Here is a 50,373-nt window from a genome sequence, read left to right on the forward strand (position 1 = left end):
ATGTCGAAGTCGAAGCTGCGCAACCGGTTGAGGTACTGGTTGATGTCGACGATGCGGATGGTGCCGCGGATGCCCAGGCGTGCCATGTTGCGCAGCATCGGCTGGACCACCCGCTCCATGCCGGTGTCGTAGAGCAGCACCTCAAGTTCCAGCGGCTCGCCCGTCTCGGCATCTACCAGACCGCCGTCGCGTACCTCGAAGCCCGCCTCGCGCAGCAACTCCAGCGCCAGGCGCAGGCGCTCGCGCAGCGTCTCGGGATGGTCCATGGGCAGCGGCTGGCGGAAGACGTCGTCGGGAAGGGCGTCACGCCAGGGTGCAAGCACCCCCCGTTCGGCATCGATCGGCAGCCCCTCGGCTGCCATCTCGGAGTTCTGGAAGAAACTCTCGGTGCGCCGGTAGGCGTCGTAGAAGATGTTGGCGTTGAGCCAGGGGAAGTCGAAGGTCAGCGCCAGGGCCTCGCGGACCCTCGGGTCCTGGAAGCGCTCCTTGCGCAGGTTGAAGATGAAGGCCTGCATCGGTGCCGGCTGGCCGTCGGGCACGCTGACCTTCTTCACCAGCCCCTCCTCGAAGGCCGGAAAGTCGTAGCCGGTGGCCCAGGTGGCGGCACGGGCATCGACGCGGTAGTCGAGGATGCCCGCCTTGAAGGCCTCCCAGGCGATGTCGCGGTCGCGGTAGTAGTCGTAGATGAGCCGATCGATGTTATGGCGCCCTCGCTTCGGCCCCAGGTCGCGTCCCCAGTAGTCCTCCACCCGCGCATAGACGATGCGCCTGCCCGGGTCGACCTCGGCGATGCGATAGGGACCGGAGCCGGGGTGGGCATCGAGGGTCGGGGAGGTGAAGTCGCGCCCTTCCCAGTAGTGCTTGGGCAGCACCGGCAGCTGGCCGACGATCAGCGGCAGCTCCCGGGAGTGACTGGACGCGAAGTCGAAACGCACGGTGTCCTCGTCCAGCGCGGAGACGCTCTCCACGTCGGCGTAGTAGGCGCCGTAGAAGGGGTTGCCCTGTTCGGTAAGCAGCGTGAAGCTGAACACCACGTCCCTGGCGGTCACCGGCTCGCCGTCGTGGAAGCGTGCCTCGGGGCGCAGGTCGAACTCGATCCACTCCCGTTCCGGGTCCAGCCGGATGCCCTCGGCCAGCAGGCCGTAGAGCGAGAAGGGCTCGTCTGGATTGCCCTCGAGCAGGGTGTCGTAGATGCGCGAGACCCCGGCGGCCGGGGTGCCGCGGATGATGAAGGGGTTGGTGGAGTCGAAGCTGCCGCCCACCGCCGCCTGGGTCAGGGTCCCGCCCTTTGGCGCCTCGGGATCGACGTAGGGGAAGTGCTCGAAGCCTGCGCGGAGCTCGGGCTCTCCGTAGAGCGAGAGGCCATGAACGGTGGGCGCCTCGTCGCCGGCCGGGGTCTGGGCGGCGGCCGGCGGACCGGCCAGGCCCAGCAGGACGACCAACGAGGCGGCGGCGGGCCGAATTAAAAGCGAGGCGGCAGTGGGCCGAAGGAAACGCGAGGCGGCGGCGGGCCGGAAGAGGAACGAGGCGGCGGGCCGGCATGAAGGTATTGGCATTCTGACATCCCGTGTCGACAGTGACGCCGGCCGCTGCCGGCGTCGTACCCACTAGGCTTCGCCAGTCAAGGTGTCAGCCCCGGGCGAGAAAGACAATACCTGCCTCCTGCTCGGCGGGGCCACCCAAGGCCCCGGGGGCGTTCAGCGCGAGGCCAGGCTGCGTGTCGGCAGCTCGAGCGCCTGTCCGGGCTGAATCAGGTTGCCGGCGATGCCGTTGGCCTGGCGCAGCTCGGCGACACTGATGCCCTGGCGGGCGGCGATATCGGCCAGGGTATCGCCGCGACGCACCACGTAGCGCGAGTCCTGAGCCGTGCTCGGGATCGTCGGGGCCTCGAGGCGGGCCAGCATCTCGTCGGCTCGCTCGATGGGCACCAGCAGCACCCGGTCATTGCCGGGGTGGATGGCGCCACCGGTGACTCCCGGGTTGAGCTCGGCGATCGTGCCCTGGGAGACCCCGGCGAGGCGGGCCGCCTCGTCCAGGCCCAGCGGGCGTTCCACGGGGATCTTGGCGAAGGCCGGGGCGTCCTCGATCTCGGGGAGGGCGACCTGGTAGTCGTCAGGCGCATTGATGATGGCGGAGATGGCCTTGAGCTTGGGCACGTAGTTCATGGTTTCCCGCGGCAGGGAGAGGCTCCAGTAGTCGCCGCCCTTGCCCTGGGCGATGGCCCGGCGGCGGGCCTTGTTGACGGTGCCGGCGCCGGCATTGTAGGCCGCCAGGGAGAGCTCGAGATCCCCCTCGTACCACTGGTCTGCCTGGTACTCGATATAGTCGAGGGCCGCATAGGTGGAGGCCACCACGTCGAGGCGCCCGTCGTAGCCGCGCTGTCGGGAGAGGCCTAGGGAGTCGCCGGTGCGCGGCATGAACTGCCACAGGCCGGCGGCGCCGCGATGGGAACGTGCGCTCGGGTCGAAGGAGCTCTCGATGAAGGGAATCAGCGCGATCTCGCCGGGCAGGTCGCGCTCCTCGACCTTCTGGGTGATCCAGGCCAGCCAGGGGCGGGCGCGCTCGGTGATCTCGGCGATGTTGTGCGGCGACTGGCGATAGTGGTCGATCCAGGCCTGCACACGTGGATCGTCCAGGTCGTCCTGCCACTGGAAGCTGTCGCGCAGCCGGCTCCAGGCGTCACTGGGCTCCACATCCAGGGCGTCCCAGAAGTGTTGGGTCATGCCACTGGGCGAGGGCTGGAAGGCCGCCCGGGGTTCGGCGCCGTTGCGCTCGAGGGTCGCGGCCTGACTGTGGACGCCAGCGGTCATCAGGGCACCCAGCAGGGCGGCGCTGCTGGCGAAGGCGAATAGCCGGCGGCGAGTGGTGTGGTAGGTCATTCGGGCGTGTTCCTCCAAGGCGCGCCGAGGCCTTCCGGCAGAACCGGAAGGTGCCTGGCGTCCAGGGATAGCGTTCAGAAGTTGTCCTTCCAGGCGCGCAGGGTGGCGAAGGTCGCCTCGTCGCTGTCGACGTCGCCATGGGCCGAGGCGGCCTGGCGTACGCCGGCATCTGCCGCGCGCAGGAAGGGATTGATGCGTTTCTCGCGGGCCATGGAGGTGGGCAGGGTGGGGCGTTCAAGCTCCCGGGCCCGCCGGCACTCTTCCATGGCCTGAACCACGTCCGGGTTGTGGGGGTCGGCGGCCAACGCAAAGCGCAGGTTGGCCTGGGTGTATTCGTGGGCGGCGAACACCAGGGTGTCGTCGGGCAACGCGGCAAGCTTGGTCAGCGAGGCATGCATCTGCTCCGGCGTACCCTCGAAGAGGCGGCCACAGCCAGCGCTGAACAGGGCATCGCCGCCGAACAGCAGTGGCGGAATTCCGGCGGTAAAATAGGCGATATGATCCAGGGTGTGTCCGGGTACCGCGATCACCTCGAACAGCCGTCCCATGACGCGAACCTCATCCCCCTCGGCCACCGGGGTGTCGATGCCGTCGATGGTGTCGTTGTCGGGGCCGATCACCCGCGGTGAATAGCGCTCGATGAGCTCGGCGAGGCCGCCGGTGTGGTCCCGGTGATGATGGGTGATCAGCACCGTGGAGAGCGCAAGCGACTCGCGCTCGAGCAGCTCGATGACCGGGGCGGCATCGCCCGGGTCCACCACGCACACATCGGGGGTCGTGTCCTGGCGCAGAAGCCAGATATAGTTATCGCTAAAGGCGGGAATCGGTGTCACGCTCAACATGGGCTGAGTGTCCTGAATGGGCATGAACGGTTCGCAAAATCCAGCCAATATGAAGAGCAGGGAGGGACATGTCAACCGAGACCAGCGCCCAGCGCCTCGCCGCGCTGTACCGTGAGGGCCAGGCCTTCTGGTCCACGCCGGCGGGCAAGGCCGTGCGTCACGCCGAGCGGGCCTGCCTGGGGCCGGCCTGCGAGCGGCTCTTCGGCGTGCATAGCCTCGAGCTGGGTTTCGGGGGCCTGCTGGCCGATATGTGCCCGGTGCGGCATGCGCTGCGCTGGGCTCCCACCCGCGAGTTGGCGCAGTTCCCCTCTACCCTGGTCTGCGCCCCCGAGGCGCTGCCGCTCCCCGATGACAGCCTCAGTCTGGTGGTGGTGCATCACCTGCTCGAGATCGCGCCCGACCCCCATCACATGCTGCAGGAGGCGGCGCGGGTGACCGCCGACGAGGGGCGGCTCATCCTCTTCGGCTGGATGCCGTTCTCCGCGGGAGGCATGGGGCGGCTGTCACCGGCGCGGCGGCGGATGCTGCCCTGGCGCGGCCAGTGGCGCGCTCCCGGACGCCTGCGCGACTGGCTGGCGTTTGTCGACTTCGAGATCGAGCGGGTAGACTACTGCGCTTTCCACCTGCCCGGCCGGCTGCCCCGCAACGCGCTGTTCGAGACACTGGGCCGGCGTCATAACCTGCCGCTGGGCGACAGCTACATGATCCAGGCGTGCCGCCGCCCGCAGTTGATCCAGTCCCGTGGAAGCCGTCTGCGCTTTACCGCACCCCTGGGGGGCTCGGCACTCGGCGCCGCCCGCCTGAATGCCGACCCAGAGGCCCCTCGAGAGGGCGCTTGCCACAAGCAGAGGAGGCCAGCGGCTTGAGTGAGCCTGACCTCGGCGATTTACCAGCCTTGAGAGAGAAGTGATGCGTCAGATTGTTCTTGATACCGAGACCACGGGTATCGACCCCAAGGAAGGCCATCGGCTGATCGAGATCGGTGCGGTGGAGATGGTCAACCGCCGGCTGACCGGGCGGAGCTACCATCAGTTCATCAACCCCGAGCGGGAGATCGAGGCCGAGGCGATCGGCGTCCACGGCATCACCAATGAGCGGGTCGCCGACGAGCCGCGCTTCGCCGAGATCGTGGATGACTTCTGGGCCTTCATCGAAGGCGCCGAGCTGGTCATCCATAACGCGCCCTTCGACGTGGGCTTCATCGACCACGAGCTGTCGATGCTCGACGGCGGCCGCGGTGCGTCACGCCTGGGGCCGGTCGCCGAGCACTGCCGCATCCTGGATACCCTGCAGATGGCCCGGGACAAGCACCCCGGCCAGCGCAACAGCCTGGACGCGCTGTGCAAGCGCTACGAGATCGACAACGGCCACCGCGTCCTCCACGGCGCCCTGCTCGACGCCGAGATCCTGGCCGAGGTCTACCTGGCGATGACCGGCGGCCAGACCGCGTTGCTGCTCGATGCCTCCATGGCCGCGGAGGGCGGCCGGAAGACGGGGATCCAGCGACGCCCGGTGGCGCTGGCCGGCGGCCAGCTTCGGGTGTCGACGCCCAGCGACGAGGAACTCGCCGCCCATCGCCAGAAGCTGGCGCGGATCCGTGAGGCGGCAGGCGAATGCCTGTGGGACGGTGTCGAGGGGATCGTGCACTGATGTTGCGTCGTGAGCTGCCCCTGGATGCCCGGCAGGGCCATGTGATTCGCCTGGCCGAGGGGCGTATCGCCCCGGCGCCCGATGGCGGCGTGCTGCAGCCGGTGATGCCTTGGACGGCGCAGATGCAGCCGCTGGGCTACTGGCAGGATGTGCCCCTGGCGCTCTCCCTCGAGACGCATGCCGGCAGTGACTGGCCTGCTGCCCGCGACTGGCTCGTGCGCCTGCCCGAGTCGCGCTTCCCGCTGGTCTCCACGGCCCTCCAGGTCGGTGCCTGGCTACGCGACCACCGTTTCTGCGGGCGTTGCGGGGCACCGGCCGAGCGACTCGACGCCGAGTTCGCGATGCACTGTCACGCCTGCGGGCACCGCAACTATCCGCGCATCTCGCCCTGCATCATCACCCTGGTGACCCATGGCGACGCCCTGCTGCTGGCGCGCAGCCCGCGCTTCCCCCCGGGGCGCTACTCGACCCTGGCCGGCTTCATCGAGCCGGGGGAATCGGCTGAGGAGGCCGTGCGCCGCGAGATCTTCGAGGAGGTGGGGCTTGCCGTGGGGCGGGTTCGCTACTCTCGCAGCCAGGCCTGGCCCTTTCCCCACTCGTTGATGCTGGGCTTCTTCGCGGAGGCGGCGAGCCGCCGCATCCGCATCGACGGCGTGGAGATCGCCGATGCCGCCTGGTTCTCCCCACGCCAGTTGCCTCAGCTGCCGCCGCTCTATTCGATCTCCCGGGCACTCATCGAGACCCATCTGGCCGAGGTGGCGGCCCGCTAGGGTGGCGGCAGGATGTCAGCCGGCGGGGAACAGGCTGGTCAGTTTGGTGGCCAGCATCACGTTGCCGGAGGCCTTCAGCTTGCCGGTCATGAAGGCGGTCATGCCGTTGACGTCCCCGGTCATCAGTCCCTTGAGGGTGGTGGTGCTCATGGACAGGCTGACGGACGGGTCATCATGCTCTCCCTCCGCGACGCTCAGCTCGCCGTTCTGGATGACCAGGTAGTGGCTGTCGGCATCGTCGAAGTGGAACTGGAAGACTTCATCCATGTCGCTGGCGGCCTGCGGGTCGAAACGGGAGATCAGCGTGTCTAGGGTGGACTGGCTCATGGTGGCTCCTGGTGAGGCGGGTTGACGGCGGAAGCGTATTTCAAACGATTGTTTAGATCAAGCGGCCGGAGGCCGCAGGGGAGAGGACGATGGGAGACTGGCTGGCGGATTTCGGACTGTTCCTGGCCCAGCTGCTGAGCCTGGTGATGATCGTCGGGCTCGGGATCGCGGTGGTGGCCAAGCTGCGCGGCGAGGTGGGCAGTGACTCGAGGCTCAAGCTCGAGGAGCTCAATCGGGGCCACGACGACAGGCGGCGGCGATTGCGTCTGGCGGCCAGTGAACCGGGCGGGCGCAAGCGCCTGGTCAAGGCGTTTCGTCGCGAGGACAAGGAGCGTGCCAAGGCTGGCAAGGCGGCGAAGGGTGAGCAGGGACCGCGCCGCCCGACGGTCTGGTTGCTCGACTTCCATGGCGATATCCGGGCCAGCGCTACCGGCCGCTTCGCCGAGGAGATCTCGGCGGTGATCGCGGCCGCCGAGTCGGGGGACGAGGTGGTGGTGCGCCTGGAGTCCGCCGGTGGCCTGGTGCACGCCTATGGGCTCGCCGCCGCCGAACTGGATCGTCTGCGCGAGGCGGGGCTCACCACCACGGTCTGTGTCGACAAGGTGGCCGCCAGCGGCGGCTACCTGATGGCATGCGGGGCGGATAGCGTGCGGGCGGCCCCGCTGGCGGTGCTGGGGTCGATCGGCGTGGTGGCCCAGGTGCCCAATGTGCACCGCCTGCTCAAGCGCCACGACATCGATGTGGAGGTGCTTACCGCCGGGCGCTACAAGCGTACCCTGACGGTGCTCGGCGAGAATACCGAGGAGGGGCGCGAGAAGTTTCTCGACGACCTGGAGACGACCCACGAGCTGTTCAAGCGCCACGTGGCGACGCGTCGTCCCGCGCTGGATATCGAGGCGATCGCCACCGGGGAGATCTGGTACGGCAGCCAGGCCCTCGACAAGGGGCTGGTCGACGCCCTGGGTACCAGCGAGGCCTACCTGGTGGAGCGCATGCGCGAGGCGAAGGTGATACGGGTCAGGCTGGAACCGCCCCGCCGACTCGCCGAGCGCCTGGGGGTGGCGGTATCGGCGGGAGTCGAGCGGGCGCTGCTGCGCGGGGCGGAAGTGCTCGATGCCAGTCGCTGGCAGAAACGCTAGCCCGGGACGACTGACGGTGCCTCGGCCGATGATTCAGGCGTCAGCCAGGCCGAGGCTGACCAGGGTGGCGATGATCGCCCTGGCGCTGTCTCCCTGCAGCGAGTAGTAGATGGTCTGTGAGCTGCGCCGCGTGGTCACCAGCTCCTCGCGGCGCAGGATCGCGAGGTGCTGGGACAGCGCCGACTGGCTCAGGGCCAGGTGTCCATTGAGTTCGGTTACCGACAGCTCGCCTGCGTCGAGCAGGCAGAGGATGTGCAGTCGATTGTCGTTGGCCATGGCCTTGAGCAGGGCAGTGGCGCGATCGATGGCACCGCTTCCCCCTTCGATGAGTCTTTCTGCCTCGCGGCTGGGCGTGTGCATGGCGTGTCCCCGCGCTGCGCGTGAGTGGAGGGGTCGAGTCGGACGCCGTGGTGCGTCGTGACCGTATATTGGGGTTTACTCAAGCATAGTCTAGTCCCTGTCGCGCGTGCGCGTTGAATTCTCGTTCTCTTATGGCAGGTCGCGCCGCTGTTGTTGACAATAAATCTCCAACCCCTGCATCTTTCGTCGAAAATTAGCCTATCGTATGAGGGTGTTCCGCGCTTTGTGCTTTACAGTGTCAACAATCATCCGCACTGGACCGTGACAGGAACGCCATGAGCACCTACGCCAACGAATTCCGCCGTTCGATCGATCACCCCGAGGTCTTCTGGGCCGAACAGGCCCGCCGCATCCCCTGGTTCAAGGAGCCCCAGCGCATCCTCGACTACGATGAGGCCAACCATGCGCGCTGGTACGCTGACGGCGAGCTGAATATCGCCTACGCCGCCCTCGATCATCACGTCGAGGAGGGCCGGGGGGACCAGCCGGCCCTCCTCTGGGACTCCCCGGTGACCGACAGCAAGCGCACCCTGACCTATCGCGAGATGCGCGACCAGGTGGCGAGCTTTGCCGGGGCGCTCAGGGACCTGGGTGTCGAGAAGGGCGACCGGGTGGTGATCTACATGCCCATGGTGCCCGAGGCCCTGGTGGCCATGTATGCCTGTGCCAGGCTGGGTGCCGTGCACTCGGTGGTGTTCGGTGGCTTCGCCCCCCATGAGCTGGCCGTGCGTATCGAGGACGCCGCACCCAAGATCGTGGTGGCGGCCTCCTGCGGCGTCGAGGTCAGCAAGGTCCTGCCCTACAAGCCGATCATCGATGCGGCCATCGAGCAGAGCGCCCACAAGCCCGATGCCTGCGTGATCTTCCAGCGCGACCAGCATCGTGCCGAGTTGGGGGAGCGCGACCATGACTGGTCGGCGCTGGTCGAGAAGGCGACGCCCGCCGATTGCGTGGCGGTGAAGGGCACCGATCCGCTCTATGTGCTCTACACCTCCGGCACCACCGGCAAGCCCAAGGGCGTGGTGCGGGATACCGGCGGCTATGCGGTGGCGCTGGCCTACTCCATGGACGCGATCTACGACGTGGCCCCGGGGGAGGTGTTCTTCTCGGCCTCGGACGTGGGCTGGGTGGTCGGACACTCCTATATCGTCTATGCGCCGCTGCTGCGCGGCGCCACCAGCGTGGTCTACGAGGGCAAGCCGGTGAAGACGCCCGATGCCGGCGCCTTCTGGCGGTTGATCGAGGAGTATCGGGTGAAGAGCTTCTTCACCGCGCCGACCGCCTTCCGCGCCATCAAGAAGGAGGACCCCGACGGCAAGCTGCTGGCCCAGTACGACATCTCCAGCCTCAAGGCGCTGTTCCTGGCCGGTGAGCGCCTGGATCCGCCCACCTTCCACTGGCTCGACGACCTGCTCGACGTGCCGGTGATCGACCACTGGTGGCAGACCGAGACCGGCTGGCCCATCGCCGCCAACCTCCACGGCCTGGAGCCCATGCCCACCAAGGCGGGCAGTGCCACCGTGCCGGTGCCGGGGTTCGACGTGCAGATCCTCGATCGCGAGGGCGAGCAGGTCGCGGCCATGGAGCAGGGCAGTGTGGTGATCAAGCAGCCCATGCCGCCGGGCTGCCTGACCGGGGTGTGGGGGGACCCGCAGCGCTTCCACGCGGCCTATATGGCGGCCTTCCCGGGCTACTACCTGACCGGGGACGGCGGCTACATCGACGAGGATGGCTACCTGTTCATCATGGGGCGCACCGATGATGTCATCAATGTCGCCGGCCACCGCCTCTCCACCGGTGAGATGGAGGAGGTCGTGGGAGCGCATCCCGCGGTGGCGGAGTGCACCGTCATCGGTATCCATGATGCGCTAAAGGGCCAGCTGCCGGTGGGCCTGGTGATTCCCAAGGACGGCTTCCATGGCCGCGAGGTGGAGCTGGAGGAGGAGTTGATCGCCCTGGTACGCGAGAAGATCGGCCCCATCGCCTGCTTCAAGCAGGTGCTGGTGGTGGATCGCCTGCCCAAGACGCGTTCCGGCAAGATCCTGCGCAAGCTGCTGCGCAATATCGCCGACGGCAAGGAGTTCGGCATCCCCTCGACCATCGATGATCCGGCGAGCCTGGAGGAGATTCATGAGGCCATGAAGGCCCGCGAGGTCGGCGCCGCCCACGACGCCCGCCAGGTCTGATAGATCCGTTTCCCGGCGAGAACGGCACGCCGCCCCATGGGGCGGCGTGCCGCGTTTGGTGGGGCGTGCCGCGTTTGGTGGGGCGTGCCGCGTTTGGTGGGGCGTGCCGCGTTTGGTGGGGCGGATGCATGGCCAGCGGGCGAGCCACCCCGTATAATGCGCCCGCGCCGGCTCGATGCCGGCGCCTTCCTGCATGAGGGTTCCCTCACCCCTCCACCCAAAAAGGAACCGAGATGTTCGTGCTGTCTGATTCCCAGTATCGCCGCTGCCTGGCGCTGCTCGTCACCTTCCATATCGTCGTGATTGCCGCCAGCAACTACCTGGTGCAGTTGCCCTTCACGCTGTTCGGCTACCATACGACCTGGGGTGCCTTCAGCTTCCCCTTCATCTTCCTGGCCACCGACCTGACCGTGCGCCTGTTCGGCAAGGGGCCGGCCCGGGCCATCATCATGCGGGTGATGCTGCCGGCGCTGGTGATCTCCTACGTCGTCTCGGTGGTGTTCCCGCGTGGCGGCTTCGCCGGCGTGGAGGCCCTGGGCGAGTGGAACCTGTTCGTTGCCCGCATCGCCGTGGCCAGCTTCATGGCCTACGTGTTGGGGCAGCTGCTCGACGTGCACGTGTTCGACCGCCTGCGCCGTCTGCGCGCCTGGTGGGTGGCGCCGGCGATCTCCACGGTGGCAGGCAATCTGGCCGATACCTTCGCCTTCTTCTCCATCGCCTTCCACAACAGCCCCGACGCCTTCATGGCGGCCAACTGGCTGGAGATCGCCTGGGTCGACTACGTGATCAAGCTGGTCATCAGCCTGCTGTTCTTCCTGCCGCTCTACGGAGTGCTGCTGGCCTGGTTGAGCCGCCGCCTGGTGGCCGTCACCGGCAGCGACGATGTAGCACCCGAGGTGGCACGCGCTCGCTACTGAATCGCCAATCGACACCCCTGGACGAGGACAACCCCATGCCTATCGAGCTAAACACCCTGGATACCGGCGGCGATGGCACGCCGCTGGTGGTGATCCACGGCCTGTTCGGCAGTGCCGACAACTGGCGCTCCCACGTCAAGGCCTGGGAGACCCACCGCCGGGTCGTGGCGGTGGACCTGCGCAACCATGGCCGCTCGCCGCATGTCACCGGCATGGGCTATGCGGAGATGGCCGGGGATGTGCTGGCGCTGCTCGACCGCCTGTCGATCCCGCGCGCCCATGTGCTCGGCCACTCCATGGGCGGCAAGGTGGCGATCTCCCTGGCCCGCCTGGCGCCCGAGCGTGTGGCATCGCTGATCGTCGGCGATATCGCGCCGGTGGCCTATGGCCACGACCACGACAGCGTGTTCGCGGGGCTGCGTCGCGTCGTGGAAGGGCGCCCGGCCAATCGCCGCGAGGCCGATGCGTTGCTCGCCGAGCACGTGAGCGAGAAGGCCGTGCGACTGTTTCTGGCCACCAATCTGGTGCGTGGCGAGGGAGAGGGGATGGGGCTGCGCCTGGGGCTGGACGAGATCCAGGATGACTACGACGCGATCATGGGGGAGCCGGCCGGCAGTGAATCCTTTACCGGGCCGACCCTGGTGTTGCGGGGCCGCGACTCCCACTATGTCGCGGACGAGCACCTGCCGGCGCTGCATGAGGTGCTGCCGGAGGCCCGGCTGGTGACGCTGGACGCGGGGCATTGGCTGCATGCCGAACAGCCCGAGGCGTTCCGTGAGTCCGTCGATGACTTCCTCGCCGCAGTGGAGTCGGACGCCGCCTGACGCTCAGCCGGCGCCGGGCTCCACCGCCAGCCGTTCCAGCGGGCTGATCGATTCGATCAGCCCGTTTTCGTGCAGGTAGGCCTCGACCTGGCGATAGCGCCGGCTGTCCAGCGCCGCCGGTTGGGCGCTCAGGCGCATCAGGGTGGCGCTCCAGGCGTCTCGGTTGGCGGCGGTATCGAGGGTCGGCTCGAGCTCGACCAGGGCCTCCCATGCCGCCTCGGGGTGCTTGATCATCCACAGGGTGGTGTCACGCAGGATGTCGACCAGCTCGATGATGGGCTCCCGGAGGCGCGCCAGGCGGTCGCGGTTTGCCACCAGGATCACCCCGTCGTGGAGCGGAATGCCATGCTCCTCCACGTTGAGCTGGCGGGTCGACACGCCGCGATCGGCCAGCTGGCGAGACAGCGTCAGGCGCAGGGGCGTCACCAGGCCATCCAGGGACTGCTCGGTCATGGCGGTGGCGAGGGCGAAGCCGGTCTCCACCAGGCTGACTTCCCCGGGGGCGATGCCGTGGGGCGCGATCAGGGCGGGAAGCAGGATGTCGCGGCCCTCCTCGGTGGCGTGTCCCAGGGTGAGTCCGGCGAGATCCTCCGGCCCTTCGACATCGGCGGATTCACGGATGACGATACCGGCAAGCGGGGTGTCCGCCAGGGTCGCCACGCGTATCGCCGACTTGCCGCGATCGACCTGCAGGTGCAGCTGCAGCTGATGGGTAAGCGCCAGGTCGATAAGGTTGGCATCGAGGAGGCGAAGCGGGGCGCCCGGGTCTGCCGGCGTCATGATCGACAGCTCCAGCCCTTCACGCTGGGAGTGCCCGTTGCCCGCCGCCAGGATCAGGGCGGCATGATGCGGGCTGGGGTACCAGTCGAGCATGATCGTCAGGGATTCCAGCGGCGGCGGCGCCAACGGCTCGGGTGGCGCATGGGTGACGCTGGGGATCGGCGTGTCGGGCTCGCCGATCGCCGCCTCGTCGTCGATCGGCGGCACCTCGATCTCGGGCAGTCCCGGCGACGCCGTTGCCTGCCCCGGCGTGGCGTCGAGGTCGGGCACCATGACATCGCCATCCAGGGTCAGCGGTGGGGCAGGCGCCTCGAGGCTCTCCTCGGCCCAGGCCGGGACGGCTGTCAGCGCCAGGAGCAGCAGCAGGCCCAGGACGAGGCGCGAGTGGCGCCAGGCAACAGGGGCAGGGGGGTTGGGCATTCACGGGCTCCGCGACGGGTAAGGTGGCGCTTGGCCGGAGCCAAGTGTATCCGCGACGCGGGCCGAGTTGCCAGTTGCCGCCATCGGCGTCGCGCGGTTACGGGCCCCATGCGATAATCAAATGTCAGCCATCGAGAGGATGCCATGGACGTCATCAATACCCTGTTCTTCTTCACCGGGCTGCTGATCGCCTTGAGCGTGCTGGGCAGTCGACTCTCCAGCCTCATCGGGCTTCCCCTGCTGCTGATCTTCCTCGGCCTGGGAATGCTGGCCGGGGAGGAGGGGGTGCTGGGTATCCAGTTCGACAACTACCCGCTGGCGTTCATCATCAGCCATCTCGCCCTGGCGATGATCCTTCTCGACGGCGGGCTTCGCACCCGGTTGAAGACCTTTCGCGTGGGTTTCAGGCCGGCCCTGTCGCTGGCCACCCTGGGGGTCTTCATCACCAGCGGGCTGGTCGGGCTCTTCGCCATGTGGATCTTCGAGCTCACCCTTTTCCAGGGACTTCTGGTCGGCGCCATCGTGGGCTCGACCGACGCCGCGGCGGTATTCTCGATGCTCAGTGGTCGCGGGCTGAACCTCAACGAGCGGGTCGGGGCGACCCTGGAGATCGAGTCCGGGACCAACGACCCCATGGCGATCTTCCTGACCATGGTCCTGGCCGAGATACTGGTCGGCCAGATCGAGGGGCCCATGGAGACCGGCCTGCTGCTCGTCGAGCAGTTCGGCCTGGGCCTGATCATCGGGCTGGGGGCCGGCTGGCTGAGCGCCCGGCTACTGCGCTGGGTGGACCTGGCCCCCGGACTCTACTCCCTGCTCGCCCTGTCGCTGGGCTTCTGCATCTTCGGGCTGACCAGCTTCCTCGGCGGCAGCGGGTTCCTGGCGATCTATCTGGCGGGCCTGATGATCGGCAACCAGAAGGGGCGTCATCTCAACTTCATCCTGCCGGTGCACGACGGCCTGGCCTGGCTGAGCCAGATAGGTCTCTTCCTGATGCTCGGCCTGCTGGTTTCCCCCTCGGACCTGCTGCAGTACGCGCTGCCGGCAACGCTGGTCGGCCTGATGCTGATCTTCGTGGCCCGCCCGATCGCGGTGGTCATCTCGCTGAAGCCGTTCTTCAAGTTCCGCTGGCGAGAGGTCTGCTTCATCTCCTGGGTGGGGCTGCGCGGTGCGGTGCCCATCGTGCTGGCCATGTTCCCGGTCATCAGCGGGGTGGAAGGGTCATCGCTCTACTTCAATGTGGCCTTCGCGGTCGTCCTGCTCTCCCTGCTGGTGCAGGGGGGCACATTGTCGCTGATGGCACGCTGGACGCGTGTGCTGATGCCTACCACGGTGACCCCGAACCATCGTGGTCCCCTGGGGATCCTGCCCGAGAACGACTACGAGATGTTCGTCTACCGCGTCGATAACGAGGACATTGCCGATACCCCCATCCGCCTGCTGCGCTTCCCCTCCGGCGCCCTGATCTCGGCGCTGTTTCGTGAGCACGCCATGCTGCACCCCAAGGGCAGTACCCGGCTGCAACTGGACGATGTGCTCTGCGTGATCGGCCGCAGCGAGGACCTGCCGGCGCTGAATCGGCTGTTCAATGGGGAGGCCAAGCTCAAGCAGGAGCGCGCCTTCTTCGGCACCTTCACCTTCGACGGGGATGCCAGGATGCAGGATATTGCCGATGCCTACGGCCTGACCCTGAGCCCCGGCGAACGTGAGATGAGCCTGAGCGAGTTCGTCTCGTTGCGCGTCGGTGGCCACCCGGTGGTGGGCGACGACGTCGACTGGCATGGCATCCACTGGGTGGTCAGCGAGATGCAGGGCAATCGTGTGACCCGGGTCGGCCTGCGACTCTACTGATGGCGGCTAAGGCCTTGATCGCATTTGGCTCTTGACCGAGACGCGAAAACTGGTAATATTCTCCGCCGTAAGCCGGAGGGATGGCAGAGCGGTTGAATGCACCGGTCTTGAAAACCGGCGTGCCTTAGCGGGCACCCAGGGTTCGAATCCCTGTCCCTCCGCCATTACACCCTGAAAACCAGCCACTTACGGCTGGTTTTCGCGTTTCTGGCCTTCTGTCAGCGCTGCCCGGGGTGGCGCGGCCGAGGCGCTGGCGCCTTGCGGGCAGCGCCGAGAGCTCGCAGAGTAGGCAAACATCCTTGTCGCCGTGAGTCCCGCATGTCGATTCCCGAAGCACCCCGCGCCTTGTCCCGCCCGATTCCCGCGGTCTCCACCGCCCTGCTCTGGGATGACCGCATCCTGATGGTGCGTCGTGCCCATGCGCCCAATGCCGGGCGGCTGGCGCTTCCGGGCGGCAAGGTGGAACCCGGCGAGACGTTGCAGGCCGCCGCCGAACGCGAACTGCTCGAGGAAACGGGGCTGCAAGCTCGTGCCGGAGAGGTCTTCACCGCCATCGATGTGTTCGACCATGAGATCGACGGCAGCCTGCGGGGCCACTATGTGATCATCGTCCTGCGCATGGAGTGGCAGGGCGGCGTGGAGGGCGCCGCCAGCGATGCCACCGAGCTGGTCTGGCTGGATCAGGAGCAACTCGAGGCGGCGGGCAGCGATGTCTGCGCCACGGCGGCGGGTGTTGCCAGGGCCCTGCTGCAGGGGGCACATCTGGGGGCATGACAGCGGAATCAACGTTGAGTGCCGTTCCGCCAGGCTCTTGCGTGCGGAACTTCCAGGCGGCATGCTAGTCCATTGGCAAGATCAATTGACGACAGGGAGCACAGGATCAATGGCCTATCAAGAGTCACAGATGACCCGCCAGGAGACCCAGACCCGGGTGTCCAGCACCAACAAGGTGCTGCGCAATACCTACGGGCTGCTGGCCATGACGCTGCTCTTCTCCGCCGTGACCGCCGGCGCCGCCATGGCGATGGGCGTCGAACGCATGAACATCTTCGTCTTCTTCATCGGTGCCTACGGACTGATGTTCCTGGTCCACAAGACCGCCCACTCCGCGATGGGGCTGCTCACCACCTTCGCCTTCACCGGTTTCATGGGCTTCACTCTCGGCCCGATTCTCAACGCCTACCTGGCGCTGCCCAACGGCGCCGCCCTGGTGATGAATGCCCTGGCCATGACCGGCCTGACCTTCATCGGCCTCTCCGCCGTGGCGCTGGTGACCAAGAAGGACTTCAGCTTCCTCGGCAACTTCATGATGGCGGGCGCCATCGTGCTGGTCCTGGCCATGCTGGCCGGCCTGATCTTCCAGATCCCGGCCCTGATGCTGATGGTTTCCGCCGGCTTCGTGCTGTTCTCCTCCGCGGCGATCCTCTATCAGACCAGCGAGATCGTTCACCGCGCCGGTGAGACCAACTATATCCTGGCCACCATCACCCTCTACGTGTCGATCTATAACCTCTTCATCAGCCTGCTCTCCCTGCTGGGCATCATGAGCAACGACTGACGTCGGGTTCCACAGGCCACGACATGGCTGGCCCCGCCTCGGCGGGGCCAGCCTGTTTTCAGGAGACCTCGGATGCGCTACGCCATCCTGCTGCTCGATGCCCCCTACACCAGCCAGGCGGCCCACTCGGCGCTGCGCTTCACGCGTGCGCTGCTGGCCAAGGGCCATGCCGTCGACGGGGTGTTCTTCTACCATGATGGCGTGCATAACGCGGCCAGGCTGGCCGCGCCGCCCCAGGACGAGCCCCACCTGGTCGATGCCTGGGCCGAGCTGGGCCGCGAGCACGCCGTGCCCCTGCAGGTCTGCATCGCCGCTGCCCTCAGGCGCGGCCTGCTCGACGAGCAGGAGGCCGCCCGACACGGCAAGCAGGGGGCAAGCGTCGAGCCCCCCTTCGAATTGACGGGGCTGGGCCAGCTGGTCGATCTGGGCCTGCGCTGCGATCGACTGATCACCTTCGGCCCCTGAGGAGAACCTGTGATGCAAGACGATACGCGCCAGGGCGACCTGCTGGTGATCCTGCGCCATGCGCCCCACGGGTCGAGCTGGCTGAAGGAAGGGCTGGATGTTGCCCTGGTGGCCGCGGCCTTCGATCGCCGGGTGACGCTGCTGTTCATGGGAGAGGGCATCACGGCGCTGCTCGAGGGTCAGCAGGCGGGGCCGCTGGGACAGAAGGGCACCGCACCGACCCTGGCCATGCTGGAGATGTACGATATCGACAGCCTGCTGGTGGAGGCGAGGGGGATGGACGCGCTGGGCCTGACCGGCGAACAGTTCATGCTGCCGGTCGAGGGCGTGGGCGATGCCGAGATCGCCGAGCTGCTGGCATCCCATGCCCTGGTTCTGAACTTCTGATGAGATACGCCATGTTGTTGCATACCCTGAATCGCTCTCCGCTGTCCGCTGTTCTCGACCAGGCACTGGCGGGAATGGGGCCGGACGACAGGCTGCTGCTGATCGAGGACGGCGTCATCGGCGCCTTGCCGGCGCAGCAGGCGCGTTTCGAGAGCGTGGCCGGGCGCCTCTATGCCCTGCATGAGGATCTGGAGTCCCGCGGACTGCTCTCGCTATGCGCCCCGGCGGTCCGTGTCGTCGATATCGAGGGCTTCGTGGCCCTGACCGAGGAGTGTGAGCGCGCGGTGAGCTGGTACTGATGGCAAGCACAGAAATATACCGTTATCTATCTCTCGATGACCGAAGGATTCCCCTCGATCCCGAAGGATTCCTGGTCGACATGGGCGATTGGTCGGCCGAGGTTGCCGAACGACTGGCCGAGGAGGAGGGCATCGAACTGAGCGAGGAGCATTGGGAGATCATCCGCGTGCTACGCGATTTCTACGCGCGCTTCGAGCAGGCCCCTGCGATGCGCCCCCTGGTCAAGGCGGTGGGACAGGCGCTGGGCCCCGACAAGGGTCGCTCCATGCACCTGATGAAGCTGTTCCCCGGCAGTCCCGCCAAGCTGGGCGCGCGGCTCGCGGGCCTGCCCAAGCCCACCAACTGCCTGTGATCACCCCATGAACTTCCTGGCTCATGCCTGGTTGGCGCACGGCGGGGGCGACGACTTCCTCTACGGCAACCTGATCGCCGACGGGGTGAAGGGAAGCGACCTCGACGACTGGCCCGCCGAGGTCGCAAGGGGCATTCGACACCACCGCCGCGTCGATGCCTTCGTGGACAGCCACACGGTGACGCGAGACATCCTGGCGCGGTCACCGCCCTCGGGTAGACGCTTCGTGGGCATCGCCCTGGACCTGGTGTGGGATCACTTCGTGGCACTGGAGCCTGGGGTCGCGGACCGGGACTCGCCGTTGGTCACGCGCAGCTATCGGCTGCTGGCACGACGCTCGGCGCCATCACGCCTGGCCTCGATGATGCCGCTGCTGGTGGAGCAGGACTGGCTGCGGCGCTATGCCGACTTCGCCTTTACCTGCCGTGCGATCGGCGGCATCGGCCAGCGACTCTCCGGCCCCAACCGCCTTGTAGAGCTGGTGCCCTGGCTTCATGCCGAGTACCCGGCGTTGCGTGATGACTTCCAGCGCCTGTGGCCGGCAGTGCGCGAGGCGCTGGAAGTGGAACCCGACGTGCCTAGGCATCGCTCCTGAGCCACAGGCAGGTCACACGGTCGCCCGGTGACAGCCTGGTCTCAGGCGGGATGACCGCCAGGGCATCGGCCTCGATGCACGAGGAGAGCACCGCTGAATTCTGGTCGGCGAAGGCCTCGGCATGCGCGCCCTGGTCGTCGAAGCGCAGCGTGACGCGCATGTAGTGGGCCCGGGGGCCGGTGCGAGTCGAGAAGCCGCTGCGCGCCGGGATCTCTGGCAGCGAGGCCAGCGACGTGCAGCCCGACATTCGGCCGACCAGCGGCCTCAGGAACAGCCAGGCACCCACGAAGCTCGATACCGGGTTGCCCGGCAGCCCCACGAAGCGTGCCTCACCATCCCCCCCAGGAATCCGGCCCAGGGCCAGCGGCTTGCCCGGGCGGATCGCCAGCCGCCAGAGATCCAGCCGTCCCAGGGCCTCCACTGCCGCCTTGACATGGTCCTCCTCGCCGACGCTGACGCCGCCGGTGGTCACCACGATATCCGCCTGGCTGGCGGCGTCGGCCAGTATCTCCCGGGTGGCGACGGGGTCGTCGGGGATCGACGCCATCATCACCGGCGTGGCACCGAAGCGCTCCAGCAGTCGGCATAGCATCGGCCGGTTGGAGTTGTAGAGCTGGCCCGGGCCCAGGGGCTTGCCGGGGTCGACGATCTCGTCGCCGGTGGAGAGCAGGGCGACCCGCGGCCGTCTCCGCACCTCCACCTCGGTGATGCCCTGGCCGGCGAGATGCCCAAGGGCCGCGGCCTCCAGGCGCCGACCGGCCTCGAGCAGCGTGCTGCCCCGTGCGACGTCCCGCCCGCGGCGACGGATGCTGTCGCCTGCCGCCACATCCGCAGGGATAAGGGCGGTGTCACCCGTCACCTCGACGCGCTCCTGCATCACCACGCAGTCGGCACCCGGCGGTATCTCGCCGCCGGTGAAGATTCGCGCGCAGCTGCCGGGCGCCAGGGGCTGGACGGGGCTGCCGGCGGCGATACGCTGGCGGATGGGCAGGGCCCTTCCCGCGTCGCCATGGTGCAGGGCGTAGCCATCCATGGCGCTGTTGTCGAAGGAGGGCACGTCGAGGCGGGCGGTCACGGTCTCCCCCAGCACCCGACCGGCGGCCTGCTCCATGGGCAGCGTCTCGTTGCCCAACACCGCCACATCCGCCAGCAGCGCTTCCAGCGCCGCGGCGACCGGCTTGAGATCGCCGTCCTTATGCATGCTGGCCACGCTCGGGAATGATCAGGTTCGCGAAGTTGCAGGGCCGGTGCCGGCTGTCGAGCTGCTCGGCGAGGATGCCATCCCAGGCGGTACGGCAGGCACCGGTGGAGCCGGGCAGGCAGAAGAGCACGGTGGCGTTGGCAAGCCCGCCCAGGCAGCGGCTCTGCACCGTGGAGCTGCCGATCTCCTGCCAGCTCAGCTGGCGAAACAGCTCCCCGAAGCCCTCGATCCGCTTGTCCAGCAGTACCGATACCGCCTCCGGCGTGGAGTCGCGTCCGGTGAAGCCGGTGCCGCCGGTGGTGAGTACCACCTGGATCTCGGGGTCGGCGATCCAGGCGGAGACTTCGGCGCGAATCCGGTAGACATCGTCGGGGACGATGCGCTTGTCGGCCAGGCGGTGGCCCGCGGCGGTCAGGCGCTCGACCAGCGCCTGACCGCTGCGGTCGGTCTCCTCGGTGCGGGTGTCGGAGATCGTCAGCACCGCGATGGTGAGGGGGATCATCGGTTCGCTCATGCGTCCTTTCGCTCCTGCTTGGCGGCCTGGCGTGCCGCGAAGGCGGCCTGCTGTTCCGGCGTGGCCTCCTGCTGATACTTCTCCTTCCACTCGGCGTAGGGCATGCCGTAGACATGCTCGCGGGCCTGGTCGTAGTCGAGCTCGGCACCGTGGTCCTCGGCGGCGGTCACCAGCCACTTGGAGAGGCAGTTGCGGCAGAAGTCGGCGAGGATCATCAGGTCGATGTTCTGCACGTCCTTGTGCTCGTCCAGATGACGCAGCAGGCGACGGAAGGCGGCCGCCTCGAGTTCGGTGCGTGTCGTCTCATCCAGGTGTTGCATGGGGATCACTCCATCCGGTGGTAGGCATCCAGCATAACAAAAGACACCGCCCGCAGGCGGTGTCGAAGGTGGTTCGATCCATCATGCTAGGCGGAGCTCTGCGGCGAGGAGCCGCCTGTCTCCTCCTGGCTGTCGGTGGCGAGCTGGTCTTCGGGCACGGCGCTCTCCTTCACCTCCTCATACCATAGGTTGTGGTGCTCCTTGGCCCAGGTCTCGTCGACATAACCAGTGGCCATGCCTTCGAAGGAGCCCTCGGTGCCGAGGGTGCCGATGTAGATATGGCCAAACGCCACCGCGGTGAGGCCCAACGCGCCGATGCCATGCACCAGGTTGGCCCACTGCATGGTGTCACGCGCCTGGCCATAGTTGGGGAAGTCCAGCACGAAGCCGCTGATGATGACCACCACCCCGGCGGTTGCCAGCAGCCAGTACCAGACCTTCTCGCCGGCATTGGCGAAGCCTGCGTCGGGATGCTCCTTGCCGACCAGGCCGCCACCCTTGCGGAACCAGTCGATGTCATGCTTCTTCGGCAGGTTGTGCACCAGCAGCTTGGCCAGCAGGATCAGCAGCAGGATGCCGAAGAGTGGCCCCAGGTAGTTGTGCACCAGCTTGGAGGCCGACACCATGGCGCCCCAGGCGCCGGCGCCGAACAGCGGGTAGAACACATGCTTGCCGTAGAGGAGGGTGAGGCCCGACAGGGCGAGCAGGATGAACAGCGTGGCCACGCTCCAGTGCAGCGAACGCGACACGAGGCTCCAGCGCAGAAGCTTCCGGCCCGTGCGTGGCTCATCCAGCTTCTTGCGCCCGGCAATCAGGTAGAAGAGCACGATCATCACCAGCATGCCGCCGATCACGATCAGGCCGTAGGGTGACACCCAGCGGTTGCGCCATTGGCGCCAGGTCTCGCCGCTGGCATTGACCAGGTTGTAGGTGGAGTCGAAGCGGCTGTCGCGATAGTTGGCATCGACCTCGCCGCTGCGCACCTGCCGCCAGGTGTCGGCATCCACCGCCGGCACCGCGAAGCCTGCCTCGCCCTCGGGATCCGCCTGGGCGTGGACGCCCTGGGAGAGCGCCAGGCCGACTACCAGCACCAGGGCCGGCAGCACCAGGGCCAGCAGCGGCAGTCGCCATAGCGACCGCCAATCAGTGAAGTGGCTCATGAGATCACCTCCTCAGCCCTGGCGGGCGGCGTCGTAAGCGAGAGAGTCCGCCGCCGCGGCGTCGGGCTGACCCGCCCGGGTACGCTCCTGCTCGCGCCGCGGGTTGCCGGACCAGCCACCATCCTTGTGGCCACGCTGGACGACCCGCTGGCGGAAGATATCGGCGATCTCCTGGGCATCGCCGGCCAGCAGCGCCTTGGTGGAGCACATCTCGGCGCACAGCGGCAGCTTGCCCTCCTCGATGCGGTTGGCACCGTACTTCTGGTACTCCTCCTCCTTGGTTTCCGCCGGGCCGCCGGCACAGAAGGTGCACTTGTCCATCTTGCCGCGCTCGCCGAAGGCGTTCTGCTGGGGGAACTGCGGGGCGCCGAAGGGGCACGCATAGAGGCAGTAGCCGCAGCCGATGCACAGGTCCTTGTCATGCAGCACGATGCCGTCGTCGGTCTTGTAGAAGCAGTCGGTGGGGCAGACCGCCATGCAGGGCGCGTCGTCGCAGTGCATGCAGGCCACCGAGATCGAGACCTCCTCGGGCTCGCCGTCGTTGAGGGTCACCACGCGACGGCGCTGGATGCCCCAGTCGGTCTCGTTGGCGTTCTTGCAGGCGGTAACGCAGCCGTTGCACTCGATGCAGCGTTCCGCGTCGCACATGAATTTCATCTGGGCCATGATAGTCTCCTCGTCGCGGGACGGGCCGGGCCCATCCCGCGTGTTTCGTCAGGCGTCAGGCGCGCTCGATGCGGCACAGGGTGCACTTGGTTTCCTGCATCTGGGTCACGGAGTCGTAGCCGTAGGTGGTGGCGGTGTTGGCCGCCTCGCCCAGCACATAGGGTGCCGAGCCCTCCGGGTAGACATCGTGGAGGCTCTCGCCCTGGAACATGCCGCCGAAGTGGAAGGGCATGAACACCACCTCCCGGGCGACCCGCGGGGTGACCAGCGCCTTGACCCTGACGCGACCGCCCTCGGCACCCTCGACCCAGACGTCGTCGCCCTCGGCGATGCCCAGGTCGTTGGCCAGCGCCGGGTTGATCTCGACGAACATCTCCTGCTGCAGCTCGGCCAGCCAGGACATGGAACGCGTCTCCTCGCCGCCGCCTTCGTATTCCACCAGGCGTCCGGAGGTGAGGATGATCGGGTAATCCCCGGTCACATCCTGTTCCTGGATGCTCTTGTAGAGCGTCGGCAGGCGGTAGTGGGAGGCCACGTCGTCCCAGGTCGGGTAGTCCTCGACCAGGTCGCGGCGGCTGGTGTAGAGCGGCTCGCGGTGCTTGGGAATGGGGTCGGGGAAGGTCCAGACGTTGCAGCGCGCCTTGGCGTTCCCGAAGGGCGCACATTCGTGGGCGATGGCCACGCGCTGGATGCCGCCGGAGAGGTCGGTCTTCCAGTTCTTGCCCTCGGCCTCGGCCTGCTCTTGGGCGGTCAGGTCGTCCCACCAGCCCAGGTCCTTGAGCATCTCGGCGGTGAACTCGGGGTAGCCATCCTCGAGCTCGGAGCCCTCGCTGAACGAGCCGTCGGCGAGGATGTTCTCGCCATTGCGTTCGATGCCGAAGCGGGCGCGGAAGGTCAGCCCGCCTTCGGACACCTTCTTGCTGGTGTCATAGAGGATCGGTGTGCCGGGGTGGCCCATCTCGGCGGTGCCCCAGCAGGGCCAGGGCAGGCCGTAGTAGTCGCCGTCGGCGGGTCCGCCCTCGGCCTTGAGGTCGCGGAAGCTGAAGGTATGCCAGTTCTGCTGGTGGGCCTTGAGCCGCTCCGGACTCTGGCCGGTGTAGCCTACCGTCCACATGCCGGCGTTGAACTCGCGGGTGATGTCCTCGATCAGCGGCTCGTCGCCATTCATCTGGAAGTTCTTGACGAGTTGGTCGCCGAAGCCCAGCTTCCTGGCCAGCAGGTACATGATCTCGTGGTCGGGCTTGGCCTCGAACAGCGGATCGATCACCTTGTCGCGCCACTGGATCGAGCGGTTGGTGGCGGTGACGCTGCCGGTGGTCTCGAACTGGGTCGCCGCCGGCAGCAGGTAGACGCCGTCCTGGCGGCCATGCATCACGCCCGCCACGGTGGGGTAGGGGTCGACGATGACCATCATCTCCAGCTGCTGCATGGCCTTCTGCATCTCGGGGCCGCGGGTCTGGGAGTTGACGGCATGGCCCCAGTAGAACATCGCCTTGAGCTGGGTGCGCTGGGTGATGTTGGCGTCGTCCTCGAGGACCCCGTCGACCCAACGCGACACCGTGATGCCGTTGGTGTACATGGGCTGGCCGTCGGCGTACTCGGTCTGGTCGAAGCGGCCCTTCAGCCACTCGTAGTCGAGGTCCCAGACCCGCGCCCAGTGCTTCCAGGCGCCTTCGGCCAGGCCGTAGTAGCCCGGCAGGGAGTGGGACATCAGGCCCAGGTCGGTAGCGCCCTGGACGTTGTCGTGGCCACGGAAGATGTTGGCGCCGCCGCCGGACTTGCCGATATTGCCCAGCGCCAGTTCGAGGATGCAGTAGGCCCGGGTGTTGTTGTTGCCGGTGGTGTGCTGGGTCCCCCCCATGCACCACACCACGCACCCCGGGCGGTTCTCGGCCAGGCGGCGGGCGGTGTCGAACATCTGCGCTTCGGGCACGCCGGTGATGCGCTCCACCTCATCGGGGGTGAAGTTGGCCACCTCGGCACGCACCTCGTCCAGGGCGTAGACGCGCTGGTCGATGTACTCGCGATCCTCCCACCCGTTGGCAAAGATGTGCCACAGCAGGCCCCAGATGAAGGCCACGTCGGACCCCGGACGGATGCGCACGTAGCTGTCGGCCTTGGCTGCGGTGCGGGTGAAGCGCGGATCGACGACGATGATCTGCGCCTGGCTGCGCTCCTTGGCCAGCAGGATGTGCTGCATGGCGACCGGGTGCGCCTCGCTGGGGTTGGAGCCGATGAACATGATCGACTTGCTGTTCTGGATATCGTTGAGCGAGTTGGTCATCGCCCCGTAGCCCCAGGTGTTGGCCACCCCGGCCACGGTGGTGGAGTGGCAGATGCGCGCCTGGTGGTCGGTATTGTTGGTACCGGCCAGGGCGGCGAACTTGCGCATCAGGTAGGCCTGTTCGTTGTTGAACTTGGCCGAGCCCAGCCAGTAGATGCTGTCGGGGCCATGCTGCTCGGAGAGCTGGAGTACCTTGTCGCCGATCTCCTCGATGGCGTCCTCCCAGCTCAGGCGCTGCCACTCGCCGCCCACCAGCTTCATGGGGTACTTGAGGCGGCGGCTGGAGTGGCCGTGCTGTCGCAGCGAGGCGCCCTTGGCACAGTGGGCGCCGCGGTTGATCGGGTGGTCGAAGGCCGGCTCCTGCTTGGTCCAGACCCCCTCCTGCACCTCGGCGTAGACGCCGCAGCCCACCGAGCAGTGGGAGCAGACGGTACGCTTGGTCTCCACCGGGGCGTCGGAATATGCCGTCTTCTCGGCCGCCTCGGCGCGGCGCATCATCGGGGTGCCCATGAAACCGGCGGCGGCCAGGCCGCCGGTGGTCGCACCGCTCCGCTTGAGGAACTGGCGACGGGAAATGCCCAGGCCCTGGGGCCGCTGGGACTGTGTCTTACGAGTCAGACGCATGACATCTCTCTCCTCGCTGGCGGCCGTCAATCACGCAGGGTGGCGTAGTAGGCCCGGATATGGGGTGTTTCGTGGTAGTGGCTGTCGGCCTTCTGGGGGGCGGCCTTCTCCACGCTATCGGCCTGGACCAGGCTCACATGGCCCACGGCGGCAGCGGCACCCGCGGCGGCGGTGCCGGCGCCCAGGGTCTTCAGGAAGCGCCGGCGCTCCGGGTTGCTTGACGTGCGCATGGTGGTCTCCTCTCTCATGTTCTTCTCGGTATTGGCTTCTCGTTATTGTTCTGATGGCCGCCCATCGGCCTCGCTAGCTTGGTTCCTGGCGGGTCAGGGCTCGAGGATCCTGACCGGGGTGCGCTCTGCCTCTGCGGCCAACTGGCTTCGCTCCCGGGTGATGAAGGCCACGCCCAGCTTTCCTACCTGAGCATAGAAGGCGGTGTCGACTCGGGCCAGATCGCCCAGACAACGCTCAGTCCATGGTGCGAGGTGTGACATGAAGAAGGCCGCGGTCTGCGGCGAGCGGTCGTCGATCAGCATGGCCATGATCTCGAGCAGGGCGGCCAGGTGATCCTCGGGGTCGCGGCTGGATTCACTGCGCGTGAAGCCCAGTCGGCGCAGGTCCTCGCGCAGCGCCACCAGCGCCTGGTCCATCAACTCGCCGTTGCGGTACCAGGAGGCGTAGGGGGTGATCTCGCCCTGGACCACGCCCACCAGGTGGCGGAAATGCGCGCGCTCGAGCTCGCTCGGGGTGGCGTCGGCGGCGGCCCGGCCGAGGGCCACCAGCGTTGATGCGACCGGGTCCTGGTTCTCCTCGGCAGCTCCTTCGATCTCGATTCCGGCGAGCCAGGCCAGCAGCTCCCCGTCGGCGGGTTCGCGTATCAGGCGCGCCAGCAGCCGATACAGGTCGGCGCGCAGCGCCTCCTGTTCCTCCGCGGGCTCTGTGGCGGCCGGCGTGGCCGAGTTCATCTCCTGGCGCATGGCATTACACCTTCAATTGGGAGTCGGGGTCGCGGACCATGCCCTGGTATACGTCCTTGACGCGGCAGTCCTCGCACATCTCCAGTCGCGCAGCGGCGTCGCCGGCGAAGTAGGGATGATCGGCCAGCTTCGCCTTGATCGTGGCGATGGTGGCCGCGTTGGCGAAGGGCTTGCCGCAGCGCGTGCAGCAGAAGGGCGCTTCCTCGTGACGAACCTGGCGCTCGGTACGACTCGCATCGGCCAGGAAACCGGGCGCCAGGCGAATGGCATCCTCGGGGCAGGCCTCGGCGCACAGGCCGCACTGGACGCAGTCGGCTTCGCGATAGCTGAGCAGCGGGCTGTCGTCTCCGGTGGCCAGGGCCGGCGTGGGGCAGTTGCTGACGCAGGCGAAGCACAGCGTGCAGGCGTCGCGGTCGACCTCCAATCCGCCGTAGGCGGCGCCGGGCGGCATGGGGTGGCGCCGTCCGTCGGCCTTGCCGAGCGCCGTCAGGCGCGCCAGCACCTCCTCGAAGCGGTCGCGCTTGCGCTCGGCGGAGAGCACCAGGGGTTCATCGACGAGGGGCAGGTGCACCGGGTAGGCGTCCCGGGCGGCGCCATCGCCGCGCTGGATGCAGCGTATGCGGTCCGGCGCATGGCCCAGCGCCTCCAGCAGCGTGCGTGCCTGGGCGACCTGGTCGTCGATGAAGGCGGCCAGGCTGGCGGGCAGCTCGGGGTGTACCTGGATGCGCACCTCGGCGGCGCCGGCGGCCAGGGCGGTGAGCCACTGGTCGTGGCCGGCATTGCCCAGCTCCTCGAGGGGGACATCGAGCACACCGCCGGCCGGCTCATCCTCGGCCTCCAGGTCGCCGGCCTCGACGAAGCGCATCACCGCCGCCTTGCCGCCGGCCTGGCGATAGGCGTCCAGCCAGCTGACCAGCGCCTCCTGCTGACGCGCCGGTTCCGGAAGGCGGAACTGTATGGCGCCGGTGGGGCAGGCGCTGGTGCAGCTGCCGACGCCCTGACAGAGGTAGGGGTCGATCTCGATGCGCGACTCGATGCGCCCCTTGTGACTCGAGATGGCGTCGGCGGGGCAGACCTCGAGGCAGCGTGTACAGCCGACATTGCCCGAGGCGGAGTGGGCGCAGAGGTCGGCGTTGATCTGGAAGTAGCGCGGCTTGTCGAACTCGCCGACCAGCTCGGCGAACGCGTCCAGGGCCTCATCGCACCCCGGGCCTCCCCAGGCGAGGTGGCGATAGCCGGGAGGGGGCAGCTCGAGCGCGAGCGCGGGGGAGCGGCCCAGGTCGAGGATCAGGTCGGCATGGCGACGGCCGAGCAGCGGCAGCGCCAGATCGAGCCGCTCGTCGGGGCCGTGGAGGCTGACGCCGAATCGCCCCAGGTAGCCTTCGACGCGCAGCTGGCCCCGCTGGGTGGGTGTCAGGGTCTGGCAGGGTAGCCGCCGGGTGTTCTCCAGCAGCGCCTCGACCCCGGCGTCGTCGAGTGCCGCGTCGCCGGTGCTGGGCTCGGTAATCAGCAGCGCGATGGCGGCGAGCCCGCGGCCCTGCAGGCGCTGCGCTGCCAGGCGCACGCTGGTCTCGTCGCCGAGCAGCAGGGCGTGGCCGGCACTCTCGTAGGTGACACTGGCGGGGGTCAGGTTGACCGGCCAGGAGACACGCTGTCTAGCCGCCTCGCGGGCGCTGCGGTTGGCGGCGTCGTCCACGCTCACGGCGTCAATGGCAGATCTCATACGCCCTCACGGTTATCGGTGTGGATAGCGCGTTATCGTTAGCGTGCTATTTTATTCGAAAATTTTAATAATGCATCACTCTTTTACAACTCTAGGCTGGCGTCAAACGCTACCTTGGTCCAGGGTGCGTGCATCGTCCGCCTCGCCGTGCTCTGCCACGGCCGTTTCCTCGCTGTCATCCTGCTCGACGGGGTGAGGGGCCGAGCGATCGGCATCCGTCGTCCCCCCCTGCCGATCGTCCCGGGCCGCGAGCTCCGTCTCCTCGGGTGCAGGGCGGGTCCAGCGTCGTAGTTGCTCCGCCACGTCACGGCCCAGGGGTTTCAGAACCTCGCGATAGTCCTCGTCATAGTCATCGAGCCCATCACGCACGCCGTAGTTCCCTGACGCCCACAGCCGGCGCAGGGCGCGCCGACGTAACTGGCGACTGACACCCTGCTTCAGGTAGGCGGAAAAGTCGGCGCCGGCAGGCAAGTCGTCGGGATCGGGGAGGGTGTGATCGAGGCTGCCAGGGGCCGACGCCTCTGGCTCGACCGCAGGCTCCTGCTGCGCGTCACCGGTGATCTCGTCCTCGGAAGGCTCGGGGGAGAGCGCTACCGGCTCCCGGTCGGGCTCGTCCGCCACCTCTTCCCCCAGCTTGCGGCGGGACCAGCGTTCGAAGCGGCTCATGGCGTCATCTCCCGGGCGCGGCCGGCGCCCTTGCGCTTCTTCTTGCGTCCCTCTTCCGGCGCCTCGCCGTGGCGGGCCAGGTAGGCCTCGAGCCAGGCCTGGATCGCCACCGGCATCGCCACGTCGAGCACCTGCTGTTCGCCGTCCATCCAGCTGGCGGCGACGTCCTGGCTGGCGGTGATCGCCGAGGGGACGGGAGCCTCGCCGGCATCGCCACAGCGCACGAAGAGTCGAGGGGTATCGGAGGTCAGGTTGAAGCGGTAGGCGGCACGCTCGGTCATGGTCAGCTGCAGGGTCAGCGTCCAGGGGCCACCATCCCCGGGCGTCAGCTCGCGGATGAAGTGACGACGCGAGACGAATCCCTTGATACGGGTCGTCTCTTCATCCAGCGCAAGGCTTACGCTGCGGTGGTTGGTTACGGTTGTCATCGGGCGTCTCTCGAACATGAACAGGTGCATTAAAGACTTTCAGTATCGGCAATGCCATCATGACCCATCAACGTCTTTCAGGAGCCCGCACCGGATGCCACCGATCAGCCTCAGCCGTGCCCGCCTGCCCGCCACCCTGGAGATCGAGGTCCTCGACGAATATGGCGACCCGCGCCGTCAGGCGATCGCCGCCGAGCGCCCGCTGACGCTCTACCTCAACAAGCGCGAGATCGTCACCCTGATGACCCTTGGCGCCGATCCCGAGGCTCTGGTGGTGGGTTACCTGCGCAATCAGGGCCTGCTCGAGCGACGCGAGGATCTGGAGGCGGTGCATGTCGACTGGGAGGTGGAGGCCGCCGCGGTGGTCACCCGGCACCTGCCCGAGGACCTCGACGAGCGTCTGGGGCATCGCACCGTCACCACCGGCTGTGGCCAGGGCACGGTGTTCGGTCGCATCCTGGATGCCGTCCCCCAGCAGTCCCTGCCGGATACCCCGGTGCGCCAGTCGGTACTCTATGCCCTGCTCGAGAATCTGGGCGCCCATAACGAGACCTACCGCAGCGCCGGGGCGGTGCACGGCTGCGCGCTGTGCCGCCAGGAGGCGGTGCTCGACTTCGTGGAGGACGTGGGGCGTCACAATGCGGTGGATACCCTGGCGGGGCGCCAGTGGCTGGGGGAGAGCGAGACCGGAGGGGCGGATATCTTCTATACCACCGGCCGGCTGACCTCGGAGATGGTGATCAAGGTGGCCCAGATGGGCATCGGGGTGCTGGTGTCCCGCTCCGGGGTGACCCAGAAGGGGGTGGAGCTGGCGGAGCGCTTCGGGGTCATGCTGGTAGCCCGGGCCAAGGGTCGCCATTTCCAGGCGATTCATGCCCACCGGCGCCTCGAGCTCGACGCCATCCCGCCCCGGCGCCCCGGTGACAGGCGGCGCGAGAAGGCCTGATCAGGCGGCTTCGCCGCGGGTACACACCGAGAGCACCACGGCATCCTCGCCGCTGGTCGAGACCAGCGCGTGGCCCATGGCGCTGTCGAAGTAGATGCTGTCACCGCTCTCCAGCCGCAGCGGTTCGTAGAACTCGGTATACAGCAGGACCTCGCCCTCCAGCACCATCAGGAACTCCTCGCCGTCGTGGCGGACCCACTCGCTGAACTCCTCGAAGCGGCGAGCCCGCACGATGGTCTTGAAGGGAATCATGCGCTTCTGGGCCAGTTCGCAGCTGAGCAGTTCGTGCTCGTAGGTCGGCGTCGGGTGCAGCTCGCCATGGCCGCGCCGGGTCAGGTCGCGCCGGCCCGTGGTGCGCGCCTGCTGGCGAGGCGGCGAGAGCAGCTGGGGAAGGTCGATGCCCAGTCCGCCGATCAGCTTCTGAACCGCGGTGAAGGTGGGCGAGATCTGGTCGTTCTCGATCTTGGAGAGGGTCGATCGCGCCAGGCCGGTACGCTGGCTGACGTCTTCCAGTGTCCACTGGTTGGCCAGGCGGATCTCGCGCAGGCGTTCGCCGAGGCGCAGCGGCTCGACGAAGGGCTTGCGCCCGGAGGCGATGCGCAGGGCGGCATCCTGATCGTTGGTTGCTGTCATGGCGCGGGTTCACTATAGGAAACAGGTTTTCTTCAGCTTACCACGCCAGGCAGGCGACCATCAGCACCTCGATGCCAACGCCAGGGCCATCCCTGAGAGAGACTTCCCATATCCGGGAACCCGATTTATCGGCGCTAGCGTGTTATCGGGGCACGGAGGAGAGAACCCGCTTGTCGCGGGATGTTTCCCGGGGTCAGGAAACGCCGTCGCCGTAGGGCAGTCCCAGCAGCGCCTTGACGTGGGCGTCCACGCAGCGCCCCAGCGATTCCAGGTGATAGCCGCCCTCGAGCACCGATACCAGCCGTCCATCGGCATAAAGCTCGGCGATCTCCAGGGCCATATGGGTCACCCAGTGGAAGTCCTCGTCCTCCAGGCAGAGCTCGGCCATCTCGTCTTCGCGGTGGGCGTCGAAGCCCGAGGAGAGCAGCACCAGTTCGGGCTTGAAACGATGCAGGGCGGGCAGCCAGTCATCCTCGATCGCCTTGCGGAAGGCGGCGCTGTCGGTGCCGGCGGAGAGCGGCGTGTTGACCACGTTCTGCCATTCGCTGCGCAGGTAACGCCAGGGATAGAACGGGAACTGGAAGCTGGTACAGACCAGCACCTCGGGGTCGTCCTTGAAGATGTCGATGGTGCCGTTGCACTGGTGGACATCGAAATCGAGGATGGCGATGCGCCGCGCGCCGTACTTCTTGCGGGCGTGGGCGGCGCCCACCGCGACATTGTTGTAGAAGCAGAAGCCCATGGCATCGGTGGCCTCGGCGTGATGGCCGGGTGGGCGCACCGCGCAGAAGACGTTGTCGGCCTGATGGCGATATACCTGGTCGACGCCGCGGATCACCGCCCCGGCGGCGACACGGGCCGCCTTGAGGCTGTCGGGGTTCATCATGGTGTCACTGTCGAGGGTGACGATCCCCTGCTCCGGCACGCACTTGTCCAGGGCGCGCAGGTGGCGAACCGGATGGACCAGGGCGAGCTCCTCCTCGGTGGCCGGACGCGCCTCCGACTGCATGGTCTGCTGCAGGGTGCCCGACAGGGACAGGCGGGCCCGGATCGCCTCCAGGCGCAAGGGACACTCCGGGTGTTCCGGCCCCATATGGTGGAGGTGGCAGTCGGGATGGGTGATGTAACCGGTGATCATGGCGCTCTCCGTGCTGACTGGGGTCACTTTACTTGGGCCAAGCCCTTGCCAGACAGTGTCAATAGGTCGTACACAGTAGGCAGTCACTTCATGCGTCAACAGCCGGGAGATCGCCTTGAGCACCCGTTTCCTCCGCCACTTCTTCGAACCTCGCACCATCGCCGTGATCGGCGCCTCGGAAAAGTCGGAATCCCTGGGGGGCATCGTCATCCGTAATCTGCTGGAAGGGGAGTTTCCCGGCACCATCTGGGCGGTGAACCCCAAGGGCTACAGCAGCGTGCACGGCCAGCCGGCCTTCTCCCGTGTCTCCCAGCTCCCCGAGGTGCCCGACCTCGCGGTGATCTGCTCGCCGGTCGAGACGGTGCCGGGCCGCATCGCCAGGCTGGGCGGCTACGGCTGCCGTGCCGCCCTGGTGCTCTCCGGCGGCTCCCACCTCGACGAGGAGCGCCATGGCAAGGCCTCGATCCGCAGCCGCATGCTGGAGGCCGCCCGCGCCTCCGGCATCCGGGTGCTGGGTCCCGAGTGCATGGGGCTGATCGTCCCCGGACGGCGTCTCAATGCCTCCTATGCCAATCAGGTCATCAAGCGCGGCAAGGTCGCCTATCTCGGTCAGTCGGGCATGCTGGGCACGGCGATGATCGACTGGGCGGCGGGGCGCGGGGTGGGCTTCTCCCACCTGATCACCCTGGGCGACAGCGTCGACGTGATGCTTCCCGACCTGCTGGACTACATCAACCAGTACTCGCCGACCCAGGCGATCCTGCTGCATCTCGAGAAGGTGATGGATGCCCAGCACTTCATGACCGCGCTGCGCGACGCCTCACGCAACCGCCTGGTGCTGGCGATCAAGAGCGGGCGCACCCCCGAGTCCGACCTCACCGGGCTACCGCCGACCCCGGGGATCGCCAACCGCGACCAGCTGTTCGATGCCGCCTTCTCCCGGGCCGGCGTGGTGCGCGTGCATGACTCCGACGAGCTGTTCGACGCCCTGATGACCCTGTCGCGCATGAAGCCCCTGCGCGGTGATCGACTGGCCATCGTCTCCAACGGCCTGGGGCCGGCGATGCTGGCCATCGACAAGCTGATCAATGCCGGCGGCAAGCTGGCGGACTTCAGCGAGGAGACGCGTCACGCCCTGCGTAGTGGCGGCCTGGACATCAGCAAGCCCGGCGAGAACCCCGTCGACCTGGGTGGCAACGCCACGCCGGAGATGATGGTGGATGCGCTGGAGATCGTCGCCGCGGACCCCGGCGTCGATGCGGTGCTGGTGGTGCATGCCCCCACTCGTCTGGCGCCTTCCAAGGTGACCGCCCAGGCGTTGGTGGCCAACCGCAAGCGCTTCCGCCGCAACTTGTTGACCAGTTTCATGGGGCTCGAAGAGGCCTTGTCGGCGCGCCACGAGTGTAGCCTGGCGGAGATTCCCACCTATGTATCACCCGAGCAGGCGGTGAAGGCCTTCATGCACATGGTGAACTATCAGCGGGTCCAGGCACTGCTGCAGGAGACCCCGCCGAGCCTGCCGTTTTCCACCACCCGCGAGATCCGTGTCCGCTGCCGCAAGCTGATCGAGGCGGTCAAGGCCGAGGGCCGCGAGACGCTGACCCACTCCGAGACCGCCCAGGTGCTGGAGGCCTACGGCATTCCCGTGGCACCGCGCCGCTATGTGGCGACGGCCGAAGAGGGTGCCGCGGCGGCGGAGGCGTTCGAGGGCAGCATGGCACTGAAGGTGATCCACGAGGGCAACTGCCGACCGTTCCGCTACCGCAAGCATCCTCACCGTCTCTCCGCCGGCCTGCTCCAGGACCTGAAGACGCCGCAGCAGGTGGCGGAAGGTGTCGAGCTGCTGGGGGAGAAGATCGCCGAGAAGTACCCCGCCTTCGAGGTGCGCGAGTATTGCCTGCAGCCCATGCAGCGCGGCAAGCACTCCATGCAGGTATGCGCCGGGATCACCCGCGACCCGGTGTTCGGCCCCGTGGTGGTGTTCGGCATCGGCGGCTACAAGGTCAATATCCTGGCCGACCGCCAGGTGGCGCTGCCGCCGCTCAACATGCGCCTGGCCGAGGATACGGTGGAGCACACCCATGTGGCGCGCCTGATCCACGAGCACTCCAGCGATCCGCGCCGCGATATCGATCGGCTCTGCCAGCTGCTGGTCAAGTTGTCACAGATGGCCAGCGACCTGCTCGAGCTGCGCGGCCTGGAGATCAACCCGCTGTTGCTCAACCGCGATGACATGGTGGCAGTGGACTTCGCCATGGACCTCGGCCTGCCGGCGCGCTTCGCGATAATGCCCTATCCCGAGGAGCTCAGGGAGTGGCTCACGCTCAAGAACGGCTGGAAGGTCGAGGTGCGGCCGATCCGCGCCGAGGATGCGCCGCTTATTACCAGTTTCCACGGCCAGCTCTCCGAGGAAAGCATCCGCTTCCGCTATTTCCACAACAAGGCGGACCTGACCCAGCGTGACCTGTCGATGCTCTCGCATATCAACTACGACCGGCAGATGGCCTTTATCGCCGAGCACCTGCTGGAGGATGGCAGCAAGGAGATGCTGGGCGTGGTCAGGGTCTGGAACGACCCCGACAATATTCGTACCGAGTTCTCGGTCATCATTCGCGACGACCTGCAGGGCCTGGGTATCGGCAGCCTGCTGATGAACAAGATGATCAATTACTGCAAGAGCGTCGGCACCCTGGAGATGATCGGCAAGATCATGGTCGACAATCACCCCATGCGCGCGCTGATGAAGCATCTGGGCTTCAAGCAGCGCTACAACATGGAGGAGCAGGTGGTGGACGCGGTGCTGCGCCTCAATGAACCGGACAGCGACTGGCAGCGGCACCGCCTGGAGAGCCTGCCCGACTGAGGGCAGGCCCTTGCCGCTTTGGGGGCAAACCCCGGCGGCCTCGACAAGGGTTGAGGCAGGGACGCCTCAGGGTGCCAGGCGGAAGTGGTGCCAGTCGGCGTCGCGGCGCTCGAAGCGGATACGGTCGTGGAGGCGGCTGGGCTGGCCCTGCCAGAACTCCACCATCTCGGGGATGACGCGGTAGCCACCCCAATGCACCGGGCGCGGGATCTGTTGTCCCTCGTAGGCTCGCTCGAAGCGTGCCTGACGCTCCTCGATCCAGGTGCGATCCGGAATCACCACGCTCTGGGTGGCGATCCAGGCGCCGAGCTGGCTGGCCCGCGGACGACTGGCGAAGTAGTCGTCGGACTCCTGCTCGCTGACCTGCTCGACGCGCCCCTCGATGCGCACCTGGCGTGACAGCGATGGCCACCAGAAGGTCAGGGCGGCGTGGGGAACATTGTTCAGCTCGCTGCCCTTGTGGCTGTGATAGTTGGTATAGAAGACGAAACCCTGGTCATCGATGCCCTTGAGCAGCACCACGCGGGCGTGGGGACGCCCCTGGCTGTCCACGGTAGCCAGGGTCATGGCGTTGCCGTCGAGGCCCTCGTTCTCCAGCGCCAGGGTCAACCACTCCTCGAACAGCGGCATGGGGTCATCGGTAACCTGGGCCTCATCGAGCTGGCCGCCTTCGTAGTCGCGGCGGATATCGGCAATATTGCGTGTCATCGTGCTGAGCTCTCCTGAAATCTCTGTGCATGTTCGCCGCTTCGAAGACGCAGCTCAACACCTGTTTTGCAGCGCGGCAACATTTTCTGGCGCTATGCATAGTGTCGAGCCGAGGTGTTCTCACCCCATCCAGCCCAGCTGCACCATGGCCATATAGGCACCGGTGCCGCCGATGATCGACAGCAGGGCGTTGCGCCGCCACAGATGCAGGAGGGCGACGATCAGCGCGGCCGCCATCATCGGCCAGCCGGTGGCGCCGGCGTTGAGCCGGCCATCGAGCAACGGACGAAAGTCGCGCAGTGCATAGATCACCAGGATCATCATCACCGTGGGGGGCAGGTAGCGCCCCAGATGCAGGATCAAGGGGTGGTCGGCATGCTTCGCCAGGGCCACGAAGGGGATGACCCGGGTGGCGAAGGTCGCCAGGGCGCAGACGCCGATGAACAGCAGCAGTGACAGGGTGCTCATGCGTTGGCCTCCCGGCGCTGGACGTGACGATAATGCAGCAGCAGGATCAGGCTGGCCGCGCCGATGGCGCCCAGCAGCAGGTGGCGGTCCGGCAGCAGCAGCAGGGCACCCAGACCGGTCATCATGGCGATGGCAAAGGGCAACCAGCGGCGCAGTCGGCGGGCCTGCTCGAGGGTGAGCACGATGAATAGCGCCGTGAGGGCGAACTCGATGCCGCGGCTGTCGAAGGCCAGGGTGCTGCCGGCGAGGACCCCCGCGATGGAGCCCAGCACCCACCAGGCCTGGTTGAGCAGGCTGACCCGGAAGGCCAGGGCCTGGTCACCGGCGCGCTCGGCGGGCAGGGTGGTGATCAGCGAATAGGTTTCGTCGGTGAGGGCGAAGATCAGATAGGGCTTGCGCCAGCCGGCCCCCTGGAAACGCTTCAGCAGCGAGAGCCCGTAGAAGAGGTGGCGGGAATTGAGCATCAGGGTCGCCACCGCCAGCTCCATCAGTCCGGCGCCGGCGGCGAGCAGGGCCACGGCGAGAAACTGTCCCGCACCGGCATAGATCACCAGGGACATCATTACCGCCGCCCACCAGGGTACCCCGACCTCCACGGCGAGGATCCCGTAGGCGGCCCCCAGCGGCAGGTAGCCAAACATCACCGGCAGGGTGAGCTTCCCGGCTTCCTTCCAGGCGTATGGTAGTGACACGGTGATAGACTCCTTACCGTCGATGGGCTGACGCGGTGGTCAGCGGCGGCAGCCATGATAAGACAGATCCACTGACTTGGCAGCTCTTGGCAAGATGCTCGTCTGATAAATGCAAGGAGGCAAGATGACTCGACTGCTGGTATGGGATATTCCGGTTCGTCTCTTCCACTGGTCCCTGGTGGCCCTAGTGGGCCTCTCCTTCTACACCATGAAGACCGAGGGCGCCCCCTTCGCCTTTCCGGTCGAGATCCATGCCCGCTCGGGCTACCTGCTGCTGGGGCTGTTGCTGTTCCGTTGGCTCTGGGGCCTGCTGGGCAGCCGCCATGCCCGCTTCTCAAGCTTCCTGCGCTCTCCCGGCTGCACGATTGACTATGGCCGGCGACTGCTCGGCGGACGGCCCCCCGCCTTCGCTGGGCACAATCCCCTGGGGGGCGTCATGGTCCTGGTGATGCTGCTGTCGCTGTCGTTCCAGGCGGTAAGCGGCCTGTTCATGACCGACGATATCTTCTTCAGCGCGCCGCTGAACGGCTGGGTGGGCGACGATGCCGTCGCGTTCTTCCAGTCATTCCATCACCTCAACGCCAACCTGCTGGTGGTGTTGATCGCCGGCCACCTGTTGGCCCTGGTGGTACACCGCGTGAAGGGAGAACGGTTGGTGGGTGCCATGTTCACCGGGCGTAAGGCGCTGGAGCGGCGCCCCGAGGACGAGCCTGATGCCGGCCTCAAAAGCCGTGTGGCGAGCCTCTGGTTGGCCCTGGCACTGGGCGCACTCAGTGCCTTGCCGGTCATCTGGCTGTGGCACGCCTGAGCAAGCGTGGCGTGGCAACAATGGACGATGGGGCGGCCCTGCAGGTCGCCCCATCGCGGTCAGGTCGAGAATTGCCAGCGGGGGCGGTTACTCGGCGCGGAAGTCGTCGTGACACCCCTTGCAGCTGTTGCCCACGGCACCGACCTGGCGGCGCAAGGCGCTGAACTCCTCGTCATCATCGACCATCCGGGCCAGGGTGGCGACCTCCTGCTTCAAGGTCTCCTGCTTCTCCTCGAAGCCTGACCAATCGTCACCGATCTTGGCCAGGGCATCGGTCTCGGCGGTGTGGTCATCACCCCGCAGGGTGCCTTCCATGAAGCCTTCCCAGGGCAGATGGGCAACGGACGCCAGGTTGCGTGCTCGGGTGGCGAACTCTTCCTCGTCATAGTCGATATCGCCCTGGGCCATGTCGCCCATGGGGCCGAGCTGCCAGGCCATGACGCGCAGGGCCGACTGGCGATACTCGATGGCATCCTCGGGCTCGGCGGCCTGGGCGGCCAGCGGCAGCATGAGGGCGGCGGAGAGGCCCAGGCTGAGCAGGGGGCGGAGGGTCACGGTCATCACGAACTCCTTTCGTCGGCTTGTCGGTATGAGGCTTGATACACATCAAGCCGCCATCAAGCCTAGCGCCCCGGCGGCTCAGCTGCTGCTGGCATCCTGCCTCAGCTGACGGCTGCGAAAGCGCGCATAGCCGGTACAGCCGGCAAACAGCGCCAGTGACGCCACCGCCTCGACGATGCCGCGCAGACCCTCCCCGGGGAGCGTGGCGACCATCACCCCCTGGGCGAAGTAGAGGAGGCTGACGAAGGCCAGCCAGGCATGGCCACGGGGGCGCCGGCCGATCAGCGACGGCAGGAACAGCACCAGGGGCAGCACGAAGGCGACGATGGGCACCAGGGGGCCGCTGTCGCCTTCGATCTGCAGGCCGCGATAGACCATCAGTGCCACCAGCGCGGCATAGCTGACCAGCACCAGCCGGCGCATCTTGGCGGTCAGGACATCCAGCCCCCTATCCTTTTCCATCCTCTCCAGCGCGGCCCTCATGAGTCGCTCTCCCGCAGCGTGGACAGCGCCAGGGCGAGACGCGCCAGGCGACGCCCCTGGGCATAGGCCAGGGTGCGTTCATGATCATCGAGGGGCAGGTCGCTGCGCTTGCCGGCCAGGTGGCTGGCACCATAGGGCGTGCCCCCGCGGGTGGTCTCCATCAGCTCGGTCTCGCTGTAGGGGAGGCCCGCATAGACCATGCCATGATGCAGCAGTGGCACCAGCATGGTCAGCAGCGTCGCCTCCTGGCCGCCATGCAGGCTCGAGGTGGAGGTAAAGGCGGTGGCCGGCTTGTCGATCAGCGCCCCTCCCAGCCATAGCTCGCTGGTGCCGTCGAGGAAGTGCTTGAGGGGCGCCGCCATGTTGCCGAAGCGAGTGGGGCTGCCGATGGCCAGGCCGGCGCAGTGGCGCAGGTCGTCAAGGCTGGCGTAGACCGCCCCCTCGGCGGGAATCTCGGGGTCCACCGCCTCGCAGGTAGGGGATACCGGCGGCACCGTGCGCAGCCGCGCCTCGACGCCACGCAGGGACTCCACGCCGGCGGCGAGGCGCTCGGCCATCGCGCGGGTGGCGCCGTGCCGAGAATAGTAGAGGATCAGCACATAGGGCAGGGAAGCGCTCATCGAAGCTCCAGATAGCAGGGGGTGTAGGAGAAGAGGCAGGCGAAGGTCACGACAGCAGCGCCAGGATGACCTCGGGCGGGCGGCCGATCACGGCTCGCTGGCCATCGTCGGCGATGGGGCGTTCCATGATCCTCGGGTGGGCGAGGATCGCCTGGACCACCTGCTCCGGGTCGCTGGCATCGGCGCCAAGGGCCTTCCACTCGGCCTCTCCATGGCGCACCAGGCGCTCGACGCCGCTATCCAGGCGGGCGATGAGGTCGCGCAGCTCCCGCTCGTCGAGGGGTGCGTCGAGGTAGCGGCGAACCGCGAGGTCGATGCCGCGCTCCTCGAGCAGGGCGAGGGCCTGGCGTGACTTCGAGCAGCGCGGGTTGTGCAGCAGGGTGATCCGGGTCATGCGGGCTCCTCGACCGTGAAGGCCATGTCGTGTGGTTCGCGGCATTGTAGCAAGGGCCACGAGTTGGCTCACGGGGAAGCCGGTGCCGGCGACGCCTCGGGCAGGCGGCGATAGACCCAGGCCTCGCTGCCATCGGCGAGGGGCAGGCGCACCCGTTCGTAGCGAATGCCCAGCCGCTCGTAGCGGTCGAGCCGGGCAAGCTCATCGGCGGCGACGCTCAATACCTCGCCCGGCACGCGCTCGCCTGGCGCCGGCTCGAGGTCCAGGCCGTTGCGTCGCCAGTCCTCGAGGTGCGCGGGCCGGGTCTCGACCCGGCCGCCGATCACGATCCAGCGCACCGGTGGCACGCGCAGGGTGCCATAGACGAAGACCTCATGGGGGCCCTCGCCGATGGGGTCGAGATGCTCGGGGCGCTCGTAGGTGTAGGGGCTGAGCATGGTCAGCCACAGCCAGCCCGCCGCTGCCAGCGGGGTGCCGATGAGGGTGGTGGCCAGCAGCCGTCGTGGTCGCATGGAGTTCTCGCCGTTGCGGTCGGCCCATCCTGCCATGCACGGGCGTCGCAGCGCGAGGTTGGGCTCTGCTAGGATGGCCTTTCCCATGACGAAGGAGGTGAGCCATGAACCAGACGGCACGCGATGACCTCGACTTTCAGGCGCTGATGGGGGATGTACGCCCGCTGACCCGGGGCAGGGATCGCGCCGATACCGGCCGTTCTGCGGGCTCTCCCAGCGAGGCGCAGCTCGCCCGTCGCGAGAGTGCCGCCGCCGAACTGGAGGGTCACGGCTTCCTCTCCGACGACTTCGTCGATCTGGTGCCGCCCTTCGATCCGCTGGCGTATCGCTGCGACGGCATCCAGCAGGGCGTGGTGGATCGCCTGCGCCACGGTGGCTATGCCGCCCAGGCCCGGCTGCACCTGCTGCGCCGCCCGCTGGAGGAGTGTCGGCGCAGCCTGCCGCCCTTTATCCACGAGGCCTATGCCCACGACCTGCGCTCGGTGCTGATCGTGTACGGCCGCGGCCAGGCCATCGACAGCCCGCCCAACGTGCTGCGCTCCTACCTGGCCAAGTGGCTCACGCAGTTCCTCGAGGTGCAGGCCTTCGTCTCCGCCCAGCCTGCCGACGGCGGCCTGGGCGCCACCTGGGTGCTGCTGCGCAAGAGCGAACGCGCCCGCGCCGATAACCGCGAGCGCCAGCAGAAGCGGCGAGGTTAGGCGAAGGCCGGCTCGCGCGTGGCCTGGCTCCGTTCGCGCTCGCGGCGCCGGAACAGCGGCTCGGGCTGGTCCACCGCCGGCTGGTAGGCGCGGCTGAAGACATGCAGGTTGCGCAGGGCGTCCTCCAGCCACTGGTCCTCGCGCAGCGAGAAGCCGTCGAAGCCGCAGCGGCGCATGAAGAACAGCTGGTCGACCAGCACGTCGCCGATGGCGCGTATCTCCCCCTCATAGCCGTGGCGCTCACGCAGCAGCCGCGCCAGGCTATAGCCGCGACCGTCGGTGAACTTCGGGAAGTCGATGGCGACCAGCGGTGCCGCGGCGAGGCGGGCGGCCAGGGCGTCATCGAGCTCGGTGTCGGCCGCCAGCCAGGGGGCGCGCTCCTCGCCACCCTCGCCCTCGAGCCATTCGCTCAGGGGTATGATGGCCGGCGCACCGGCCGCCGGCTGACCCTCTCGGATCAGCTGCCAGTCATCGGCGGCCGGCTGGTCGCGAAACAGATAGGGGCGTTGGCTAGCGGAGTGGGGGGCCTGATCAGGCATAGACGCGCTCCTTGAAGGGCTTGAGACCGATGCGACGATAGGTGTCGAGGAAGGTCTCGTCGTCGCTGCGCTGGCTGACGTAGACCTTGAGCAGGGTGTCGATGACCTCGGGGACCGCCTCGCGGCTGAAGGAGGGGCCGAGGATCTTGCCCAGCGAGGCGGCATTGCCCTGGGCGCCGCCGAGCGAGATCTGATACCACTCCTCGCCCTTCTTGTCGACGCCCAGGATGCCGATGTGACCGACATGGTGATGGCCACAGGCGTTCATGCAACCGGAGATGTTGAGCTCCAGCGGGCCCAGGTCGTAGAGGAAGTCCAGGTCCTCGAAGCGCTCCTGGATGGCCTGGGCCACCGGGATCGACTTGGCGTTGGCCAGGGCGCAGTAGTCACCCCCCGGGCAGCAGATCAGGTCGGCCAGGGTGCCCACCGTGGGATTGGCCAGGCCCAGTGCCTCGAGCTCGTGCCACAGCGCCTCCAGGCGATCCATGGGCACGTCGGAGAGCACCAGGTTCTGCTCATGGGTGACGCGCAGCTCGCCGAAGCTGTACTCGTCGGCGAGATCCGCGATCTGGTGCATCTGCTCGGCGGTGACGTCGCCGGGCGAGTGGCCGCTGCGCTTCAGGGAGAGGGTCACCGACGCGTAGCCGGGCACCTTGTGACCGTGGACGTTGTTGGTCATGAAGCGACCGAAGGCGCGATTCTCGCCGCGCAACGCCTCGATAGCGGCGATGGCCTCGTCGGTAACGGGGCGCCGCTCGGGGTCGACGAAGTGGGCCGCCACCCGCTCGACGCTCTCCTGGGTCAGGGTCTGGGGGCCATCCTTGAGATGGGCCCACTCCTCCTCGACGCGGCGGCGGAACTCCTCGATCCCCAGCGCCTTGACCAGGATCTTGATGCGCGCCTTGAACTTGTTGTCGCGGCGGCCGAACTGGTTGTAGACCCGTACCAGCGCCTCGAGGTAGGTGAGCAGGTGCTGCCAGGGCAGGTCGTCGCGGACCACCTCGCCGATCATCGGAGTGCGGCCCAGGCCACCGCCGGCCAGCACCCTGACGCGTACCTCACCACGGGCGTCACGCCACAGCCGCAGCCCCACGTCGTGGACCTGGATCGCCGCGCGATCCTCGGCGGCACCGGTCACCGCGATCTTGAACTTGCGCGGCAGGTAGGCGAACTCGGGGTGGAAGGTGGACCACTGGCGGATCAGCTCGCACCAGGGCCGCGGGTCGACCTCCTCGTCCTCGGCCACGCCGGCGAACTGGTCGGTGGTGGTGTTGCGGATATCGTTGCCGCTGGTCTGGATGGCATGCATCTGCACGCTGGCGAGCTCGGCGAGCATGTCCGGCACGGTCTCGAGCTTCGGCCAGTTGAGCTGCAGGTTGGTGCGGGTGGTGAAGTGGCCATAGCCGCGATCGTAGTCGCGAGCCAGGTCGCCCAGCTTGCGCAGCTGATAGGCGGCCAGCATGCCGTAGGGAATGGCGATGCGCAGCATGGGAGCGTAGCGCTGGATATACAGGCCGTTCTGCACCCGCAGCGGCAGGAACTCCTCCTCGCTCAGGCGGCCGGCCAGATAACGCTCCATCTGGTCGCGAAACTGGGCCACGCGTTCGTTGACGAGTGTCTGGTCGTGAGTGTCGTAGCGATACATTCAGCCGTCCTGCTGCAGTGAAAGTGGCAGTGCCTAGCCAGGCACGATACGCGGGGCGCCATATTATTTAAAAGAATAAATCTTCATAGTTTTTATACTTAAAGTAATTAGCGGGCGGCGCCTACACGCAGAGGCGCTGCCAGCGGCGACGCTGCCAGATCGCGGCGAACCACAGCGAATTGAGGCAGCGATAGGCGAGTTGCACCCACCAGATGCCCAGCAGCCCCTGCTCGAGCCAGACGCCTACCAGCCAGGCCAGCGGCAGGAACAGCAGCCATTGCAGCGACAGGGTGGCGGTCATCACCGTACGGTTGGCGCCGGCTCCGAGCAGCGCCTGGGCGAGCACCAGTGCCGCGGCGTCGAGCACGATCATCAGCGCCGTCAGGCGCAGCGGCAGGCGGGCCAGCTCGACCAGGGCCGGATCATGCAGGAAGAGGACGAGCACGGCGTCGGGAAACAGCGCCATGGGTAGCGCGATCACCGCCAGGCAGAGCCAGGCGAGGTGCACCACCTCCCAGCCCCAGCGGTGCGCGTCACCGTGCTCCTCGCGCCCCAGCGCCTGGCCCACCAGGCTCATGGCCGCCATGCCCAGCCCCACGCCGGGCAGGATCAGCAGCAGCGAGAGGTTCACCAGCACGTGGCCCACCGCCACGCTGGCGGTGCCTACCTGACCCAGTATCCAGAACAGCACCGCGTAGCCGGCCGCGAACCACAGTTGCTGGAAGGAGTGGGGGCCGGCCAGGCGCAGGGTGGTGAGGAAGGTGAAGCGTCGCGGCAGCCCGGCCAGGAAGCCGCTGGGCCGGGCATGGCGCAGGCTGGCCCAGGCCCAGAGGACGAGCCCGACGAACAGCGACAGGGTGGTGCCGAGGCCGGCGCCGGCGGCCCCCATGGCGGGCAGCCCCAGATAGCCGAAGATCAGCCCCAGGCTTGCCATCACGTTGATGGCATGCATCGCCAGGATGATGCGCAGGTAGAGGCCGGTCTGCTGGATGCCGTTCCAGTAGCCACGAAAGCAGAAGATCATCGCCACGGCAGCCAGCGACAGCACCCGCCAGCGAAAGTAGGCGACCGCCTCGGCGTTGACCGCCGGGTCCTGGCTGATCAGCGCCATCAGCGTCGGTGCCTGCCACAGGCAGAGCAACGTCACCGGCAGGGAGAGCCCCACGGCGATGACCAGGCCGGCATTGAGCGGCATGGCCAGGCGCGCCCCGGCCTGCTCGCCGTGGCGCCGTGCGGTCTGGGCCTGGACCCCGGAGGAGAGCCCGAACACCAGGGCGGTGATCATGAACATCACGTAGCCGCCGATCCCCACGCCGGCCAGGGGCACTTCGCCCAGCGAGCCCACCATGGCCGCATCGATCAGGTTGATCAGGCTCTGGGAGAGCATGCCGGCGATGATCGGCAGGGCGAGACGCAGGATGGTGCGACGGCGTGTCGAGGGAGGCAGCATGGCGGTCCGCGGCAGGAGCTGGGGGCGGGCCGCCGCGGCGGCCCGCCGAGGGTCAGGCGGGGTCGTAGGAGAGTACCGGCGCCAGCCAGCGCTCCATCTCCTCGAGCGTCATGCCCTTGCGACTGGCCAGTGACTCCACCTGATCGCGGGTGATCTTGCCGGTAGAGAAGTACTTCGACTGCGGATGCGAGAAGTACCAGCCGGCCACGGCGGCGGCCGGCCACATGGCGAAGTTCTCGGTCAGGGTGATGCCGGCCTGGTCGGTGGCCTCGAGCAGCCTGAACAGGGTGGGCTTCTCGGTGTGGTCGGGGCAGGCCGGGTAGCCCGGTGCCGGGCGGATGCCCTGATACTTCTCGGCGATCAGGGCGTCGTTGTCCAGGGTCTCTGCGGGGACATAGCCCCAGAACTCCTTGCGTACCCGCTCATGCAGACGCTCGGCGAAGGCCTCGGCCAGGCGGTCGGTGAGTGACTGCACCAGGATGGCGTTGTAGTCGTCGCCGGCGGCCTTGTAGCGCTCGGCCAGCGCCTCCACACCGTGGCCGGTGGTCACCGCGAAGCCGCCGATCCAGTCGGGCTTGCCGCTCGGCTCGCTGTCGGCACGGGGCGCCACGAAGTCGGCCAGGCTGTAGCAGACCCCGTCGCGGTTCTTGGTGGTCTGCTGGCGAATATGGTGCAGCCGCTCGATCACCTGGCGGCGGGACTCATCGGCATACACCTCGATGACGTCGTCATCGACGCTGTTGGCCGGCCAGATGCCGATCACGCCGCGCGCCTCCACCAGCTTCTCGTCGATCAGCTTGCGCAGCATCGCCTGGGCGTCGTGGAACAGGCTGCGCGCCGCCTCGCCGACCTTGGCATCGTCGAGGATCTTCGGGTACTTGCCGGCCAGCTGCCAGCTCATGAAGAAGGGCGTCCAGTCGATGCGCTCGACCAGCTCCTCGAGATCATAGTCGTCGAAGGCGAGGGTGCCGGTCATGGCCGGCCGCGGCGGGGTATAGGCGTCCCAGTCGAGGCGGCACTTGCGCTCCCTGGCCTGGGCATAGGTGAGATCGGCGGCCTTGGGACGACGCTTGGCGTTGCGCTCGCGAACCCGCTCGTACTCCGCGCTGATCTCCGCCACATAGGCCGGCTTGAGGGTCGGCGAGAGCAGCTTGCCGGCGACCCCCACGGCGCGGGAGGCATCGGACACGTAGATCACCGGCTGCGCGTACTGAGGCTCCACCTTCACCGCCGTATGGGCCTTGGAGGTGGTGGCACCGCCGATCAGCAGCGGCAGTTCGAAGCCCTGGCGCTGCATCTCCTTGGCCACGTGCACCATCTCGTCCAGGGATGGGGTGATCAGGCCGGAGAGGCCGATGATGTCGGCCTTCTCCTCCCTGGCGGTCTGCAGGATCTTCTCCGCCGGTACCATCACGCCGAGGTCGATGACCTCGTAGTTGTTGCACTGCAGGACCACGCCGACGATGTTCTTGCCGATATCGTGGACGTCGCCCTTGACCGTGGCCATGACGATCTTGCCCTTGGCCTGGGTGTCCTCGTTGAGGGCCTTCTCCGCCTCGATGTACGGGATCAGGTAGGCCACCGCCTGCTTCATGACACGGGCCGACTTGACCACCTGGGGCAGGAACATCTTGCCGTCGCCGAACAGGTCACCGACCACGTTCATGCCGTCCATCAGCGGCCCCTCGATCACCTCGATGGGGCGCTCGGCACGCTGGCGGGCGAGCTCGGTATCCTCCTCGATGTAGGCGGTGATGCCCTTGACCAGGGAGTGGGCGATGCGCTTCTCGACCTCCCAGGTGCGCCATTCGAGATCTTCCTTCTTCGCCGGGCCGCTGCCGTCGCCCTTGTACTTCTCGGCGAGGTCCACCAGGCGCTCGGTGCTGTCGCCGCGGCGGTTCTGGACCACGTCCTCGACCGCCTCGCGGAGCTCCTCGGCCAGGTCGTCGTAGACCGCCAGCTGGCCGGCGTTGACGATGCCCATGGTCAGCCCGGCGCGGATGGCATGGTAGAGGAACACCGAGTGGATCGCCTCGCGCACCGGATTGTTGCCGCGGAAGGAGAACGAGACGTTGGAAACGCCGCCGGAGACCATGGCGTGGGGCAGGTGCTCGCGGATCCAGCGGGTGGCCTCGATGAAGTCCACGGCGTAGTTGTCGTGCTCCTCGATGCCGGTGGCGATGGCGAAGATGTTGGGGTCGAAGATGATGTCTTCCGGCGGGAAGTCGAGCTCATCCACCAGGATGTGGTAGGCGCGCTGGCAGATCTCGGTCTTGCGCGCGAAGGTGTCCGCCTGGCCAGTCTCGTCGAAGGCCATCACCACCACGGCGGCACCATGCCGGCGGCAGATGGTGGCCTGCTCGCGGAAGGCGTCCTCGCCCTCCTTCATGGAGATGGAGTTGACCACCGCCTTGCCCTGGATGCACTTGAGGCCCGCCTCGATGATCTCCCACTTGGAGGAGTCGACCATGATCGGCACCCGCGCGATATCGGGCTCGCCGGCGATCAGGTTGAGGAAGCGCACCATCGCCTCCTGGGACTCGAGCATCCCCTCATCCATGTTGATGTCGATGATCTGGGCGCCGTTCTCCACCTGCTCCAGGGCCACCTCCAGGGCGGTGGTGTAGTCCTCGTCGACGATCAGCCGCTTGAAGCGCGCCGACCCGGTGACGTTGGTGCGCTCGCCGACGTTGACGAACAGCGAGTCGGGGCCGATGTTGAAGGGCTCCAGGCCCGACAGCCGGCAGGCCTGGGGAATGTCCGGCACTTGGCGCGGCGCCATGCCCTGGATGGCGGCGTGGATCGCCGCGATATGCTCGGGGGTGGAGCCGCAGCAGCCGCCGATGATGTTGACCAGGCCGCTTGCGGCGAACTCGGCGACGATGGCCGCCATCTCCTCGGGGGTTTGGTCATATTCGCCGAACTCGTTGGGCAGGCCGGCGTTGGGATGGGCGGAGACGAAGGTCTCCGCCTTGGTCGAGAGTTCCTCGATGTAGGGGCGCAGCTCCGCGGCCCCCAGGGCGCAGTTGAGACCCACCGTGAGCGGCTTGGCGTGGCGCACCGAGTTCCAGAACGCCTCGGTGGTCTGGCCGGAGAGGGTGCGGCCGGAGGCGTCGGTGATGGTGCCGGAGATCATCACCGGCAGGCGCTCGCCGCGCGACTCGAACAGCTCCTCCAGGGCGTAGATCGCCGCCTTGGCGTTGAGGGTGTCGAAGATGGTCTCGATCATGATCAGATCGGCGCCACCCTCGATCAGCGCCTCGGCGGCTTCAAAGTAGTTCTCGCGCAGCGCATCGAAGGTGACGTTGCGCTTGGCCGGGTCGTTGACGTCCGGAGAGAGCGAGGCGGTGCGTGAGGTGGGCCCGAGAACCCCGGCGACGTAGCGGGGGATGCCGGTCTCGGCGGCTACCGAATCGCAAACCTCACGGGCCAGGCGCGCCGCCTCGCGGTTGAGCTCGGGCACCTGCTCTTCCATGCCATAGTCGGCCTGGGAGAGACGCGTGCTGTTGAAGGTGTTGGTCTCGACGATGTCGGCGCCGGCCTCGAGGTACTCACGATGGATGCGTGTGACCAGGTCGGGGCAGGTCAGCACCAGCAGGTCGTTGTTGCCCTTGAGGTCCGACGGCCAGTCGGCGAAGCGCTCGCCGCGGAACTCCGCCTCGGACAGGCCGGCGTTCTGGAGCATGGTGCCCATGCCTCCGTCGAGCATCAGGATGCGCTCGGCGAGGCGTTCGATCAGGGTAGCGGTCTGGGCAGTAGGAACGGCGGCCATGGCGTGAGTCTGTCTCCAGCGGGTGGTGTCCGGGGGTGTCGTGGCCGCCGGGTGCCTCGGGGCATCTTCTGTGCGGCGACCTCTGTCAAGCCCGCCATGTTACCAAACTGGCCGCGGCGGGGGCAGGTGGGCGCACAAAAACCCAGCAAATCAGTCGGGATTGTCTCGCCGCGTCCCGTGTCTTACCATTAGCGTCATCAATGTATCCAGTACGCGGCGACACGCCGCTGCCGCGGACCGACAGCGACAGCTTTACAAGACAGCTTTAAAAGAGAGTGCCATGAGCGAACCGATCCAGATTACCGACAGTGCCCAGGACTACCTTGCCGAGCTGCTCGAGAAGCAGAACGTCGAGGGTATCGCGGTACGCATCTTCATCACCCAGCCGGGTACCCCCTACGCCGAGACCTGCCTGGCCTACTGCCGGCCCGGAGAGGAGGAGCCCACCGACGAAAAGCTGGACCTGCCCAAGCTCGGCGTCTTCCTGGACAAGAACAGCCTGCCGTTCCTCGAGGAGGCGGTAGTCGACTTCAATGCCGACCGCATGGGCGGCCAGCTGACCATCAAGGCGCCCAACGCCAAGATGCCCAAGGTCAACGCCGACAGCCCGCTGGAGGATCGCGTCAACTATATCCTCTACAGCGAGATCAACCCCGGCCTGGCGGCTCACGGCGGCGAGATCAAGCTGGTCGAGCTGACCGGCGAGAACGTGGCCGTGCTGGCCTTCGGCGGTGGCTGCCAGGGCTGTGCGGCGGTGGACCTGACCCTCAAGGAGGGCGTCGAGCGCACCCTGATGGAGCGTATCCCGGAGCTCGGCGGCATCCGTGATGTCACCGACCATACCGACACCACCAACGCCTACTATCGCTAGGCGCCGCCCGGGGCGATAGGCCCCCGCCGGGCCGCTGGCAACGGAAGGGCCCCGCCGATCGGCGGGGCCCTTCTGCTTATGCGCTCGGCGATTTCACGAGGCGCCATCGGGTGTCTCGTTCTCCATGCCAGCCTTGGCGTCATCCTGCTCTTCCTCGCGAGCGGCGGCCGGCCTCTGCCACAGGCAGCGATGGAGCTGCTCCTCCAGGTTCCTCACGCGCTGCGCCTGGTCCTCCAGGTGGCGTTTCTGCTCATCGATGCGGGCCTGGAGCAACGCCTGCTCGTGGTGGCGGGTGTCGGCCAGCGCCTCGGCCTGGCGGCGAGCCCAGTCGGTCTCCCGATGACGCTTCTCCTCCTCGGCCAGCCGGGCGCGCGCCTCCTGCAGCTGCGACTCCTGCCGGGCGAGGCGCTTCTCCAGCTGCTCCTCCCGACCGGCCGCCGCCTTCTCCTGGGTCAGTCGCTCCTGGCGCGCCTGGTCGAGCAGTGCCATCAGGCGGGACTCGGCGCTTTCATGGCGCTGCTCCTCCCGATTCAGGCGCTCGCGATGCTCGGCCTCGTGGGCTTGCATGGCCTGCTGGTGCTCGTCGGCCACGCGGCTGGCTTCGTCCCGATGGCGCTGCAGGAGAGACTCCGTCTCTGCCAGTCGCGTGGCGAGGCGCTCTTCGGATTTTCCCAGGGTCTCGACCTGCGCCTGACGCGTCGCCAGCTCGGCACTCAGCGCCTCGAGTCGCTGTTCGGTGCCGGCGAGGTGGCTCGCCAGTGCCGTTTCGCGCTGCCGGGCATCCTCTGCCTCGCGATGCGCGCCGGCGGCGGCATCCTGTGCCTCCTCGACCTTGCGGTCGGCCTCTTCCCGGTAGTGGCCCAACGCCTCGTTGGCGCTCTCCTGTGCCTGACGCCATAGCCCCTCGGCCAGCTCCTGAAGGGCGGCGGGCATGCCCCGGGGCGGCGGCACGTCGCGGTTCTCCTCGCGCTGCTGCCGCCAGGCGCGCAGGTGGTCGCTGATGGTGGTGAAGCTCCCGGTGCCCAGGATCTCGCGAATCTTCTGCACGCTGGGGGCATCGCCGCGAGTCAGCAGCTCATCGATGGCTCGCTGCACGTCTTCGTAGGTCACGCCGCTGCGCGCCATGGGTCTCTCCTCGGCAGGAAGGGGGGGCCAGCCGGTGGCTCGCGATGCCCCTCTGGGCTCGATATCCGGCGCAGCATAGCGGGGATTGTCGGCAAAAGGAAGGTTATTACATTGTACGTAATACGTAATTTACGTTATTGAATGGCGAAGAAAAGCAAGATTACGCGGCTTATCTTGCTTTTCATGGAGCGCGAACGGGATACTGTCTAGCAAGGAGCAAGGAGCAAGGAGCAAGGAGCAAGGAGCAAGGAGCAAGGAGCAAGGAGCAAGGAGCAAGGAGCAAGG

The 50,373-nt window shown here is 67.4% G+C and carries 52 protein-coding genes and 1 tRNA gene (1 of these 53 cut by a window edge); 21 read left to right on the forward strand and 32 right to left on the reverse strand.

What is annotated here, in order from left to right; translation table 11 throughout:
• The 3 genes from RAN53_RS14470 to gloB form a co-directional block, all read right to left on the reverse strand.
• Nucleotides 1-1,556, reverse strand: partial view of an extracellular solute-binding protein gene (locus RAN53_RS14470; RefSeq protein WP_305797503.1) — the 5' portion only. 373 nt of this gene lie to the left of the window's left edge; 1,556 of the gene's 1,929 nt are visible here — the first part of the coding sequence; the start codon lies at nt 1,554-1,556; the stop codon falls past the left edge of the window.
• Nucleotides 1,557-1,697: 141 nt separating this feature from the next.
• The gene (locus RAN53_RS14475; RefSeq protein ID WP_305797504.1) at nt 1,698-2,879 is read right to left on the reverse strand and encodes a transglycosylase SLT domain-containing protein; all 1,182 of its coding nucleotides are present in this window, start codon (nt 2,877-2,879) and stop codon (nt 1,698-1,700) included.
• Between the two features lie 74 nt (nt 2,880-2,953).
• Nucleotides 2,954-3,721, reverse strand: coding sequence for a hydroxyacylglutathione hydrolase (gene gloB, locus RAN53_RS14480; RefSeq protein WP_305797505.1), 768 nt, complete (start codon nt 3,719-3,721; stop codon nt 2,954-2,956).
• 68 nt (nt 3,722-3,789) lie between these two features.
• Here gloB and RAN53_RS14485 point away from each other — a divergent pair, with 68 nt between their 5' ends.
• The 3 genes from RAN53_RS14485 to nudC are packed head-to-tail and all read left to right on the forward strand — an operon-like array spanning nt 3,790 to nt 6,141.
• The gene (locus tag RAN53_RS14485) at nt 3,790-4,587 is read left to right on the forward strand and encodes a methyltransferase domain-containing protein (RefSeq protein ID WP_305797506.1); all 798 of its coding nucleotides are present in this window, start codon (nt 3,790-3,792) and stop codon (nt 4,585-4,587) included.
• 43 nt (nt 4,588-4,630) lie between these two features.
• Nucleotides 4,631-5,371, forward strand: a complete 741-nt coding sequence (dnaQ, locus tag RAN53_RS14490; protein ID WP_305797507.1) for a DNA polymerase III subunit epsilon — start codon at nt 4,631-4,633, stop codon at nt 5,369-5,371.
• Nucleotides 5,371-6,141: an NAD(+) diphosphatase gene (nudC, locus tag RAN53_RS14495; protein WP_305797508.1), complete on the forward strand. Its 771-nt coding sequence runs from the start codon at nt 5,371-5,373 to the stop codon at nt 6,139-6,141. Before dnaQ ends, nudC begins: the two co-directional genes overlap by 1 nt.
• Nucleotides 6,142-6,156: 15 nt before the next feature.
• Here nudC and RAN53_RS14500 read toward each other — a convergent pair whose 3' ends face one another.
• On the reverse strand, nt 6,157-6,468 hold the full coding sequence (locus tag RAN53_RS14500) for an SCP2 sterol-binding domain-containing protein (protein ID WP_305797509.1): 312 nt from the start codon (nt 6,466-6,468) through the stop codon (nt 6,157-6,159).
• An 89-nt stretch (nt 6,469-6,557) separates the two neighbouring features.
• On the opposite strand from RAN53_RS14500, the gene sohB reads away from it, so the two are divergent.
• Nucleotides 6,558-7,607, forward strand: a complete 1,050-nt coding sequence (sohB, locus tag RAN53_RS14505) for a protease SohB (RefSeq protein ID WP_305797510.1) — start codon at nt 6,558-6,560, stop codon at nt 7,605-7,607.
• A 33-nt stretch (nt 7,608-7,640) separates the two neighbouring features.
• Here sohB and RAN53_RS14510 read toward each other — a convergent pair whose 3' ends face one another.
• Complete coding sequence (locus RAN53_RS14510) at nt 7,641-7,967, reverse strand: ArsR/SmtB family transcription factor (RefSeq protein WP_305797511.1); 327 nt, start codon at nt 7,965-7,967, stop codon at nt 7,641-7,643.
• Nucleotides 7,968-8,221: 254 nt separating this feature from the next.
• Here RAN53_RS14510 and RAN53_RS14515 point away from each other — a divergent pair, with 254 nt between their 5' ends.
• The 3 genes from RAN53_RS14515 (at nt 8,222) to RAN53_RS14525 (ending at nt 11,894) form a co-directional block, all read left to right on the forward strand.
• Nucleotides 8,222-10,153, forward strand: coding sequence for a propionyl-CoA synthetase (locus tag RAN53_RS14515; RefSeq protein ID WP_305797556.1), 1,932 nt, complete (start codon nt 8,222-8,224; stop codon nt 10,151-10,153).
• 233 nt (nt 10,154-10,386) lie between these two features.
• Nucleotides 10,387-11,070, forward strand: a complete 684-nt coding sequence (locus tag RAN53_RS14520) for a 7-cyano-7-deazaguanine/7-aminomethyl-7-deazaguanine transporter (protein ID WP_305797512.1) — start codon at nt 10,387-10,389, stop codon at nt 11,068-11,070.
• Nucleotides 11,071-11,105: 35 nt separating this feature from the next.
• On the forward strand, nt 11,106-11,894 hold the full coding sequence (locus RAN53_RS14525) for an alpha/beta fold hydrolase (RefSeq protein WP_305797513.1): 789 nt from the start codon (nt 11,106-11,108) through the stop codon (nt 11,892-11,894).
• A 3-nt stretch (nt 11,895-11,897) separates the two neighbouring features.
• On the opposite strand, the gene RAN53_RS14530 is transcribed toward RAN53_RS14525, so the two are convergent.
• A complete protein-coding gene (locus tag RAN53_RS14530) occupies nt 11,898-13,094 on the reverse strand; it encodes an ABC transporter substrate-binding protein (protein ID WP_305797514.1) in 1,197 nt (398 codons plus the stop codon).
• A 144-nt stretch (nt 13,095-13,238) separates the two neighbouring features.
• Here RAN53_RS14530 and RAN53_RS14535 point away from each other — a divergent pair, with 144 nt between their 5' ends.
• The 9 genes from RAN53_RS14535 (at nt 13,239) to RAN53_RS14575 (ending at nt 18,602) form a co-directional block, all read left to right on the forward strand.
• On the forward strand, nt 13,239-14,945 hold the full coding sequence (locus RAN53_RS14535) for a potassium/proton antiporter (RefSeq protein ID WP_305797515.1): 1,707 nt from the start codon (nt 13,239-13,241) through the stop codon (nt 14,943-14,945).
• Nucleotides 14,946-15,019: 74 nt separating this feature from the next.
• Nucleotides 15,020-15,109: transfer RNA gene (locus tag RAN53_RS14540), tRNA-Ser, on the forward strand.
• Nucleotides 15,110-15,263: 154 nt separating this feature from the next.
• Nucleotides 15,264-15,719 (forward strand): NUDIX hydrolase, encoded by a 456-nt coding sequence (locus RAN53_RS14545; protein ID WP_305797516.1) that lies wholly within the window; start codon nt 15,264-15,266, stop codon nt 15,717-15,719.
• 109 nt (nt 15,720-15,828) lie between these two features.
• A complete protein-coding gene (locus RAN53_RS14550; protein WP_305797517.1) occupies nt 15,829-16,503 on the forward strand; it encodes a Bax inhibitor-1/YccA family protein in 675 nt (224 codons plus the stop codon).
• A 72-nt stretch (nt 16,504-16,575) separates the two neighbouring features.
• Nucleotides 16,576-16,968 carry a sulfurtransferase complex subunit TusD gene (tusD, locus tag RAN53_RS14555; protein WP_305797518.1) on the forward strand — a complete coding sequence of 131 codons (393 nt, stop codon included), beginning with the start codon at nt 16,576-16,578 and terminating at the stop codon, nt 16,966-16,968.
• Nucleotides 16,969-16,980: 12 nt separating this feature from the next.
• Nucleotides 16,981-17,355 (forward strand): sulfurtransferase complex subunit TusC, encoded by a 375-nt coding sequence (gene tusC / locus RAN53_RS14560; protein WP_305797519.1) that lies wholly within the window; start codon nt 16,981-16,983, stop codon nt 17,353-17,355.
• Nucleotides 17,356-17,366: 11 nt separating this feature from the next.
• Nucleotides 17,367-17,654, forward strand: coding sequence for a sulfurtransferase complex subunit TusB (gene tusB, locus RAN53_RS14565; RefSeq protein ID WP_305797520.1), 288 nt, complete (start codon nt 17,367-17,369; stop codon nt 17,652-17,654).
• Entirely contained in the window at nt 17,654-18,007 is a 354-nt protein-coding gene (locus RAN53_RS14570) for a TusE/DsrC/DsvC family sulfur relay protein (RefSeq protein ID WP_305797521.1), read from the forward strand. The genes tusB and RAN53_RS14570 overlap by 1 nt, the downstream gene beginning before the upstream one ends.
• A gap of 7 nt (nt 18,008-18,014) precedes the next feature.
• Nucleotides 18,015-18,602: an ACP phosphodiesterase gene (locus RAN53_RS14575; RefSeq protein ID WP_305797522.1), complete on the forward strand. Its 588-nt coding sequence runs from the start codon at nt 18,015-18,017 to the stop codon at nt 18,600-18,602.
• Here the strand turns inward: RAN53_RS14575 and glp are convergent.
• From glp to RAN53_RS14630, 11 genes are all read right to left on the reverse strand, one after another.
• Nucleotides 18,586-19,803, reverse strand: coding sequence for a gephyrin-like molybdotransferase Glp (gene glp, locus RAN53_RS14580; protein WP_305797523.1), 1,218 nt, complete (start codon nt 19,801-19,803; stop codon nt 18,586-18,588). The genes RAN53_RS14575 and glp overlap by 17 nt on opposite strands.
• Nucleotides 19,796-20,317 carry a molybdenum cofactor biosynthesis protein B gene (moaB, locus tag RAN53_RS14585; protein WP_305797524.1) on the reverse strand — a complete coding sequence of 174 codons (522 nt, stop codon included), beginning with the start codon at nt 20,315-20,317 and terminating at the stop codon, nt 19,796-19,798. Before moaB ends, glp begins: the two co-directional genes overlap by 8 nt.
• Complete coding sequence (locus tag RAN53_RS14590) at nt 20,314-20,637, reverse strand: DUF1244 domain-containing protein (RefSeq protein WP_305797525.1); 324 nt, start codon at nt 20,635-20,637, stop codon at nt 20,314-20,316. Before RAN53_RS14590 ends, moaB begins: the two co-directional genes overlap by 4 nt.
• Before the next feature lie 86 nt (nt 20,638-20,723).
• Nucleotides 20,724-21,797 (reverse strand): formate dehydrogenase subunit gamma, encoded by a 1,074-nt coding sequence (locus RAN53_RS14595; RefSeq protein WP_305797526.1) that lies wholly within the window; start codon nt 21,795-21,797, stop codon nt 20,724-20,726.
• Nucleotides 21,798-21,809: 12 nt separating this feature from the next.
• Nucleotides 21,810-22,463 carry a formate dehydrogenase FDH3 subunit beta gene (fdh3B, locus tag RAN53_RS14600; protein WP_305797527.1) on the reverse strand — a complete coding sequence of 218 codons (654 nt, stop codon included), beginning with the start codon at nt 22,461-22,463 and terminating at the stop codon, nt 21,810-21,812.
• Nucleotides 22,464-22,518: 55 nt separating this feature from the next.
• Nucleotides 22,519-25,371: a molybdopterin-dependent oxidoreductase gene (locus RAN53_RS14605; protein WP_305797528.1), complete on the reverse strand. Its 2,853-nt coding sequence runs from the start codon at nt 25,369-25,371 to the stop codon at nt 22,519-22,521.
• Between the two features lie 26 nt (nt 25,372-25,397).
• A complete protein-coding gene (locus tag RAN53_RS14610) occupies nt 25,398-25,601 on the reverse strand; it encodes a twin-arginine translocation signal domain-containing protein (protein ID WP_305797529.1) in 204 nt (67 codons plus the stop codon).
• Nucleotides 25,602-25,694: 93 nt separating this feature from the next.
• On the reverse strand, nt 25,695-26,345 hold the full coding sequence (locus tag RAN53_RS14615) for a molecular chaperone (protein WP_305797530.1): 651 nt from the start codon (nt 26,343-26,345) through the stop codon (nt 25,695-25,697).
• A 4-nt stretch (nt 26,346-26,349) separates the two neighbouring features.
• Nucleotides 26,350-28,068, reverse strand: coding sequence for a 4Fe-4S dicluster domain-containing protein (locus tag RAN53_RS14620; RefSeq protein WP_305797531.1), 1,719 nt, complete (start codon nt 28,066-28,068; stop codon nt 26,350-26,352).
• A gap of 102 nt (nt 28,069-28,170) precedes the next feature.
• Nucleotides 28,171-28,734 carry a DUF3306 domain-containing protein gene (locus RAN53_RS14625; protein WP_305797532.1) on the reverse strand — a complete coding sequence of 188 codons (564 nt, stop codon included), beginning with the start codon at nt 28,732-28,734 and terminating at the stop codon, nt 28,171-28,173.
• The gene (locus RAN53_RS14630; protein WP_305797533.1) at nt 28,731-29,162 is read right to left on the reverse strand and encodes a DUF3305 domain-containing protein; all 432 of its coding nucleotides are present in this window, start codon (nt 29,160-29,162) and stop codon (nt 28,731-28,733) included. The genes RAN53_RS14625 and RAN53_RS14630 overlap by 4 nt, the downstream gene beginning before the upstream one ends.
• A gap of 94 nt (nt 29,163-29,256) precedes the next feature.
• Between RAN53_RS14630 and RAN53_RS14635 the strand changes: the two genes are divergently transcribed.
• The gene (locus RAN53_RS14635; protein WP_305797534.1) at nt 29,257-30,108 is read left to right on the forward strand and encodes a formate dehydrogenase accessory sulfurtransferase FdhD; all 852 of its coding nucleotides are present in this window, start codon (nt 29,257-29,259) and stop codon (nt 30,106-30,108) included.
• On the opposite strand, the gene RAN53_RS14640 is transcribed toward RAN53_RS14635, so the two are convergent.
• Both RAN53_RS14640 and RAN53_RS14645 read right to left on the reverse strand, forming a co-directional pair.
• Nucleotides 30,109-30,741, reverse strand: coding sequence for a helix-turn-helix domain-containing protein (locus tag RAN53_RS14640; RefSeq protein WP_305797535.1), 633 nt, complete (start codon nt 30,739-30,741; stop codon nt 30,109-30,111).
• Between the two features lie 193 nt (nt 30,742-30,934).
• The gene (locus RAN53_RS14645; protein WP_305797536.1) at nt 30,935-31,879 is read right to left on the reverse strand and encodes a histone deacetylase family protein; all 945 of its coding nucleotides are present in this window, start codon (nt 31,877-31,879) and stop codon (nt 30,935-30,937) included.
• 115 nt (nt 31,880-31,994) lie between these two features.
• On the opposite strand from RAN53_RS14645, the gene RAN53_RS14650 reads away from it, so the two are divergent.
• Nucleotides 31,995-34,742 carry a bifunctional acetate--CoA ligase family protein/GNAT family N-acetyltransferase gene (locus RAN53_RS14650; protein WP_305797537.1) on the forward strand — a complete coding sequence of 916 codons (2,748 nt, stop codon included), beginning with the start codon at nt 31,995-31,997 and terminating at the stop codon, nt 34,740-34,742.
• Nucleotides 34,743-34,808: 66 nt separating this feature from the next.
• On the opposite strand, the gene pdxH is transcribed toward RAN53_RS14650, so the two are convergent.
• The 3 genes from pdxH to RAN53_RS14665 all read right to left on the reverse strand — a co-directional run bounded on the left by pdxH (nt 34,809) and on the right by RAN53_RS14665 (nt 36,610).
• Nucleotides 34,809-35,450, reverse strand: a complete 642-nt coding sequence (gene pdxH, locus RAN53_RS14655; RefSeq protein WP_305797538.1) for a pyridoxamine 5'-phosphate oxidase — start codon at nt 35,448-35,450, stop codon at nt 34,809-34,811.
• 120 nt (nt 35,451-35,570) lie between these two features.
• Entirely contained in the window at nt 35,571-35,918 is a 348-nt protein-coding gene (locus RAN53_RS14660; protein WP_305797539.1) for a branched-chain amino acid transporter permease, read from the reverse strand.
• Nucleotides 35,915-36,610 carry an AzlC family ABC transporter permease gene (locus RAN53_RS14665; protein WP_305797540.1) on the reverse strand — a complete coding sequence of 232 codons (696 nt, stop codon included), beginning with the start codon at nt 36,608-36,610 and terminating at the stop codon, nt 35,915-35,917. The genes RAN53_RS14660 and RAN53_RS14665 overlap by 4 nt, the downstream gene beginning before the upstream one ends.
• 124 nt (nt 36,611-36,734) lie before the next feature.
• On the opposite strand from RAN53_RS14665, the gene RAN53_RS14670 reads away from it, so the two are divergent.
• Nucleotides 36,735-37,418, forward strand: a complete 684-nt coding sequence (locus RAN53_RS14670) for a cytochrome b/b6 domain-containing protein (RefSeq protein WP_305797541.1) — start codon at nt 36,735-36,737, stop codon at nt 37,416-37,418.
• Nucleotides 37,419-37,505: 87 nt separating this feature from the next.
• Here RAN53_RS14670 and RAN53_RS14675 read toward each other — a convergent pair whose 3' ends face one another.
• From RAN53_RS14675 to RAN53_RS14695, 5 genes are all read right to left on the reverse strand, one after another.
• Nucleotides 37,506-37,979: a c-type cytochrome gene (locus RAN53_RS14675; protein WP_305797542.1), complete on the reverse strand. Its 474-nt coding sequence runs from the start codon at nt 37,977-37,979 to the stop codon at nt 37,506-37,508.
• 78 nt (nt 37,980-38,057) lie between these two features.
• Entirely contained in the window at nt 38,058-38,462 is a 405-nt protein-coding gene (locus tag RAN53_RS14680; RefSeq protein ID WP_305797543.1) for a DUF2069 domain-containing protein, read from the reverse strand.
• Nucleotides 38,459-39,082, reverse strand: coding sequence for an NAD(P)H:quinone oxidoreductase (gene wrbA / locus RAN53_RS14685; RefSeq protein WP_305797544.1), 624 nt, complete (start codon nt 39,080-39,082; stop codon nt 38,459-38,461). The genes RAN53_RS14680 and wrbA overlap by 4 nt, the downstream gene beginning before the upstream one ends.
• 46 nt (nt 39,083-39,128) lie before the next feature.
• Nucleotides 39,129-39,476: an arsenate reductase (glutaredoxin) gene (gene arsC, locus RAN53_RS14690; RefSeq protein ID WP_305797545.1), complete on the reverse strand. Its 348-nt coding sequence runs from the start codon at nt 39,474-39,476 to the stop codon at nt 39,129-39,131.
• A gap of 68 nt (nt 39,477-39,544) precedes the next feature.
• Nucleotides 39,545-40,024 (reverse strand): gamma-glutamylcyclotransferase family protein, encoded by a 480-nt coding sequence (locus RAN53_RS14695; RefSeq protein WP_305797546.1) that lies wholly within the window; start codon nt 40,022-40,024, stop codon nt 39,545-39,547.
• A 68-nt stretch (nt 40,025-40,092) separates the two neighbouring features.
• Between RAN53_RS14695 and smrA the strand changes: the two genes are divergently transcribed.
• Entirely contained in the window at nt 40,093-40,686 is a 594-nt protein-coding gene (smrA, locus tag RAN53_RS14700) for a DNA endonuclease SmrA (RefSeq protein WP_305797547.1), read from the forward strand.
• Here smrA and RAN53_RS14705 read toward each other — a convergent pair.
• The 4 genes from RAN53_RS14705 to metH all read right to left on the reverse strand — a co-directional run bounded on the left by RAN53_RS14705 (nt 40,683) and on the right by metH (nt 48,092).
• Complete coding sequence (locus tag RAN53_RS14705) at nt 40,683-41,225, reverse strand: DUF934 domain-containing protein (RefSeq protein WP_305797548.1); 543 nt, start codon at nt 41,223-41,225, stop codon at nt 40,683-40,685. The two genes, smrA and RAN53_RS14705, sit on opposite strands and share 4 nt — an antisense overlap.
• Nucleotides 41,218-42,870 (reverse strand): nitrite/sulfite reductase, encoded by a 1,653-nt coding sequence (locus RAN53_RS14710; protein WP_305797549.1) that lies wholly within the window; start codon nt 42,868-42,870, stop codon nt 41,218-41,220. The genes RAN53_RS14705 and RAN53_RS14710 overlap by 8 nt, the downstream gene beginning before the upstream one ends.
• Before the next feature lie 121 nt (nt 42,871-42,991).
• Nucleotides 42,992-44,320: an MATE family efflux transporter gene (locus tag RAN53_RS14715; RefSeq protein ID WP_305797550.1), complete on the reverse strand. Its 1,329-nt coding sequence runs from the start codon at nt 44,318-44,320 to the stop codon at nt 42,992-42,994.
• Nucleotides 44,321-44,372: 52 nt separating this feature from the next.
• Nucleotides 44,373-48,092, reverse strand: coding sequence for a methionine synthase (gene metH / locus RAN53_RS14720; RefSeq protein WP_305797551.1), 3,720 nt, complete (start codon nt 48,090-48,092; stop codon nt 44,373-44,375).
• A 280-nt stretch (nt 48,093-48,372) separates the two neighbouring features.
• Here metH and nfuA point away from each other — a divergent pair, with 280 nt between their 5' ends.
• Entirely contained in the window at nt 48,373-48,963 is a 591-nt protein-coding gene (gene nfuA / locus RAN53_RS14725) for a Fe-S biogenesis protein NfuA (RefSeq protein WP_305797552.1), read from the forward strand.
• A 93-nt stretch (nt 48,964-49,056) separates the two neighbouring features.
• Here the strand turns inward: nfuA and RAN53_RS14730 are convergent, their stop codons facing one another.
• Entirely contained in the window at nt 49,057-50,088 is a 1,032-nt protein-coding gene (locus RAN53_RS14730) for a DNA-binding protein (protein WP_305797553.1), read from the reverse strand.
• Nucleotides 50,089-50,373 lie beyond the last annotated feature (285 nt).

The sequence above is a fragment of the Halomonas sp. SSL-5 genome, from assembly GCF_030708455.1.
GTDB lineage: Bacteria > Pseudomonadota > Gammaproteobacteria > Pseudomonadales > Halomonadaceae > Halomonas.

Bases quoted from the DNA above. Each gene is read 5' to 3' on its own strand.
- RAN53_RS14530 (WP_305797514.1), bottom strand. From the start codon at position 13,094: ATGCCCAACCCCCCTGCCCCTGTTGCCTGGCGCCACTCGCGCCTCGTC.
- RAN53_RS14625 (WP_305797532.1), bottom strand. From the start codon at position 28,734: ATGAGCCGCTTCGAACGCTGGTCCCGCCGCAAGCTGGGGGAAGAGGTG.
- RAN53_RS14550 (WP_305797517.1), top strand. From the start codon at position 15,829: ATGGCCTATCAAGAGTCACAGATGACCCGCCAGGAGACCCAGACCCGG.
- RAN53_RS14705 (WP_305797548.1), bottom strand. From the start codon at position 41,225: ATGCCTGATCAGGCCCCCCACTCCGCTAGCCAACGCCCCTATCTGTTT.
- RAN53_RS14680 (WP_305797543.1), bottom strand. From the start codon at position 38,462: ATGAGGGCCGCGCTGGAGAGGATGGAAAAGGATAGGGGGCTGGATGTC.
- RAN53_RS14675 (WP_305797542.1), bottom strand. From the start codon at position 37,979: ATGACCGTGACCCTCCGCCCCCTGCTCAGCCTGGGCCTCTCCGCCGCC.
- RAN53_RS14595 (WP_305797526.1), bottom strand. From the start codon at position 21,797: ATGAGCCACTTCACTGATTGGCGGTCGCTATGGCGACTGCCGCTGCTG.
- pdxH (WP_305797538.1), bottom strand. From the start codon at position 35,450: ATGACACGCAATATTGCCGATATCCGCCGCGACTACGAAGGCGGCCAG.
- RAN53_RS14640 (WP_305797535.1), bottom strand. From the start codon at position 30,741: ATGACAGCAACCAACGATCAGGATGCCGCCCTGCGCATCGCCTCCGGG.
- RAN53_RS14710 (WP_305797549.1), bottom strand. From the start codon at position 42,870: ATGTATCGCTACGACACTCACGACCAGACACTCGTCAACGAACGCGTG.
- RAN53_RS14610 (WP_305797529.1), bottom strand. From the start codon at position 25,601: ATGCGCACGTCAAGCAACCCGGAGCGCCGGCGCTTCCTGAAGACCCTG.
- fdh3B (WP_305797527.1), bottom strand. From the start codon at position 22,463: ATGGCCCAGATGAAATTCATGTGCGACGCGGAACGCTGCATCGAGTGC.
- RAN53_RS14695 (WP_305797546.1), bottom strand. From the start codon at position 40,024: ATGGCAGGATGGGCCGACCGCAACGGCGAGAACTCCATGCGACCACGA.
- RAN53_RS14620 (WP_305797531.1), bottom strand. From the start codon at position 28,068: ATGAGATCTGCCATTGACGCCGTGAGCGTGGACGACGCCGCCAACCGC.
- RAN53_RS14525 (WP_305797513.1), top strand. From the start codon at position 11,106: ATGCCTATCGAGCTAAACACCCTGGATACCGGCGGCGATGGCACGCCG.
- smrA (WP_305797547.1), top strand. From the start codon at position 40,093: ATGAACCAGACGGCACGCGATGACCTCGACTTTCAGGCGCTGATGGGG.
- moaB (WP_305797524.1), bottom strand. From the start codon at position 20,317: ATGAGCGAACCGATGATCCCCCTCACCATCGCGGTGCTGACGATCTCC.
- RAN53_RS14485 (WP_305797506.1), top strand. From the start codon at position 3,790: ATGTCAACCGAGACCAGCGCCCAGCGCCTCGCCGCGCTGTACCGTGAG.
- nudC (WP_305797508.1), top strand. From the start codon at position 5,371: ATGTTGCGTCGTGAGCTGCCCCTGGATGCCCGGCAGGGCCATGTGATT.
- RAN53_RS14730 (WP_305797553.1), bottom strand. From the start codon at position 50,088: ATGGCGCGCAGCGGCGTGACCTACGAAGACGTGCAGCGAGCCATCGAT.
- nfuA (WP_305797552.1), top strand. From the start codon at position 48,373: ATGAGCGAACCGATCCAGATTACCGACAGTGCCCAGGACTACCTTGCC.
- RAN53_RS14590 (WP_305797525.1), bottom strand. From the start codon at position 20,637: ATGCAACACCTGGATGAGACGACACGCACCGAACTCGAGGCGGCCGCC.
- RAN53_RS14605 (WP_305797528.1), bottom strand. From the start codon at position 25,371: ATGCGTCTGACTCGTAAGACACAGTCCCAGCGGCCCCAGGGCCTGGGC.
- tusD (WP_305797518.1), top strand. From the start codon at position 16,576: ATGCGCTACGCCATCCTGCTGCTCGATGCCCCCTACACCAGCCAGGCG.
- RAN53_RS14660 (WP_305797539.1), bottom strand. From the start codon at position 35,918: ATGAGCACCCTGTCACTGCTGCTGTTCATCGGCGTCTGCGCCCTGGCG.
- RAN53_RS14575 (WP_305797522.1), top strand. From the start codon at position 18,015: ATGAACTTCCTGGCTCATGCCTGGTTGGCGCACGGCGGGGGCGACGAC.
- sohB (WP_305797510.1), top strand. From the start codon at position 6,558: ATGGGAGACTGGCTGGCGGATTTCGGACTGTTCCTGGCCCAGCTGCTG.
- RAN53_RS14520 (WP_305797512.1), top strand. From the start codon at position 10,387: ATGTTCGTGCTGTCTGATTCCCAGTATCGCCGCTGCCTGGCGCTGCTC.
- RAN53_RS14630 (WP_305797533.1), bottom strand. From the start codon at position 29,162: ATGACAACCGTAACCAACCACCGCAGCGTAAGCCTTGCGCTGGATGAA.
- RAN53_RS14500 (WP_305797509.1), bottom strand. From the start codon at position 6,468: ATGAGCCAGTCCACCCTAGACACGCTGATCTCCCGTTTCGACCCGCAG.
- RAN53_RS14615 (WP_305797530.1), bottom strand. From the start codon at position 26,345: ATGCGCCAGGAGATGAACTCGGCCACGCCGGCCGCCACAGAGCCCGCG.
- arsC (WP_305797545.1), bottom strand. From the start codon at position 39,476: ATGACCCGGATCACCCTGCTGCACAACCCGCGCTGCTCGAAGTCACGC.
- tusB (WP_305797520.1), top strand. From the start codon at position 17,367: ATGTTGTTGCATACCCTGAATCGCTCTCCGCTGTCCGCTGTTCTCGAC.
- RAN53_RS14715 (WP_305797550.1), bottom strand. From the start codon at position 44,320: ATGCTGCCTCCCTCGACACGCCGTCGCACCATCCTGCGTCTCGCCCTG.
- RAN53_RS14670 (WP_305797541.1), top strand. From the start codon at position 36,735: ATGACTCGACTGCTGGTATGGGATATTCCGGTTCGTCTCTTCCACTGG.
- RAN53_RS14545 (WP_305797516.1), top strand. From the start codon at position 15,264: ATGTCGATTCCCGAAGCACCCCGCGCCTTGTCCCGCCCGATTCCCGCG.
- RAN53_RS14635 (WP_305797534.1), top strand. From the start codon at position 29,257: ATGCCACCGATCAGCCTCAGCCGTGCCCGCCTGCCCGCCACCCTGGAG.
- RAN53_RS14510 (WP_305797511.1), bottom strand. From the start codon at position 7,967: ATGCACACGCCCAGCCGCGAGGCAGAAAGACTCATCGAAGGGGGAAGC.
- RAN53_RS14475 (WP_305797504.1), bottom strand. From the start codon at position 2,879: ATGACCTACCACACCACTCGCCGCCGGCTATTCGCCTTCGCCAGCAGC.
- tusC (WP_305797519.1), top strand. From the start codon at position 16,981: ATGCAAGACGATACGCGCCAGGGCGACCTGCTGGTGATCCTGCGCCAT.
- RAN53_RS14570 (WP_305797521.1), top strand. From the start codon at position 17,654: ATGGCAAGCACAGAAATATACCGTTATCTATCTCTCGATGACCGAAGG.
- RAN53_RS14645 (WP_305797536.1), bottom strand. From the start codon at position 31,879: ATGATCACCGGTTACATCACCCATCCCGACTGCCACCTCCACCATATG.
- glp (WP_305797523.1), bottom strand. From the start codon at position 19,803: ATGCATAAGGACGGCGATCTCAAGCCGGTCGCCGCGGCGCTGGAAGCG.
- dnaQ (WP_305797507.1), top strand. From the start codon at position 4,631: ATGCGTCAGATTGTTCTTGATACCGAGACCACGGGTATCGACCCCAAG.
- metH (WP_305797551.1), bottom strand. From the start codon at position 48,092: ATGGCCGCCGTTCCTACTGCCCAGACCGCTACCCTGATCGAACGCCTC.
- RAN53_RS14535 (WP_305797515.1), top strand. From the start codon at position 13,239: ATGGACGTCATCAATACCCTGTTCTTCTTCACCGGGCTGCTGATCGCC.
- gloB (WP_305797505.1), bottom strand. From the start codon at position 3,721: ATGTTGAGCGTGACACCGATTCCCGCCTTTAGCGATAACTATATCTGG.
- wrbA (WP_305797544.1), bottom strand. From the start codon at position 39,082: ATGAGCGCTTCCCTGCCCTATGTGCTGATCCTCTACTATTCTCGGCAC.